A 56,751-nucleotide genomic window follows, 5' to 3' on the forward strand; every position below is an offset into this window, starting at 1 on the left:
CGGGCGACCGGCCGGTGAACCGCGGGGGGAGGGCGTCCGGTGTCTCGCCGGGCGCCCTTCCGGCGTACGGGACGGAGGGTGAAGCAGCAGGTGACCCTGCGAAGAGCGTCGTCGTTTCCGTGGGAGCGCGCGGCGAATCGCCGAACCCGCGGGGACGGCTCGGGCGCCGACACCCCGTCGACCCCCGTCGACCTCCCGCGGCGGCTCGGCGGACGCGGCGGACTCGGGGGACGGCTTCCGCGGTGCCGTGGTCATCGGCCGCCCGCCCGGGTGACCGCGCCGGAACACGACGAGGGCACCGTCCTCGGTCCCGTACGCGACTGATGTCGTACGGGACCGAGGACGGTGCCCTCGAAAGAGAATTCGGCGTGGGACGCTGACCGGAACTCGGCGGGGACCGAGGTCAGGACGAGGCGTGCACCTGGTCCTTGCCCTGCATCTTCCCCTGGGCCTGGCCCTTGCCGCCGGGCTTGCGCCTCGGCTGGCGGTCCGACGACCCGTCGAGGACCCAGACCAGGCCGGCGATCAGCAGGAACAGCGCGATCGGCGCGACCACATAGAGGCCCAGCGTCTCGATGACGCTCAACCCCGGACCCGGGTCGTCGCCGTCGTCGCGCGTCACCGCGAGGGCAGGGGACGACATCAGCAGCATCATCAGCGTCGTACCGGAAGCCAGGGCGCCGGCGCGCAGGGCGTTCTTCTTGTCCACGGTGCAAACGTAGCGAACTCCCGTCGAGGCCGCGCGCCCGGGGTGCCCTACGAGGTTCCGGACCTCACGTCGCGGACGTCAGGCGGCGGGCTCGGGTCCGCCGGGCGTACGGCCTTCGCGCACCACCTCGATGAGGGCGTGCAGCCGTGGTGAGGCGGCGAGTTCCTCCAGCGTGACGGGGCGGCCCTCGGCGTCGGCGACCGGCAGGCGCCAGTTGGGGTACTGGTCCCAGGTACCCGGCAGGTTCTGCGGGCGGCGGTCGCCGACGGCGTCCGGGAGCCAGACGCCGACCAGGCGGGCGGGCGTGCTCAGCAGGAACCGGTGCACGGCCTGGATCTCGGCCTCCTCCGACTGCTCCGAGACCCCGCCCGCCGCCCCTTGGAGGAGTCCGAGCCGGGCGAGCAGCGCCAGCCACTCCCCCACGTCCGCGGCGGCCTCGGCCCGTTCCTCCCCCACCGGGCGGGTCAACAGGCCCAGGCGGTCGCGGAGTTCGACGTGGTCGCCGGTGAGCCGGGACGCGGTGGGCGGCAGGTCGTGGGTGGTGGCGGTGGCGAGGCAGTCGGCGCGCCACTGCTCGGGCTGCAGCGGCAGGCCCGTGCCGTCCCAGTCGCGCTCGAACCAGAGGACGGAGGTGCCGAGCACCCCGTGCTCCTGGAGGGTCTCGCGCACACCGGGCTCGACGGTGCCGAGGTCCTCGCCGATCACCAGGGCCCCGGCGCGGGAGGCCTCCAGGGCGAGGACGGCGAGCATGGCCTCGGCGTCGTAACGGACGTACGTCCCCTCGGTGGCCGGGCGGCCCTGCGGGATCCACCAGAGCCGGAAGAGCCCCATGACGTGGTCGATACGCAGAGCGCCCGCGTACCGGAACAGGGCGCGCAGGAGGCGGCGGAACGGGGCGTAGCCGGACTCGGCGAGGCGGTCCGGGCGCCAGGGCGGCAGCCCCCAGCCCTGGCCCTGCACGCTGAACGCGTCCGGGGGCGCGCCGACCGACATGCCGGCCGCGAAGTACTCCTGCTGCGCCCAGGCGTCAGCGCCGCCCGGGTGGACGCCCACGGCGAGGTCGTGCACGAGCCCGACCGCCATGCCCGCGTCACGGGCGCCGCGCTGGGCGGTGGCGAGTTGGGCGTCGGTCAGCCAGGCGAGGCGGCTGTGGAAGTCGACGCGGTCCAGCAACTCGACGCGGGCGCGGGCGGTGGCGGCCGAGCGGGGGTCGCGCAGGCCGCGCGGCCACCGCGTCCAGTCGGAGCCGTACACCTCCGCGAGCGCGTACCAGGTGGCGTGGTCCTCCAGGGCCTGGCCCTCCTCGGCGAGGAAGTCGCAGTAGGCGGCCCGGCGTCCGGGCCCGAGCGGCACCTCGCGGACCAGTTCCAGTGCCTCGCGCTTCAGCTCCCACACGGCGTCGCGGTCGATCAGCGCGCCCTTGTCGAGCACGGCCGCGCGCAGCCGCCCGGCCCGCTCCAGCAGCGGCCGCACCCGGTCGCGGTCGCCTTCGTCGACGTACGCGAACTCGGGGACGTCCTCGACCCGCAGGTAGACGGGGTCGGGGTAGCGGCGCGAGGAGGGCCGGTACGGGGAGGGATCGGTGGGCGCGCCGGGCACGGCCGCGTGCATCGGGTTGACCTGGACGAACCCGGCGCCGAGGGCACGCCCCGCCCAGGCGGCCAGTTCGGCGAGGTCCCCGAGGTCGCCCATGCCCCAGGAGCGCCGGGAGAGCAGCGAGTAGACCTGCACGAGCAGCCCGTACGTCCGTCCGGGGGGCGCGGGCAGTCTCGTCGGGGCGACGACGAGATGGGCCCGCGCGGTACGCCCGTCCGGGGCGGTGGCCACCAGCTCGTGCACGCCGAGCGGCAGCCGCTCGACGGAGGTCAGGGTCTCCCCCTGCTCGGTCAGGACCCGCAACCGGGTCCCGGCGGGCAGCGCGGCGAGGGCGGAGCCGAGCGAGGAGGGGCCGCTCCCGGTAACGCCCCCGGTATCGCCCTCGGTACTGGTACCGGTACCAGTACCGGTCCAACACACCACAGTCGGCGGCAGCAGCCGTTCCCGGAGTTCCGCCTCGCGGGCGGCGAGGGAGGCGCGGACGGCGTCCGGCGTCCCCGCGGCGACGCCCAGCGCGGCGAGGACGGCGACGACCGCCGTGTCCGAGGCGGCGACCGTGCGGCCCGGTGACGGGCTGTAGGACGTGGCGACGCCGTGCAGGTCGGCGAGCCGGGAGAGCGGCATCAGACTCCCGAGGGGTAGGGGTCCAGTCCTGCGGCGGCCCCGGTGGAGGTCGGCTCGCTCGTCAGGGGCGCGGCGTCGGCAAGAGGGGGTTCGCTGGTGAGGGGAGCGGCGTCGGGCAGCGGCGGCTCGCTGGTGAGCGGCGCCTCGGCGCAGGAGCCCTCGGCGCTGAAGACGCAGTAGTGCGGGTCGAGGTCGGACCCGTAACCGGAGTCGTAGCTGGAGCCGTGGCTGGAGCCGGATTCGGATGCGCGGTGGGATGCGGGTTCGGCGGGCACGTCCGCCGGACGTTTGGAGAGGGCCGAGAGCAGAAGCTGTGCCGATGCGGCCACGGGGGCCTCCTTGGTGGTCGTGCGGGCTGGGTCAGGGCAGCCCCTACCCAGAGGGCGCGCCCGCAGACGTGACGGCTCGGACAACGTGTGCCTGCTCACATTCTGTCCCGGATACCCGCCTTCACCAAGAGCGCCTGCCCGACCACCGTGCGCGACCGCCCCCACCCGGTGGTCCTCCGATCGCCGGTGGGAGGCGGGCAAGACGAAGGCTCGGATCGTCAGGCTGAAATGCCGTCGATCCGAGCCATCGCGTCCTCCGCGCCGTACGGCTGCAGGTAGGGCAGCCACCGTGGATCCCTGTGTCCGGTCCCGATGATGCGCCAGGCGAGCCCCGACGGCGGGGCCGGTTTGTGGCGCAGGCGCCAGCCGATCTCGACCAGGTGGCGGTCGGCCTTCGTGTGGTTGCAGCGGCGGCAGGACGCCACCACGTTGTCCCAGGCGTGCTGACCGCCGCGGCTGCGCGGGACGACGTGGTCGACGCTGGTTGCGACGCCACCGCAGTACATGCACCGGCCGCCGTCCCGGGCGAACAGCGCCCGGCGGGTCAGCGGGACGGGCCCTCGGTACGGGACCCGCACGAACCTCTTCAACCGGACCACGCTGGGAGCGGGGACAGTGACGGTCGCGCTGTGCATGAAGGCGCCGGATTCCTCTAGAGAGACAGCCTTGTTCTCAAGGACGAGGACGAGCGCGCGGCGGAGCGGTACGACGCCGAGGGGCTCGTACGACGCGTTGAGGACCAGGACATGCGGCACGGATGGCCTCCTTGTACGCCGGCGGCGCGTGGCTCGCGCCGGGACGATCTGTAGTCAGTCTCCCCTCATGCCTGGTGGAAGCGCCACCATGTCCCGGTAACGGGCTGGGAGTGTTTTCGACCACACCTTCTTATCCCCACGTGAGCACAGTCTCTCCCTCGAACATTGCAACGATCCACACACGATGCCCCGTTAGTGTGGTGGTTCCGCCCGTCGGCGCTCCGCCCGATGTCCGGCCACGGGCGGGCCGCTACGCCTGGAGGTACCTGCCGTGTTCTTGTCCGTCCTGTCGGCCGCCGATCCCACCGAGGAACCGACGTCGCCGACGCTCCAGGACGCCCAGGAAAGCGCCACCAACGCCGCCAGCTGGATCGAGCAGAACTGGTCCACCTGGCTCAGCATCGGACTGCGGGTGCTGCTCATCGTGGTCATCGCCGTGGTCCTGAGAGTGGCCGTCCGGCGGACCATCACGCGGTTCATCGACCGGATGAACCGGACGGCCCAGTCGGTCGACGGCACGGCGCTCGGCGGTCTGCTGGTCAACGTCGAGCGCCGCCGCCAGCGTTCCCAGGCCATCGGTTCGGTCCTCCGTTCGGTCGCGTCCTTCATGATCATGGGCACGGCCGCGCTGATGATCCTCGGCACGTTCCAGATCAACCTGGCCCCGCTGCTGGCCTCGGCCGGTGTGGCGGGCGTGGCGATCGGTTTCGGCGCCCGGAACCTCGTGACGGACTTCCTCTCCGGGGTCTTCATGATCCTGGAGGACCAGTACGGCGTCGGCGACTCGATCGACGCGGGGGTCGCCTCCGGCGAGGTCATCGAGGTGGGCCTGCGGGTCACCAAGCTGCGGGGCGACAACGGCGAGATCTGGTACGTCCGCAACGGCGAGGTCAAGCGCATCGGCAACCTCTCCCAGGGCTGGGCCACGGCCGGTGTCGACGTCACGGTCCGTTCCGACGAGAACCTCGACCGCGTGCGTGCGGTCCTCGCGGAGGTCGGCGAGGCGATGAGCAAGGCCGAGCCGTGGAACGAACGCCTGTGGGGCCCGATAGAGGTCCTGGGCCTCGACAGTGTCGTCCTCGACTCGATGGTCGTACGCGTCTCCGCCAAGGCGATGCCGGGCAAGGCCCTCTCGGTGGAACGCGAACTGCGCTGGCGCATCAAGCACGCCTTCGACCGGGCGGACATCAGCATCGTGAACGGCGTCCCGCCCCAGCCCACGGAGGAATCGACCCCGGACCCGACGGCAGGCATGGCGGCCCCGTCGGCCTACGCGAACACGGGCTCCCCGCAGTCACAGTCGGCGTCCCCGATAACACCTTCGGTCCCGACGAAGTAGGGCCGGCGCCCGCCGTAACGGTTCGGCCCGCTCATTCGGGTGAACGCCCACGCCGTTACCGGGCCGTACGGGTTCCGAGTGCCTCATGGTTTTCTGTCGGGGCACCCGGAACGGGCGTAGCCTGGCAAAAGCGTGGCGAGGGAGAAGCATCAGTGAGTGCCGAACTCATCATGGAGCCGGTCATGACGCAGCAGGACCCCGTTGATCTGCTGATCGCGTTCGAGGAGGCGTCCGAGACGCCGATTCGACCCGAGTACGTCGAGGGGACCGTCATCGTGCCGCCGGCACCGAACGACAACCACAATGACGGCGCAGGGGAACTGTTCTTCCAGTTCCGCGTCGCTGGATTCCGCCTGGTGGGCATGGGCAACGGCTACCGAGCCGCCCACAAGGACGGCAGGACCATGGCCCTGCTCATCCCGGACTTCTATGTGCGCCGCCGCCACGCGACAGACCTCGACGAGTCGTACCGCAGGGCCCACAAGGGGTGGTACCCCATCGACATGATCACCCTGGTCGGCGAGGTGACCTCGACCAACCACGAGACGGACACCGGCCCCAAGCTGCGCGCCTACGCCGCCGCCGGCGTCCCCGTCTACGTCCTGATCAACCGCCGCCTCCAGACGGCCCACTGCTACTCGGACCCGATCACCCCGGGCGATGATCCCACCGAGGCGTACTACGCCACGGAGGTCAAGGCCGACCTGGGCCACCCGCTCCGGCTCCCCTCCCCGTACCCGACGCTGGAGACGGCTCCTTTCCTGGAGCCGACGGCGTAGCCGAACCGGCGTCCACCGCGGCGGCGGCGAGTTCCCACTCCGCGTACACGGTCTTGCCGGTGTTCCGCGGCTCGACACCCCAGCGGTCGGACAGGGCCGCGACCAGCAGCAGCCCACGCCCGAACTGGTCCGTGTCCTCAGCCGGCCGGGGCCACGGCAACCGCTCCCCGCGAGGGTCGACGACCTCGACGCGGAGTACGGCGGCGGTGACCGAGATCCGTACGCGGACGAGCCGGTCCTGGAGGCTGCCGTGGAGCAGGCCGTTGGTCATCAACTCCGAGACGACGACGGCGACGTCCCCGGCGAGGTCGGGCTGCCCCCACTCGGAGACGAGCCGCGCGGCTCTGCGCCGGGCGAGGGTGACGCTGCGAGCGAGGAGGGTGTAGTCGAGGGAGTCCTCGTGGAGGAGGGGTTCGGGTGCGGTGGGGGGTTGTTCGACCATGGGATACGCGGCTCCGACTGAGCCTCGCCCAGCGCGACTCGGTCCTGCTGATCGACACCATCCGCCAGGAGATCTGACCCATGAACGAGTTCGACTTCGCGAAGTCCAGCTACAGCAACACCGGAGGTGAGTGCGTCGAAGTCGCCCGCAACGTCCCGGACACCGTCGCGATACGGGACTCCAAGAAGCCTGACGGCCCGATACTCCGCCTCGCCTCCACCACCTGGGCAGAGTTCACCGCGTCCCTGACCTGAAGCCGACCTGGAACGTCCGGACGCACCCGGCTCACCCAACCTCACGGTGACCACGAGAGCCGCGGCGCAGCGCGATCCCGCCCCACACGACCGCCGCCGTCAGCGCCGCCGCAACCATCGCGCCCTGCGCCAGTGCCTCCGGCCGCCAGCCCAGTGCCTGTCGGGTGCCCATGAAGGTGAGGAGGAGGACGACCACGTCCAGGCCGATGACGGGAACCCTCGCGGCGACTGCCCGCAGCGCGCCCGCCACCACCAGGCCGGTCAGGGTCCAGACCACCAGATACCGCTGCACGTCTCCCGCCGTGGCGAGCGGCAGCCCGTACTCGTCGGGGCCGACGCGGTACGAGGCCGCGGCCCAGGCCCAGCCCACCCCGACCACGGTGACGCCCACCACCCACAGGGCATGGCGCCACAGAGGACCGGGCCGCACGGACTCCTCGTCACCGTCGGAGCCCGAGAGGCTGTCAGGATTGTCCGGGCTGTCCGGGCTGTCTGTGCTGGAGAGGGCAGAGGATTCGGTCACACCCGGAAGGACGCGGCCCGGAGCCCACGGGTTCCCGCTCGGTGACCTACGCCGTTGCGCGGAGCCGCCGGCGGTAGTGCAGCGGCGATTCCCCGATCTCGCGTTTGAACGCGGTGCTGAACGCGCTCTCCGACCCGTAGCCGAGCTCGGCCGCGAGGGAACCGACCCGGACGTCGGGGTCACGCAGCGCGCGCTGGGCGAGCAGCATCCGCCAGCGCGACAGATAGGCCAGCGGCGGCGTCCCGGCGGCCGCCCGGAACCGCTCGGCGAAGCTGGTGCGTGACATGCCCGCCGCACGGGCCAGTTCGAGGAGCCGCCAGGGCTGTCCGGGCTGCTCGTGGATCAGCCGCAGCGCCGGGCGGAGAGGTTCGTCGGCGAGCAGCCGGAGCCACCCGACCGGCGTCTCCTCCTGTTCCAGGTACGCACGCAGCACTTCGAGCAGGAGCAGCTGCCCGTTCTGCCGGATGGCGAAGCCTGACCCCAGCCGTCCGCTCGTGGCCTCGTCGAAGAGCCGCTCGACGATGCCTCCGAGGCGGGAGGCGGCCGAGGTCGCCGCCCGCACGTGGACCAGGCCGGGCAGTGCCGCGCTCAGCAGCGAGAGGCCCGCCGGGCTCACCCGGATCCACCCGCCGACGAGCACGTCGTCGGTGGCCAGGTCGGCCGCGGCGAGCGCCATGGCGTCGAAGTCGGCCTCGGGCCTGAGCTCCACCGGCGCCCCGTCGCCACGGCCGCCGCGTACGTCCAGCCGGGTGCGGTGGTTGAGCAGCACGACATCGCCGGGGGCCAGCTCGACAGGACCGTCCGGGCCACCCGGCCCGTCCACGCCGACCCGGGCCGACCCCGCGACCAGTGCGACCAGCTTGAGCGGCTGGGAGACCTCACCCCTGGCCACCCACGGGCCGCGCACCGCGAACCCGCCCGTCAGCATCCCCTGCACTTCCACCAGGTCGAAGACGTCGGACAGCACATCGGTGACGGCCAGATCAGACATCCTCGTACTCTCGCGCATGAAATGCGGACGCACAACCATTCAGCGTCCGGTGCGAACGGCCGAGACTTGAAGGCATGACAGCACAGCAGACCCCGCAGACCCCTCTGAACACCCCGTTCACCGCCTCCTCCACCGCGGCCGACGTCCTCGACGGCCTCGACCTGACCGGACGGGAAGTGATCGTCACCGGCGGCCACGGCCGGCTCGGCCGCGAAGTCACCCGCGCGCTCTCCGCCGCCGGCGCCGGCGTGACCGTCGCGGCACGTGACCCGGAGCGGGCGGCCTCGGTGGTGGACGGGCTCCCGGGAGTACGTGTCGAGCGTCTCGACCTCACCGACCCGGGTTCGGTCGAGTCCTTCGCGCGGCGGTGGCTCGCCTCCGGCCGGCCCCTGCACGTCCTGGTCAACAACGCCGCCGTGCTGTTCTCGCCCGAGCTCGTGCGCGACGCGCGGGGGCACGAGCTGCAGTTCTCGACCTCGCACCTCGGCCACTTCCACCTCACCAGGGCGCTCCTCCCGGCGCTGCGGGCCGCGGAAGGGGCGCGCGTGGTGACGGTGACCTCGGGCGCGGCACGCTTCGGTGAGATCCGGTGGGACGACCTGGACTTCACGACCGAGTACCACCCGGCCGCGGCGTACGGCCAGTCCAAGCGGGCCAATGTCCTGTTCACCGTCGAGCTGGACCGCAGGTACGCCGATCAGGGCGTCCGGGCCTTCGCCGCCCACCCCGGCGTGATCATCGGAGCGGGCCCGTTCACCCCGGAGCAGGTCGCGTCGTACCGCGCACAGGGCCTGGTCGACGACGACGGCGTCACCGTCATCGACCCCGAGGCCGGCAAGAAGACGGTCGAACAGGGCGCCGCGACCCTTGTCTTCGGCGCTGCCGGCCCGCTGCTGGACGGCCTCGGCGGGGTCTACCTCAAGGACAGCGACGTTGCCGTACTCGACGACGAACAGCGCCCGTTGACCGCGGACAGCATCCCGTCGGAAGCCAACTCGGCGATGCTCGACCCTGCCGACGCGCGGCGGCTGTGGGAGCTGAGCGAGCAGCTGCTCTCCTGAGGACGAGGTCGTCCCACGCTCAGGATCCACCTTCGACACACGGCCTGGCCGACGGCACCGAACTGGGACGATGAAACATGCTCCCGGACCCGGACGACTGGCAACTCACCCACGACGTCGACGACTTCCTCGCCCGAGCCGGGGACTTCCTGCGCTCGCGCCCGGCCCTGCACAACACGCCGCTGACGGACATCGAGAAGTTGCGGACACGCGGGCCGGGCGCACCCGGCGCCGAAGCCACCGGCACCGGCACAGCCACACCCGTACCCACGCCCACCCTCTTCGGCTACCTCGTGGCGGAAGGCGAGGTCGGCGAGGTCGGCGCCGTCTTCTACCGCACACCACGAGGCTTCCTGGGCCTCACTCCCCTCTCCGCCGAGCAGGCCGACACGCTCGCCGCCCGCCTGGCCGGCCTGGGGCATTCCCCGTCCGGCGTCATCGCGGACCACGACACCGCGACCGCGTTCGCCGAGGCATGGCGGCGGCACGCGGGCGCGGTGCCGGCGCCCTTCTGGCGGACGCATCTCTACCGTCTCGGCACGCTCACGGCACCGCGGCCGCGCGCCGAGGGGCGGGGACGTATCGCGGGCACCGGGGATCAGGCCCAAGTCGTGCGCTGGTGCCGTGAGTTCTGCGTCGATGTCGGGGAGCAGGTCTCCCTCGACCTGATCGACGCCGGTTCCTGGGGCGATTCGCGGTTCGGCGACAGACACTTCACCTTCTGGGAGACCCCGGACGGCACGCCCGTCTCCATGGCGGCCACGACCGCGATGGTCGGCGGCATGGTCCGGGTTGACCCCGTCTACACCCCGGCCCGCTTCCGGGGCCATGGCTACGCGGGGGCCGTGACGGCCGAGGTGAGCCGGGCCGCGCCGGCCGCGGGCGCGACGGACGTCGTCCTGTTCACGGACCCGGCCAACCCGACCAGCAACGCCCTCTACCAGCGACTCGGTTACGTCCGCATCGCCGACTTCACCGGTTACAGGTTCTCCTGAGCCCCCACCGCTCGACGGTCGTGTGACGGCCTGATGGTGGCCGAGTATTGACGGCCGCTCACCGCACGGCGATGATCTGAAAGCGCTCTCTGACGTGAACACGACCGGGAGGAACCGATGTCCCCCACCCGCTGGTTCGCCGGCCTGATTCCGCTCGGGCTCGTCGCCGCGCTCGCCCTCGGACAGGCCCTCACCACCGCCGGACCCGCCGAAGCCGTCGCCGCGGCGGCGGACGGCGAGGTCTCCGTTCTCGGCCGCACCACCCTCGGCGGCGCCGACCCGAGCGTCATCAAGGTCGGCGGCCAATACGTCTCCGCCAAGTCCGTGGACGGCGGTATCGCGGTGCGGACGGCGTCCACCCTGGAGGGGATCGCCGGCGCGACCAAGCAGCAGGTGTGGCGGGACACCGGCGGCCTCGGTGAGGTCTGGGCGCCGGAGATCGTGTACCACGACGGCGCCTACCGCATCTACTTCGCCGCCGGTACGAGCGCGGCCCACCGCATGTACCACATCAGCTCGACCAGCCCGGCCTCCGGCTACTCCGCCGCCACCAAGGTCGCCCTGCCCAACGACAAGTGGGCCATCGACGGGGCGCCCTTCACCTTCGGCGGCCAGCGCTGGTTCGTATGGTCCGGCTGGTCCGGTGACACCAACGTCGAGCAGAACCTGTACATCGCCCGGATGAGCGGCCCCACCACGACCACCGGCGCCCGGTACGTCATCTCGCAGCCCCGCGAGTCGTGGGAACGGGTGGTCGGCAACCCGTACATCAACGAGGCACCCCAGCCGATCGTCGACCCCAACGGGCAGTTGCACATCGCGTACTCCGCGAACGGCAGCTGGAGCAGCCAGTACTGCATCGCCGACCTGCGGCTGCGGGCCGGCGGCGATCCCACGTACGTGTGGGACTGGTACAAGAGCAACGGCTGCCTCTTCGGCTCGCACGCCGAGACGATGATGTCGGGCTGGGACCCCACGCTGAACGTCGACGGCCCCGGCCACCACACGTTCGTCCTGCCGAACGGCGACGCCACCGCCGGCCCGCCGTCAGGCAACCGCTTCCCGACGATGTACCACGCGGTCGCCAAGGGCACCCCGTACTCGTGGTCCAACCGCTACTACTACACGGGCACGGCCGTCTGGTGGGGCAGCACGACATACCGCAGGGCCAACGTCCCCGGCGAACCCACCAATACCGGCTTCAGCCTCAAGTTCTTCGAGTGAAAAGGCCGCCCCACCAGTGAATCGCCGGTGGGGCGGCTCTTGTTCGTCTGCCCCTGCGGACCACCAGCCACTCCGTGAAGCCCCGCATCAGTCCGCCCGACCTGCCGGTGTCGACTCCCGTGAGGAACATGGCCGTCGAGTGGTAGGTGCCGTTCAGGCCGAAGCTCTCGGGATGTTCGCGCATCTTCTCGATGAGCTGCTTGTCGTTCACTCGTCCCCCTGGAACCCGAAGTCGATGATGTGGTGCCTGGTCCACTGAGCCTTGAACTCAGCGATGGTGTCCCTGGCCCGTCCGGTCCGGGCGTCGTGGACCCCCACCACGCACACCCACCGTCCGATGCTCCACCTCTCCCCCACCGATGGGCGGCGCGTTCACCACCGCGGAAGCCCTCAGTCGAACGTCCGCCACATGTGTCGTCGCGGCCAGAAACCAGGTCACGACGACACGTGCCTCAACTCACCGTTCGCCGAATTCTCCAAGTTCAGCGATCAGTCGCTCACGGACCGTGGATTCGTCGCTGCTCAGCAGAGTCATGCCCGGCGCGAGCGCGCCCGCCCCGAGAGCAGCGGTCCGGGCCGCGTCGGCCTCTTCCTGATCCTGGGCTCGTTCGATGCCCGCGTTGGTGCGGCCGAGCAGTTCTTCGGCCTCCACCTCCCTGGCCAGCGTGTAGAACGACTCCGCGGTCACCATCACCGGCTCGGCGGAAGCGGGCGACCAGTTCGGCGCCTCGCTCTCCCTGACCTCGTACCGCACCACAGCAGTGCCGATGGCCTCGCCCGGGGAGCCGATGGTGAGGATCGAGTCCGTGGCGGTCGTCGAGTCGGATCGGCCGACAAGTCTCCGCCGTGAGCACCGTGCCGGGCGCCGTCGCCACCGCCCAGAACTCCCGGCTCGCCGTCGGAGTTCCCGACGAGGACATCGGTACGACCGCGAACGCCGGTTCCGTCACCGCCTTCTCCCTGCTCGGCGACCCCGGCGACAGCGACGTACCGGTCGAGCCCGGAATGGTCGGCCTGCCAGGCGCCTCGGGCGCGAACCCGCGGCTGGGCACGAGTATCTTCGCGGCGGCTGGGCACCTGTACGTCGGCATGCCGTACGGCCCGAGCCCGTACGGCGCCGTGCACACGATGCCGTGGGCGAACATCACCGCCGCGGCGACGGAGACGGTCACCACGTACCAGCCGGGCCAAGGCGGGCTCCCGGCCGCCGGCACGCAGTTCGGCAGTGCGGTGCGCTGACCCCATGCGACGGGACCGATTCTCACGAGGCCGGTGGTGGGAGCCGCGGCACATCTGCCGTGGCTGCCACCGTCGGTCGTCGACGGCTCAGGCTCCACCGCCGACACCGGGTACAGGATCAACGAGGAGGCCGCCCCACCGGTCAGATTCCGGTGCGGCGGCCTCCTCGTTCGTCCTCGGGAGAGCGTGGCCGATCAGCCGGTCACGCGGAACAGGTTGCTGCCCGCGCCTACCGTGAAGCTCGCGTATCCGTCCTTGCGTGCGCCGCCCTTCGCCGTCGCGGGGGCGTGTACCTTCTGCCGGGCGCTCACCGGTACGAGGACTTCGGCGGTCGAACCCACGGGGACATCGGCCCGCAGGGTGAATTCCCCCTTCTTCCGGGTCCATGACGAGGTGATCCGGCCGAGCGGTGACTCGACGTGGGCGGAGGCATGGGTGAGGTCGCCGACGGCACTGGGCCGGATCCGCACCTTCGTGTAGCCGGGTGCGGCGGGTTCGATCCCGGCCACGCCCTGGTAGAGCCAGTCGTCCACCGTGCCCATGAAAGCGTGGTCGTGCGAGCGGGAGTTCGCGTTCCACTCCTCCCACATGGTCGTGGCGCCCAGGCCCTCGAACCAGTACCCCCAGCCGGGGTAGGTCGGGTTGGTGGCCACGGTGTAGGCCAGGTCGGCGTGCCCGGCCTCGGTGAGGACCGGCAGGAGCACCTTGGTGCCGAGCGCCCCGGTGTCCAGGTGGTCGTCACGGGTGTGGATGTCCTCGACGAGGTTGTCGACGACGGCCTGGCGGTGCTCCTCGGGCACCAGGCCGAAGCTCAGGGGGAGCAGGTTCGACGTCTGGCGGTAGCCCGCCTCCACGTTGTCGTAGTAGGCCTGCTTCTGCGGGTCGTAGAACGTGGCGTTGAAGGTGTCCTTGACCTGCGCGGCGAAGGAGTCGAAGTGCCGCGCGTCGGCGGTGTGGCCCAGCGCCCGCGCCATCGTCGCGAGCCGCGTCGCGGTGAGGTAGATGTAGGACGTTCCGGACAGCCGGGTGCCCTCGGGCGCGTTGGCGCCCTCCGGGGAGAGCCAGTCACCGTAACTGAAGCCGGTGTAGATGCCGCCGGTGGCCGCGATGTCGTGCTCGTAGTACGTGAGCCAGGCCTTCATGCCGTCGTAGTTGTCGGCCACCGTCCTGGTGTCGCCGTAGTACCAGAAGAGATCCCAGTTGCCGAGGACGAAACTGGCCGACCAGATGGGGTCCTTGACCTTCTTGCCGGACTCGGTGGTGGGAACGGTGGGGCCGATGGATCCGTCGGCGTTCTGGTCGTCGCGGTGCGAACGCATCCAGTTCGCGAGGAAGTTCCGCATGTCGAAGTTCGCGATCGCGGAGTCCGCGTACAGGAAGCCGTCGGCCGTGTAGGGCCGCTTCTCGTACATGGGCGTGTCGGTCGGGATCGAGTGCAGGTTGTTGAGAATCGTGTCGGCCTGCGCGTCCTGGTACCGGTTCAGCAGGTCGTCCGAGCTGCTGAACCCGCCCGTGGACGTCACCGCGGTGTGCACCCTCATCCCGTCGACCGAGCGGAGGGTGACTCCGGCGGGGACGACGACCTGGGCGTAGCGGAATCCGGCATAGCTGTAACTCGGCTGGTAGTGCTCCACCCCATCACCCTTGAGGGTGTACGAGTAGGTCTGCAGGCTCATCCCGAAACCGCCGATGTTGTCGACGGTGCCGTCGGCCCGCAGCTTCTCGCCGTAGGTGACGGTGACCGTCGCTCCGGCGGGCCCCTCGACCCCCACGCGCGCCCAGCCCGCGGTGGGGCTGCCGTAGTCGTAGACGTGGGTGCCGTCGGCCGGAGCGGTGGTGTGCTCGGCCTTCAGCCGGTCGGTGACCCGGATGGGCGGGAAGTCCTCCGAACGGAGTGTGCCCTTGGGGCCGTCGACCTTCAGCGCGGATCGCCAGGCGCTGTCGTCGAAGCCCGTACGGTTCCACCCCGGCTGCTCCACGCGGGCGTCGTAGCTCTCTCCGAACCAGAGCGACTGCGTGGTCGTCGGCCCGTCGGACACCTTCCACCCGTCGTCGCTGACCACCCGCTGGTGCTTCCCGTCGGTGTAGGTGATGTCGAGTTCCAGTTTGAGCTTGGGCTCGCCCCACCAGGACGACGCCTTCCACTCGTCCGGATTGTCCATGGCGTAGTAGCCGCGGCCCAGGCTGACCCCTATGGCGTTGCCGCCGGTGCGCAGGGCGTCGGTGACGTCGTACGTCGAGTACAGGACGGTCTTGTCGTAGACCGTGAACCCCGGTTCGAGTTCCCGGTCGCCGATCCGCTCGCCGTTCAGATAGAGCTTGTTGTAGCCGAGGCCCGCGATGTGGGCCCGCGCCGACTCGACACGCCTGCCCGCGGTGAACTCGTCGCGCAGCAGCGTCTCGGGCGGTGTCGGGGCCGACACCGAACTGCCCCAGGGACCCTGGCCGTACGCCGCGGCCTTGAGGGCGTTCGGCCACCGTCCGTCGTCGTACTGCGGCTGCTCCCATCCGTCGTCCGCGGCGTCGGAGGCCTTCCAGCTGTTGTCGGTGACGAGGTCGGCCGGTGCTCCCTCGCCCTGGAAGTGCAGGCTGCCGAGCGCGCCCGCCGGCCCTGGGTTGACGTTCGTCGCCTCGACGGCCAGCACGTTGGCGCCCGGACGAAGGTACGGGGCGATGTCGACGACGGCCGCCGACTTCCAGGAGTCCGCCACGCGCGCGGAGCTCACCACCTGGGTGCCGTTGACGTACAGCGTGAAACGGTCGTCGGCGGTGAACTGCGCCTCCGCCGTGGTGATCCGCGCGGCGGCGGGCAGGTCGAAGGTCCGACGGAGGTACCGCGTCCCGACAGGAGCCGAGTCGGACGGGTCACCCTCGGGGTACCAGATCCACTGCGCGTCGTCGAGCCGCAGTGCCGGCGCCTTGTCGTGCGCCCCGATCCACGTCCCCCGGAAGTCGTCGGGATCGACGAAGGCGGTCTCGAAGCGCGTCTCACCGCTCCACGGCGATGCCTTTCCTGCCCCGTCCCAGACTCGTACGCGCCAGTAGTAGCGCGTACGCGAGGTGAGAGCCCGTCCGCCGTACGCCACGTCGAACGACTTGGCGGAACGCACGCGTCCGCTGTCCCACACCTTGCCCCGGCCACCGGGCGATGTCGACACCTCAACCTCGTAGGCCACTTGGACCGCTTTGGCCGCTTTGGCCGCCTGGGTCGCTTGCGCCGCCTGGGCCCCTTGGGTCGCTTGCCCGACGGCGGTGCGACCGGTCCCGGTCCGGCGCGGGGTCACCTGCCAGCCCAGTCTCGGCCTGGCGACATCGACCCCCAGGGGCCTGACCTGATGCTCGACCTCCAGCCCGCCCACCACGAGCGCCGAACCGTTCACCGACGAGCCCTGTCGCGCATCCTGAACGGGCGCACCCGCCGTGCCGGACGTCGCGCCCAGGCCGGACAGGGTCGTCACCAGCGCCAGCATCAGCCCGGCAGCTCTTCTGCGCTTTCTCACGTTCGCTTGCCTCCAACGACAGCGCTCGGTCCGGCGCGCGGCGCGAGAACAGCCCCGCACACACGATTGAATCGTTTCAATCACGCCGTATGTCACTCAACCACAGGCGCCACGAGGGCAACAAGGGGTCGTCGGCAAGCTCCTTCACGCGACGACAAGGCATCCGGCAGGCGGATTTTCGGTCAGGGCGATCGAGTCCGTCAGGAGTTTCGCGGGTCTGTCCAGGTCTCAGCCGCGCTTGAACGGTTTCAACTCATCGCCCTGGTGGCGGAAACGGTCATCACCCACCAGCCCGGCCGCCGGGACGGACCCCCGACCGTCGGGACGCGAGGTCGCGATGCGGCCACCCTCGCCCCCAGCCCACACCGGGGTCGCCGGGAGACGCCCCCACCCTCGGCCCGCCACCCCCGCAGGTAACGACTCCATTGCCGCCGGCACATCCTGTTGACGCCCTCCTCCCTTCCGGCCTAGTTTCCTCTCACCGATAGGAAACTTTCCTAACAATGGCGGTTGCCGGATGGACTTTGCCGCGCGCCCGCCGGGAATGGGAAGCTGAGCAGCCGAAAGGCAGGTGTCGATCGTCATGGCAGGAACCTCCGGCATACCGGGTGGCACACCGGGCACCCCGCGTGTGCTGCGTGCCATGAACGACCGGGCCGCGCTCGACCTCCTCCTGGAGCACGGGCCCCTGTCCCGGACCCGGATCGGCAAGCTGACCGGACTGTCGAAGCCGACCGCCTCCCAGTTGCTCGCGCGGCTGGAGGCGGCGGGGCTCGTGGTCGTCACCGGGACGAGCGAGGGGCGCCCCGGGCCCAACGCCCAGTTGTACGCGGTCGATCCGGCCGCCGCCCACGCCGCCGGGCTCGACGTGACGCCCGAGCGCATCCTCGCCGCCGTCGCCGACGTGACCGGGCGGACGGTGGGGGAGTACGAACTGCCCACCCCCGGCCGGCGCCCCGCCCACACCGTCGTACGGCAGGTCACCGACGCCCTCGACGGTGCCGTGAAGGCGGCAGGGCTGGTCCGGGCCGACATCCGGCGGCTCGTCATCGGCACCCCCGGCGCCTTCGACCCGAACACGGGGCGGCTGCGCTACGCCTCCCATCTACCCGGCTGGCACTCCCCCGCCCTGCTCGACGAGCTCGCCGCGGCGCTGCCGATGCCCGTCGAGTACGAGAACGACGTCAACCTCGCCGCCATAGCCGAGCAACGGCTCGGTGCCGCCCGGGGCCACGACGACTTCGTCCTGCTGTGGAACGAGGGGGGCCTGGGAGCCGCCCTCGTGCTCGGCGGGCGCCTGCACCGCGGCTGGACCGGCGGCGCCGGCGAGGTCGGCTTCCTCCCCGTGCCCGGCGCGCCGCTCGTACGGCACGTCACCAAGGCCAACAGCGGTGGCTACCAGGAACTGGCCGGCTCCCAGGCCATCCCGAGGCTCGCCCGCGACCTCGGCATCCGGCCCGTACCCACGGGGCCCTACTCCGAGGTCGCCGCCGCACTCGTGGAACAGGCCGCCGACATCAACACCGGCGCCCACCGACAGCTCCTGCAGACGTACGCGACGAGCCTCGCCACCGGCCTCGCCTCGCTCGTCTCCGTCCTCGACCCCGAACTCGTCGTCCTCAGCGGCGCCTCGCTCAGCAGGGGCGGCGAACCCCTGCGCGCGCTGGTGCAGGCCGAGTTGGAGGAGCTGGCCGCGTCCCGGCCGCGTCTCGTCGTCGGCGACGTCCGTGAACAGCCCGTCCTGCGCGGCGCGTTGGAGAGCGCACTCGCCGCCACCCGCGACGAGGTCTTCGACACCTCCACCCACTGAGTCACCCCGGCCCCCTCTCCTTCCTCTTCCCCAGCCCCATCCCGCCCTAGGGAGACCCCGTCATGCCCGGAATATCCAGAAAAGCGGCTTCCGTGCTCGCCGCCTCCGCCTCCGTCGCCCTCCTCGCCAGCGGCTGTACCGGCTCGTCCGGCTCCGGTGCCACGGACGACCCGAACGCGAAGACCACGATCACCTTCTGGCACGGCTGGAGCGCCCCCGCCGAGGTCAAGGCCATCCAGGAGAACATCGGCCGCTTCGAGAAGGCGCACCCCAACATCACGGTGAAGGTCGTCGGCAACATCAACGACGACAAGCTCAACCAGGCGCTGCGCGCGGGCGGTTCGAAGGGCCCCGACGTCGTGTCGTCGTTCACCACGTCCAACGTCGGCAAGTTCTGCTCGTCCGGCGCCTTCGCCGACCTGAAGCCGTTCATCGAGAAGTCGAAGCTCGACCTCGAAAAGATCATCCCGAAGCCGATGCTGGAGTACACCCAGTTCGAGGGCACCCGGTGCGCGATGCCGCTGCTGGGCGACGCCTACGGCCTCTACTACGACAAGGGCGCCTTCGCGAAGGCCGGTATCGAGGCGCCTCCGAAGACCTGGTCCGAGTTCGCCGAGGACGCCAAGAAGCTGACGAAGTCCAAGGGCGACTCGTACGAGCAACTCGGCTTCATGCCGAACTACCACGGCTACGAGTCCGTGGTGGACCACTACATGTCGCAGTGGGACCACTCCTACTTCGACAAGGACGGCAAGTCCAGCGTCGCCCAGGACCCGGCCTTCGCCGAGATGTTCACGTACCAGAAGAAGCTCGTCGACGACCTCGGCGGCTTCCGGAAGCTGGAGAAGTACCGCAACACGTTCGGCGACGAGTGGGGCGCCAAGCACCCCTTCCACACCGGGCAGGTCGCCATGCAGCTCGACGGCGAGTGGCGGCTCGGGATGGCGAAGGACGCGGGCGTGACGTTCGACATCGGCACGGCTCCCCTGCCCGTCGCCGACGACGAGGCCGACGAGTACGGCAAGGGTTTCCTCTCCGGCACGATCATGGGCATCGCCCCGCAGAGCGAGAAGCAGAACGCCGCCTGGGAACTGGTGAAGTACATGACGACCGACACCGAGGCCGTCGTCTCCTTCGCCAACGCCATCCACAACGTGCCGTCCACGTTCGACGCGCTCAAGTCGCCCGACCTGGTGGTCGAGGACGGCTTCAAGACCTTCCTGGACATCGCGCAGCACCCGAAGTCCAACACCCCGCCGGCCTCCGTCAACGGCTCGACGTACCAGACGACGCTCCAGGACTTCGGCTTTCAGTACGAGTCCGGCAAGGTGAAGGATCTGCAGGCCGGTCTGGCGAAGACCGCCGAACAGATCGACCGTGACATCGAGCAGGCGAAGTAGCGGCCCATGTCCACGACCCCCGCCCCTGCGCGCCTGGTGTCCACGCCCACGCTGCGCGCCAAGCGCAGGAAGCAGGCGCTGCGCACGGCCGCCTTCATGTCTCCCTGGCTCATCGGCTTCAGCGTCTTCTTCGCGTATCCGCTGGTCTCGACCGTGTACTTCTCCTTCATGAAGTACGACGGCTTCGGTGTCCCCGAGTTCAGGGGACTGGGCAACTGGAGTTACGTCTTCGCCGACTACCCGCTGTTCTGGCCCGCCCTGCGCAACACCCTGTGGCTGGTGCTGGTCATGGTGGCCTTCCGGGTCGTCTTCGGCCTGGGCGTCGGCCTGTTGATCACGAAGATCAGGACCGGGGCGGGGGTGTTCCGCACCCTGTTCTACCTGCCCTACCTCGCGCCGCCCGTCGCCGCGACGCTCGCCTTCGTGTTCCTGCTCAACCCCGGTACGGGTCCGGTCGACTCGGTGCTCGGGGGTCTGGGGCTGCCGACGCCGGGGTGGTTCACGGACGCCGCCTGGTCCAAGCCCGCCCTCACCATGCTCGCCCTGTGGGGCGTCGGCGACCTGATGGTCATCTTCATGGCCGCGCTGCTCGACGTACCGAAGGAGCAGTACGAGGCCGCCGAGCTGGACGGCGCGTCCGCCTGGCAGCGGTTCCGGTTCGTGACGCTGCCGAACATCTCGCCGATCGTGATGTTCGCGGTGGTCACCGGGGTCATCCAGGCGATGCAGTACTACACGCAGCCGCTCGTCGCGGGGAAGGTCGCCTCCGGGGTCATCGGCGGCTCGGGGCAGCAGTTCGAGCCGGGCTACCCCGACAAGTCGACGCTCACGCTGCCGCAGCTCGTCTACAACCTCGGCTTCCAGCGGTTCGACTACGGCGCCGCGTGCGTGGTCGCGCTGGTGCTGTTCGCCCTGTCCATGGTGTTCACCGCGTTCCTGATGCGGCGCCGGGGCGGTCTCATCCAGGCAGGTGACTGACCCATGACGCAGCCGACCACGAGTACGAGCATAACCACGAACACGGCCACGGCCACGGCGCGATCACCGCACCGGCCGCCGGAGTCCGGGAAGCCGGGGCCCCCTGTCACCCCCGCCGAGCGCACCGCCCGCCGCAAGGCCCTCCTCGAATGGATCGCCGTGCACGCGCTCGGCGTCGCGGCCGCCCTCTTCTTCGTCCTGCCCTTCGTGTTCGTCGTCCTGACCTCGCTGATGAGCGACTCCCAGACCCTGAGCCGGGATCTGGTCCCGGACACCTGGGAGTGGGGCAACTACGCGAAGGTCTTCGACACTCCCGGCTTCCTCACCTGGTGGCGGAACACCCTGCTGTACGCGGGCGCCGGCACCGCCCTGACGGTCGTGTCCTCCGTCCCGGTGGCGTACGCGCTCGCCAAGTTCCGCTTCCGCGGCCGGAATCTGTCGCTGATGCTCGTCATCTCGATGATGATGCTGCCGCCGCAGGTGGTCATCATCCCGATGTACCTGTTCTGGGCGAAGCAGCTGGATCTGTCGGGCACGCTGTGGCCGCTGATCATTCCGATGGCGTTCGGTGACGCGTTCTCCATCTTCCTGCTGCGGCAGTTCCTGATGACGATCCCGAACGAGTACCTCGACGCGGCGAAGGTCGACGGGTGCGGGGAGCTGAGGACGCTGCTCAAGGTGGTGCTGCCGATGGCCAGGCCGGGGATCGCGGCCGTCGCGCTCTTCCAGTTCTTCTACGCCTGGAACGACTACTTCGGGCCGCAGATCTACGCGTCCGAGAACCCCGGCGCCTGGACCCTGAGCTACGGCCTTGAGTCCTTCAAGGGCGCGCACCACACCGACTGGAATCTGACGATGGCCGCGACCGTCCTGGTCATGGCTCCCGTGATCCTCGTGTTCTTCTTCGCTCAGAAGGCGTTCGTCGAGGGCGTCACGCTCACCGGAGTGAAGGGCTGACACATATGAAACTCGCAGTAGTGGGCGGGGGTTCCACCTACACCCCCGAACTCGTCGACGGGTTCGCGAGGCTGCGGGACACGCTGCCCGTCGAGGAACTGGTCCTCGTCGACCCGGCCCCGGACCGTCTGGAACTCGTCGGCGGTCTGGCCCGGCGCATCTTCGCCAGGCAGGGACACCCCGGGCGCATCGTCACGACCGACGACCTCGACGCGGGTGTCGACGGCGCCGACGCCGTGCTGCTCCAGCTCCGCGTGGGGGGCCAGGCCGCCCGCAACGAGGACGAGACCTGGCCGCTGGAGTGCGGCTGCGTCGGCCAGGAGACCACCGGCGCGGGCGGGCTCGCCAAGGCGCTGCGTACCGTCCCGGTGGTGCTCGACATCGCCGAGCGCGTGCGGCGGGCCAACCCGGACGCCTGGATCATCGACTTCACCAACCCGGTCGGCATCGTGACCCGCGCCCTCCTCCAGGCCGGTCACAAAGCGGTCGGACTGTGCAACGTGGCGATCGGATTCCAGCGGAAGTTCGCCGGGATGCTCGGGGTCGCCGCCACCGAGGTGCACCTGGACCACGTGGGCCTCAACCACCTCACCTGGGAAACCCATGTGCGACTCGGCGGCCCGGAGGGCGAGGACGTCCTGCCGAAGCTGCTCGCCGAGCACGGCGAGGTCCTGGCCGACACGCTGCGCATGCCGCGCGGCGTCCTGGACCGGCTGGGCGTCGTCCCGTCCTACTACCTGCGCTACTTCTACGCGCACGACGAGGTCGTACGGGAGCTGGGTACGAAGCCCTCGCGGGCCGCGGAGGTGGCCGCGATGGAGCGGGAGCTGCTGGAGATGTACGGCGACCCGGCGCTCGACGAGAAGCCCGCGCTGCTGGGCAAGCGGGGCGGGGCGTACTACTCGGAGGCCGCCGTCGACCTCGCCGCGTCCCTGCTGGGCGGGGGCGGGAGCGTGTACCAGGTGGTGAACACGTACAACAAGGGGACGCTGCCGTTCCTGCCCGACGACGCCGTGATCGAGACGCAGGCGGCGGTCGGGCACGCCGGGGCCACCCCGCTGCCGGTGGCGCCGGTGGACCCGCTGTTCGCGGGGCTGATGGCGAACGTCACCGCGTACGAGGACCTGGCGCTGGAGGCCGCGCTGCGCGGGAGCCGTGAGCGGGTGTTCCGGGCGCTGCTCGCGCATCCCCTGGTCGGCCAGTACGCACTGGCCGACGGCCTCACCGACCGCCTGATCGCGCACAACCGGGAGCACCTCGCGTGGGCCTGAGCACGGAACCGGGAACTCCGCACGGGCACGGCCCGCTGCCGGGACCGTCGAGCACGGGCACGAGCCCGCTGCCGGGACCGTCCGGCGCAGGCCCGAATCCGCCGTCAAGACCGTCCGACGCGGACACGAACCCACCACCGAGACCATCCGGCACAGGCACGAACCCGCCGTCGGGACCCTCGGGCGTCGGCATCAGCGCACCGTCGGAAGTCATCCGCACGGACGTGAACACCCGGCCGAAGACTCCTCACTCGGGCGCGCGCCCACAGCCAGGAACCCCCCACGCGGGCGTGCGCGCGGGCGTGCGCGCCACGGTGCTCGCCGTCGACGCGGGGAACAGCAAGACCGACGTCGCGGTCGTGGCGGGCGACGGGAGCGTGCTCGCCACGGCGCGCGGCGGCGGGTTCCGGCCGCCCGCCGTCGGTGTCCGGCAGGCGGTGGACACGCTCGCCGACGCCGTCGGGCGGGCCCTCGCCGCGGCCGGCGTCACCGCCGTGGACCATGTCTCGGCGTGTCTCGCCAACGCCGATCTGCCGGTGGAGGAGGAGCAGTTGGCCGCCGCGCTGCACGCGCGCGCGTGGGGCACGACCGTGGAGGTCCGCAACGACACCTTCGCGATCCTGCGTGCCGGTGTCGAGGAGCCGCGGGGCGTCGCCGTGGTGTGCGGCGCGGGCATCAACTGCGTGGGCATGCGCCCCGACGGCCGGGTCGCCCGCTTCCCCGCCCTCGGCCGGGTCTCCGGGGACTGGGGCGGCGGCTGGGGCCTCGCCGAGGAGGCGCTGTGGCACGCGGCACGGGCCGAGGACGGCCGGGGCGCGCCGACCGAACTGGCCCGTGCCCTGCCCGCGCACTTCGGCCTGTCCACGATGTACGCGCTGATCGAGGCCCTGCACCTGGGGCACGTCGAGGACGCGCGGCGCCACGAGCTGACGCCGGTCCTGTTCGCCACGGCCGCCGCCGGCGACCCGGTCGCCCGTGCGCTCGTCGACCGGCTGGCGGAGGAGATCGTGAGCATGGCGGCCGTCGCCCTGACCCGGCTCGACCTGCTGGACGAGGAGGTTCCGGTGCTGCTCGGCGGCGGAGTCCTGGCCGCCCGGCACGCCCAACTGGACGACCGGGTACGGGAGCTGCTGGCGGAGCGGGCCCCCAAGGCCGTACCCCGGATCGTCACCGCCCGGCCGGTCCTCGGATCCGCGCTCCTCGGACTCGACCACGAGGGCGCCCCACCTCGGGCGCACGCCCGCGTGCGGGAGTTTTACGAGGGGGTCTGAGCACGCCGGGAACCGAACTGTTCGGGTTGGCGTATTCATGAGCAGAGGTAGTGCGGGATCTTCGCCACGCCGTTCTCCGACCAAGATCGAGTCAAGGCCTGTTCGGATGTCGGTCCCGGCGGCGATACTGGCGGCCGTACGCCTTTTGCCGTGCTCTCGGCTCCGACAGAGGCGGCGGCCGATGACCATGGGGGAGGTCGAGTGACACATCAGCAGCAGGGCGGTTCCGCGCCACCGGGCCCGCCAGGTCAGCCGGGTCGGCCAGGTCCGCCGGCCCCCACGATGCCCGCGACGCCCGCGGCCTCCGCGACGTCCACGCCTGCCACGACGTCCGCGGCTTCCACGGTGCCGCCGCAGGCTCCGCCGCCGGTGCCCCAGGGCCGGCCCGGCGCCGCCGACCCCGGGCCCTCGCGGCGTACGGCCCTGGCCGAGGGGATCGACCGGGTGCGGGCCGGGGCGGCCACCGAGCCCGGACGGCTGCGCATCATCGGCGCCGCGCTCGCGCTCCTCGTCATCGTGTTCGGCTCCGTCACCGCCTGGCAGGTGGCGGAGCGTCAGGACGCCGCGCACGACGTGCTGAAGCGCAGCCAGCCGCTCAGCTCCCGGGCGGCGGAGATCTACCGTGCCCTCGCCAACGCCAACACGGCGGCGTCCAGCGGCTTCCTGGAGGGCGGCCAGGAGACGGCCGGCTCCCGCAAGACGTTCGACGACGAGATCAAGCTGGCCTCGGAGACCCTGGTGACCGCGGCCAGCTCCGAGCCGAACACCGACTCGAAGACGGCCATCTCCGAGCTGAACAAGCTGCTGCCCGAGTACACCGGTCTGGTCGAGCGCGCCCGCGCCAACAACCGGCAGGGACTCCCGCTCGGCGGCGCCTATCTGCGGTACGCCAACGAGAAGATGCAGGAGATGCTCACCGCCGCCGAGCGCCTCTACAAGGTGGAGAAGCAGCGGCTGAGCGCCGACTACGACGACGCGACGCCGTACCCCTGGATCGCGATCGGTGTCGGCGTCCTCGCCCTCGGCGGCCTCGCCTGGGCGCAGCAGCGCAACTACCGGCGGACGAACCGGGTGCTGAACCACGGCCTGGTGTCCGCCACCGCCGCGGTCACGGCCGTCCTGCTCTGGCTGGTCGTCGGCCACAGCGTCGCCCGCACCAAGCTGAACGACTCGGACGTCCACGCGGTCAGTTCGCTGAACACCCTGAACGACGCCCGTATCGCCTCGCTCAAGGCCCGCGCCAACGAGAACCTGACGCTGGTCTCCCGCGGCGCGGAGACCGAGAAGAAGGAGATCGACGGCAAGAGCGTGGACGTGGACGTCTTCGACGACGACTACGAGCAGCAGATGAGGAACCTCACCGCGAAGCTGTCCGAGGCCGAGGCTCTCGCCGACGACTCGGCGGGCGTGCGGCCGGTGGAGGCCGCGACGAGCAACATGAAGGAATGGAAGAAGCGGCACAAGGTGGCCCGCGCGGCGGACGACGGCGGCAACTACCAGGCCGCGCTGGACAAGGTGATCGGCACCGAGGACCAGGAACCGACGCGCGTGTGCTTCAACAAGGTGGACGCCGCCCTGGAGCAGGCGATCGACCATGAGAAGGGCCAGTTCGAGGATGCGGCCCAGGGCGGCCTGAACGCGATGGACTGGCTGTGGGAGGGCGCGGCGGTGCTCGCCGTGCTCGCCGCGGCCGGCGCGCTGCTGGGCATCGGGCGCAGGCTGTCGGAGTACCGGTGATCGGAGTACCGGTGAGAGGAGGCATGACGATGAACGCACGACGGATGCGGGCCAGTCTCAGGGGCTGGGGCGGGGTCGGCGCGATGGCGGTCGTCTGCGCCCTCGCGGCGGTCTTCGCGCTGCTCCTGCCGCGGACCCAGTCGGGCGAGGACGCCGGGCCCACTGGCGCGAAGGGCACGGCCCAGGGGTACCAGACCAAGGCCGGCACCTGCGTGAATCCGCAGAACCAGTCCCTGTCGCCGTCCTCCGGCGACCTGGACGGCAAGGCGGTCCGGGAGATCCGCGAGCGGGGCAAGCTGATCGTCGGCATCGACCAGAACAGTTTCGGCTGGGGCTACCGCGACCCGAACAGCGCGTCGAAGAACGACCAGCTGAAGGGGTTCGACATCGACCTCGCGCGGGCCATCGCGAAGGACATCCTCGGCGACGCGTCAGCGATCATCCCCCGGGCCGTCCCGACCAACAAGCGCTTCGACGCGGTCGAGCAGGGCACGGTCGACATGGTGGTGCGCACCGTGACGATCAACTGCGGCCGGCTGGACCTGGCGGCCTTCTCCTCGCCCTACTTCGAGACCGGCCAGCAGGTGCTCGCCCCGAAGGTCTCGGACATCACGGGGTACGACGACTCGCTGAAGGACAAGCGCCTCTGCTCGGCGAAGAGTTCCATCGCCTCGGAGCAGCTGGAGGCCGACAAGAAGAGCGGCAGGCTGCCCGGCTCCACCGACATCAGCACCCAGGTGCCGAACCAGCTCGACTGCCTGGTGCGGCTCCAGCTCGGCGAGGTCGACGCGGTCGTGACCGACCGGGCGCTCGCGGCGGGCCAGATCGCACAGGACCCGACGGTGCGCATGGCGGGCCAACCGTTCACCAAGGGCGAGTACTACGGCGTGATCATGAAGAAGGACGGCGCGAGCGATCTGGTGCGCCGCGTCAACAAGATCCTGGAGGAGTACCGCAAGGACGGCTGGCAGAAATCCTACGACGACAACCTGGAGAAGTACCTCGGCACGTCGTCGGGGCCGCCCACGGACTTCACGTACAAGAAGTAGCCGGCGCTCCGGCGGGGAACATCCACAGCGGGAACGACCAGAAGCGAGAGGTGATCGATGGGCGTCGCGGGACCATCCGGGCCGGTACTGGACCGGGACGAGGTGGACCGTGCGCTGGCGCGCCTCGGCGCGGAGCACGAGGCCATCGAGACCTCGCTCCTCGCCCTCCAGGACCACGCGGGCCGCAGACTCCTCGAAGGTGCCGAGCTCACGGGCACCACCAAGGAGCGCTGGGTGACCGTCGAGGCGTCGATCACCCTGCTGTGGGCGTACTTCGACGCGTACGCGGGCGCGCTGCGCTCGGCGCGGGAGATCCGGTCCCGCAGACGCTGGTCGAGCCGCGAGGACCTCGTGGAGCTGACGGAACTGCTGCGCGGCGAGAGCGTCACGGTGGCCGGCAGCGCCTCCGCCACGGCGGCCGCCCCCACGATGGCGGGCACCGGCAGACTGAGCGAGCGCTTCACCCTCGCCGAACTCGTCGACCGGATGAACGAGTTGTACGCGCTGTCGCTGGACATGGTCGTCACGGCCGACGCCGTGTGGTCGGCGCTGCCCGCGCGGATCGACTTACTGGCCGCGGAGTTGCAGCGCACCCGCAAGCTGGCGCACTCCGTGGGCGTACGGCCCGGTGAGCACCCCTCGGGCGACGACCTGGAGCGCATCACGCGCGTACTGACGTCGCTGCGTGAGCAGGTGGTGTCCGACCCGCTGGCCTTCTGGACGCCCGCGAAGGGGAGTTCGGCGCCGGGCGGCGGCCGCCCCGACACCACCCGCTACGACCGCGAGGCGCGCGCCCTGGAGGAGGTGCGGCGCGAGATCGACGCCGTGCTCACCGTCCGGCAGGACGCGGAGGCGCGTCTGGTGAGGCTGCGGGACGTGCTGAGCCGCGCGGACCGTACCCTGGCGGAGGCGCGCAGCGCGCGCGGCGAGGTACTGGCGAAGATCGCCGCGTCCGAGGTGCCCGCGGTGAGCGGCCCGTCGACGGCCCTCCAGGAGCAGCTGGCGGCGGCGTCCGAGTACCGCAGGCACGCGCAGTGGCACCGGCTCTCGCCCCTCCTGGAGTCCCTGGAGGAGAAGGCCGAGGACGAACTGCTGCGCGCCCGCGAGTCGTTGACCGCGGTCACCGCGCCGCTCGCGGTCCGCGCGGAGCTGCGCGGCCGGCTCGACGCGTACAAGGCGAAGGTCGCACGGCACGGCTTCGCCGAGGACCCGTTACTGGTCGAGCGGTACGACGCGGCGCGCCGCATGCTGTGGAGCGCGCCCTGCGACCTGCGGGTGGCGGAACAGGCGGTGCTGCGCTACCAGCAGGCGGCCGCCGAAGCACTGGCACCGCGGGTCCCCGGACACGGCGGGCCACAGGACCGGAGGGGGGAGTCATGAGTCAGCCGGACGAGGGTCGGCAGAGCGGGCCGAGTGGACAGAGCGGGCAGAAGCCGTGTCAGCGGCCCGAGTGCACGGGGTCGTACGAGGACGTGGGCGGCGGCGAGCTGTACTGCGACACCTGTGGTCTGGCGCCGGTGGTCTCGGCGACCGGCATGGTGAGTTCCCCGGCGACCGGGATCACGGCGGGCGGCGGGGGCTCGCGCGGCAGTGGAAGGGGCGCGGGAGGCGGCTCCGGCGACGGCTCGGGCGGCGGCAGTTCGCGTTCCGGCTCGCGTGCCTCCGCCCGTTCGTCGTCGCGCTCCGCCCGGTCCGCGAGGTCGGCACAGTCACGGCGTTCGGTGTCGGGCCGGCTGTCGCGGTCCGTCTCGGGGCGGTCGACGGGCCACTCGGTGTCGGTGCGCAGCTCCGGTTCGCCCGCCGGGTCCTCGGGCCGCGGCCGGCTCGGCGCCGGCCTCGTGAAGGTTCCGGACGTGCCGCGGCCCGACCCGCACGCGATGGTCCAGGAGAACCCCGAGGTCCCGGAGCGGAAGCGGTTCTGCTCGCGCTCCGACTGCGGGGCCCCGGTGGGGCGTTCGCGCGGTGAGCGGGCCGGGCGCACGGAGGGGTTCTGCACCAAGTGCGGCCACCCGTACTCGTTCGTGCCGAAGCTGCAGACCGGCGACATCGTGCACGGCCAGTACGAGGTCATGGGCTGCCTCGCGCACGGCGGGCTCGGCTGGGTCTATCTCGCCGTCGACCGGGCGGTGTCCGACCGCTGGGTGGTCCTCAAGGGCCTCCTCGACACGGGCGACCAGGACGCGATGGCCGCCGCCATATCGGAGCGCCGCTTCCTCGCCGAGATCGAGCACGCGAACATCGTGCGGATCTACAACTTCGTGGAGCACCTCGACCAGCGCACCGGCTCCCTCGACGGCTACATCGTCATGGAGTACGTCGGCGGCAAGTCCCTCAAGGAGATCGCCAACGGCCGCCGCGACGCCGGGGGCAAGCGTGACCCACTGCCGGTCGAGCAGGCCTGCGCGTTCGGCATCGAGGCGCTGGAGGCGCTCGGTCATCTGCACAGCCGCAACCTCCTGTACTGCGACTTCAAGGTCGACAACGCGATACAGACCGAGGACCAGCTCAAGCTGATCGACATGGGCGCGGTGCGCAGGATGGACGACGACGAGTCGGCCATCTACGGGACGGTCGGCTACCAGGCCCCGGAGGTCGCCGACGTCGGCCCGTCGGTCGCCTCCGACCTCTACACGGTCGCCCGCACCCTGGCGGTCCTGACGTTCGACTTCCAGGGCTACACGAACGTGTTCGTGGACTCCCTGCCCGACCCCGACAACATCGAGGTCTTCCGCACCTACGAGTCGTTCTACCGGCTGCTGGTACGGGCCACCGACCCCGACCCGGCCCGCAGGTTCGCCTCCGCCCTGGAGATGGCCGAGCAGCTCACCGGTGTGCTGCGCGAGGTCGTCTCCGTGCAGACGGGGCGTCCGCGGCCCGCGCTGTCCACCCTGTTCGGACCCGAACTGAAGGTCACGGACACGCAGTTGTTCGGCACGCTGGACGGGGACGTGTCCCGGCTGGGCGTACGGGTCGTGCCCGTACGGGACAAGACGCGGGGCAAGGCGCGGGGCGGAAAGGGCGCTCCGGCGCTGACGGCCGGGCCGGGCGGTCCACCGGCTCCGCCGCCGTGGCCGGACGGCTCAGCGGCCGCACCGGGCCCGGCGCACGCTCCGGCCGCCTCCCTCGTGAAGCCGCTGGACACCGCGGCCGCCTCGCTCGCGCTCCCGGTCCCCCACGTCGACCCCGGCGACCCGAACGCCGGGTTCCTCGCGGGGCTCATGATGTCCGCGCCCGCGGAGCTGATCGGCGCCCTGCAGTCGGCGCCCGCCGGCTCCCTGGAGCTGCGGCTGCGCGAGCTGCGGGCCCGGCTGGAGATGGGCGAGACCGGCCACGCCAGCGGCGCGCTCGAAGGCCTGGAGGCCGACCACCCCGACGACTGGCGGGTGGTCTGGTACCGGGGCGTGGCGGCGCTGGCGACCGGCGACCACGAGGTGGCGGCGCTGTCCTTCGACGCGGTCTACGACGCGTTCCCGGGTGAGCCGGCGCCCAAGCTGGCCCTGGGCCTGTGCGCGGAGGTCCTCGGGCAGCTGGACAACGCCGCCGAGTACTACCGGCTGGTGTGGTCGACCGACCCGGGCTATGTGAGCGCCGCGTTCGGCCTGGCCCGCGTCCAGCTCGCGGCGGGTGACCGGCCGGGCGCCGTACGGGCGTTGGAGTCGGTGCCGGAGTCCTCGATCCACTACACGGCGGCGCGGGTCGCCGCGGTCCGGGCGCGGCTGCGGCACCGCCTGGCCGAGACCGCCACGCCCGCCCTGCCCGTCCAGCGGCCACCGGGCACGCCAGGAGGACCGGGAACGCCGGGAACTCCGGGCTCCGCGGTGGCCCGCCCGTATCCATCGGGGGCACCGTTCCTGGACGATCTGGCCTCGGCCGCGGCCCAGGTCGAGGCCCTGGACGGGTACGGCCTGGACGCGGTGCGTCGCGAGCAGTTGTCCACAGAGGTCCTCGGTTGTGCTCTGGACTATGTACTCTCCGGTATCCAGGGTTCCGTCCCGTCGAACACGGGTGCGCGGACCGTACTGCTCGGCAGTGACCTGGACGAGCGGGGTCTGCGTTTCGGTCTGGAGCGTTCGTACCGGACACTGGCCCGGCTCGCCCAGGGTGGCGAGGAGAGGATCGATCTGGTGGAGCGCGCCAACCGCTACCGCCCCCGGACGTGGGTGTAATTCATGTCGCAGATGCCCCAACTGGCCGCCTGCCCCAGCTGTGAGGAACCGCTGGAGTCGGGAGACCGTTTCTGCGGTGCGTGCGGATTCGACCTGTCGGCCGTACCGCCGCCGCCGGACGACACCCCCACGATCACCATGAACGGAGCGGCGCCACGGCCTCCGTCACCCGTGACGCCGGTGGCTCCTGTGGCTCCCGTGGACTGGCCGGTCGCGCCCGAGCCGTCCGGCTCGGGCACACCGGCCGCCGTGGTCCTGCCGACGGACCTGGAGGGGCGGGAGTCGGGCGGTTCCGACAGCCCCGGCGTCCGGTTCGACCGGCCCGACCGGCCCTCCGTACCGCCGCACGCCCAGCCGCCGGCCCCCGCAGCGGCGCACGAACCGGCGCACACCGCGGCGGAACCGGACGAGTACCCGCTCGCCGCCCCTCTCGCCGCCCCGCTGCCGCCCGAGGTGCCGCCCGCCGACCCGCGGGCGGCCGGCCTCGCGACGCCCCCCGCCGGCCTCAAGCTCTGCGTGGCGTGCCGCGCGGGCCGGGTCGACCGGGACGGCTACTGCGAGAACTGCGGGCACGCCCAGCCCCGCGAGCGCGACCACATGGAGCAGGAGCTGGCCGCGGTCGCCGCGGTCAGCGACCGCGGGCTGCGCCACCACCGCAACGAGGACGCGTTCACCGTGTCCTCGACCGCGCTGCCCGACGGTTCGCCCGCGGTCGTCGCGATCGTCTGCGACGGCGTCTCCTCGGCGACCCGCCCCGACGAGGCCTCCCTGGCCGCGTCCCGCGCGGCCAACGAGTCGCTCCTGGCCGCCCTGCCCCTCGGTACGCACCCGCAGCAGGCCATGCACGACGCGATCCTCGCGGCCTCGGAGGCGGTCAACTCCCTGGCGGACCGCGCCACATCGGCCCAGGAGCACCAGCCGCACGTGAACGCCCCGGCGTGCACCCTGGTCGGCGCCGTCGTCACACCCAGCCTGCTGATCGTCGGCTGGGTCGGCGACAGCCGCGTCTACTGGGTGCCCGTCGACCGGTCGTCCCCGCCAGCCCGGCTCACCGAGGACGACTCCTGGGCGGCCCAGATGGTCGCCGCCGGCCTGATGAACGAGGCCGAGGCGTACGCGGACGAGCGCGCCCACGCCATCACGGGCTGGCTCGGGGCCGACGCGTACGAACTGGAGCCGCACACCGCTTCCTTCAAACCGGACCGGCCCGGTGTGGTGGTGGTGTGCACCGACGGCCTGTGGAACTACGCGGAGGGCGCCGAGGACCTGGCCGAGGTCATCCCGCCCGACGCGGCCCAGCGGCCGCTGCACAGCGCCCAGGTTCTGGTGGGCCACGCCCTGGACGGCGGGGGCCACGACAACGTAACAGTGGCCGTCGTTCCGTTCCCGGCACCGCAACAGGGGGCAGTATCGGCCTGAGGCCGAAGCGGTACGAGCGGTGCGAGCCGTACGAAAACGGCATCGGCCTCGGAGGGGCCAGGACCGGAGGGGACCGGTCCGCCCACCGACATCACCCACGACCTGTGGGAGTCCTGAGGGGGAGCAGAGAAGGCATGGCCAATTTCTCGAAGTCCAACGTGCCGCAGTTCTCGGTGGACGTGTACCAGAACGAGTACCTGCCCGAGGGCGGCCGTGAGGTCAACGCGATCGTGACGGTGACCGCCACCGGCGGCGGCACCATCGGGAGTGCCGCCGCGGCACCCCACCTCTACACACCGGGCCAGGGCCCGGACGCGGCCGTGGCGATCATGGTCGACTGTTCGGGGTCCATGGACTACCCGCCGACCAAGATGCGCGGCGCCAGGGACGCGACGGCCGCCGCGATCGACGCGCTGCGCGACGGCGTGCACTTCGCGGTGATCGGCGGAACGCACGTGGCCAAGGAGGTCTACCCCGGCGGCGGCGCGCTCGCCGTCGCCGACACGCAGACCCGTGAGCAGGCGAAGCAGGCGCTGCGCAAGCTCAGCGCGGGCGGCGGCACCGCGATCGGCACCTGGCTGCGGCTGGCGGACCGGCTGCTGTCCTCGGCCGACGTCACCATCCGGCACGGCATCGTGCTCACCGACGGCCGCAACGAACACGAGTCGCCCGAGGACCTGAAGGCGGCCCTGGACGCCTCCGCCGGCCGCTTCACCGCGGACGCGCGGGGCGTCGGCACCGACTGGGAGGTCAAGGAGGTCACCGGCATCGCGTCCGCGCTGCTCGGCAGCGCCGACATCGTGGCCGACCCGGCGGGTCTGTCCGCCGACTTCACGCAGATGATGGAGACGGCCATGGGCAAGGAGGTCGCGGACGTCGCGCTGCGCCTGTGGACCCCGGTCGGCACCTCCGTCAAGTTCGTCAAGCAGGTCGCGCCGACGGTCGAGCCGCTCACCGACCGCCGTACCGAGGCAGGCCCGCGCGCCGGGGACTATCCCACCGGCTCCTGGGGGGACGAGTCCCGCGACTACCACGTGTGCGTGGAGGTCCCGCAGGCCGACCTCGGACAGGAGATGCTGGCCGCCCGGGTCTCCCTGGTGATCCCGCAGGGCGACGGCACCGCCCAGACACTGGGCGCGCAGGGGCTCGTACGGGCCGTGTGGACCGACGACATGGCGGCGTCCACGTCGATCAATCCACAAGTGGCGCATTACACAGGGCAGGCGGAGCTGGCCCAGGTCATCCAGCAGGGCCTCGACGCCCGTAAGGCGGGCGACGCCGACGGGGCAACGGCCAAACTCGGCCGCGCGGTTCAGCTCGCGAGCGCCTCCGGAAACGCGGATACGGCGAAACTGCTTGCGAAGGTGGTGGACGTGGTCGACGCCGTGGCGGGTACTGTGCGATTGAAGGCGAAGGTCGCGGAGGCCGACGAGATGACTCTCGAGACACGGTCCACAAAGACTGTTCGTGTAAAGAAGTAGAGCACCGAGCACCGGCACGCACACAGCTCACGCACAGTGTGTAGCCGCACGTACGCGTTATGCAAGATTCCCGGTCCTCCGTGGGCCGAACAGGAGAGGGGGAAGCACCGACATGCCGACCTGCCCGAACGGACACCAGTCGGGTTCCGACGACTGGTGCGAGGTCTGCGGTCACCGCATGGCCGGTGCCGTGCCCCCGCCACCTCCGCCGCCGCCCCCGGCGGCCGGTTACGGCTATCCGCCGCCCGGTCCGCCCCTGCCGCCGGGCCAGGGCGGGCGCCTCCATCTCTCCGCGGTGCCCGACCAGGCGTCCGAGGCCGAGCTGTGCCCGCAGTGCCGTACCCCGCGCGAGGGCGGGGCGCCGTTCTGCGAGGAGTGCCGGTGGAACTTCCTGACGAACACGGCGACCTCGTACACCCCGGCCGCGCCGCGCCCTCCGGGGCCCGGTCCTGGTCCTGGTCCTGGTCCTGGGGTCGGCCCCGGCCCCGGTCCGGGTCCCGGTCCCGGTCCCGGCTTCGGCGGGCCGAACCAGCCGCCCCACTTCCCGCAGCCGCCGCCCGGACAGTCCGGTCCCACCCACGGCGAGTTCGACTACCAGGGCTCCCGGCCCTCGCAGATGAACCGGCCCGCGGAGCCGATCCCGCCCTACGGCCAGGACCCCTCGGGCTTCCCCGGTGACCCGTCGCGGCCGGTACCCCCGCCGCCGGGCCCCGGAGCCACGGGCCCCGGAGCCCCCGGCGGCTTCGGCGGACCGGGTGGGCAGGGCGGATACGGCGGCCCCGGTGGACCTCCCGGCGGCCCCACCGGTCCTGGAGGCCCTGGAGGCCCTGGAGGCCCTGGAGGCCCCAACGGTCCCGGTGCGCCGCAGATGTACCAGCAGCCAGGCCCCCCGGCCCCGCCCGCGTACCCGCAGGAGACCGGGCGTCCGCAGGCACCGGGCGGCCAGGGCCAGTCCTTCGGGGGCGGCGAGGACGACTGGGTGCTCTCACCCCCGTCGGCCGGCAGCCCCGGCGGCGGTCCGGCCGGTCCTGGCGGCCCGCCCGGACCCGGTGGCGGCCCCGGCGGCTACGGCTATCCGCAGCCCGGGGCGACGCAGGCACCTCCCGGGTACCAGCAACAGCCGCTGTCGTGGAACATCACCATCGGGCCCGACCGTGAGTACTTCATGGCGATGATGCAGCGCTCGGGGCCCGAGGCCGCGGGGCTGAACCTGCCCGCGTACTCGCCGGAACAGCAGCGTCCGCTCAGCGGCAACCAGATCACGATCGGGCGCCGCCGCCACTCCACGGGCGACACCCCGGACATCGATCTGGCGGTGCCGCCGGAGGACCCGGGCGTCTCGCACCAGCACGCGGTCCTGGTCCAGCAGCCGGACGGCACCTGGGCGGTCGTCGACCAGAACTCCACCAACGGCACCACGGTCAACGGCGCCGAGGAGCCCATCCAGCCCTTCGTCCCCGTACCGCTCCAGGACGGCGACCGGGTCCACGTGGGCGCCTGGACGACGATCACGATCCGCCGGGGCTAGCCGGCCGGTCCACGGCTCGCACCGGGGGCTGAGGGCCTGGGGCTTGGGGCTTGGGGGCCAGGGGATCGGGAGCGGGCCCCGGCTCCCGGTCACGGCAGGGGCCAGGTGTGCGGCCCCCGCGGGTCGTCCAGCCACGCCCACGCGCGGCCGTCGGCGACCGTGATCCCGTACCGCTCGCGCGGCGGCCACCCCTCGCGCTCCCACAGCGCGTACGCCTCGTCCGGGGCGAGCCGGCCCGCCGCCAGGGTCAGCAGGAACCGGAACAGCTCATGCCCCCTGGCCCGGCGCGGCAGCTCCCCCGCCCGCCCTTCCGTACCGTTCCCCCCGCTCCCCCCACTCCCCCCGTCCTCTGCGTCTCCGTCGTCCAGGTGTACGTCCCGGCCCTCGGGCTCGGGCCGGGGGCCGCCGCGCAGCGGTACGAAGTAGGCGGGCGTGTGCAGGAAGCGGCCCTCGGCGTGCCCGGCGTCCCGTACCCGCAGGTCGATGAGGCCGGTGGCGAACGGCGCGAGGATCCGCGCGCCGGGGCGGCACTGGGCGAGCCAGGCCCCCGGGACCGAACTCAGCGCGCAGGTCGCGACGACACGGTCGAAGGGAGCGCGCTCGGGGCAGCCGCGCGCTCCGTCGCCGGTGACGACGGCCGGATGGTGGCCCGCGGCGGCCAGGTGTCGCCGGGCCGACTCGGTGATCTCCGGGTCCAGGTCGACCGTGGTGACCCGCTCGTCGCCCAACCGGTACGAGAGCAGGGCGGCGTTGTAGCCGGTGCCCGCGCCGATCTCCAGCACCGCGTCCCCGTCCCGTACCGCCAGTTCGGCCAGCATCTTCGCCATCAGGGACGGCTGGCTGCTGGACGACAGCAGTTCGCCGTCACGCAGCCGGGTGGCCAGCGGGGTGTCCGCGTACGCCCCGCGCAGCCACTCCTCGCGGCGGCGCGGGCTGGGGTCCTCGCACCACCGGCGCTCGTGGCCGCCCGGTACGCCCACGTAGTAGTACGGCACGAACAGGTGGCGCGGGACGCTCGCGAACGCCTCCCGCCAGGCCGGGTCGGCGTCCCAGGCGCCGCTCGCCCCGATCTCGCGCACCAGCGCCGCCCGCGCCATGGCGGCGAGGTCGTCGAGCCCGTGACCGACGGCGTGCGTGCTCATACCTCCACTGTGCTGCGGTCGGGGCCGGGTGGCGAGCGCCGGCGCCGACCGATCCGGAAGCGGGCCTTCGAGAGCGGTGGTCCTAAGTCTTGAGTCCTCGGTCGGCCCGTCTGAGACCATGGACGGTGTGAAAGAGATTCGGCGCGGCACGCTTCAGGAGCAGACCTTCTACGAGCAGGTCGGCGGCGAGGAGACCTTCCGGCGCCTGGTGCACCGGTTCTACGAGGGTGTCGCCGAGGATCCGCTGCTGCGGCCCATGTATCCCGAGGAGGACCTGGGCCCGGCCGAGGAGCGCTTCACGCTGTTCCTGATCCAGTACTGGGGCGGCCCGACCACGTACAGCGAGAACCGCGGCCACCCCCGGCTGCGGATGCGCCACGCCCCCTTCGCGGTCGACCGCGCGGCCCACGACGCCTGGCTGAAGCACATGCGGGTCGCCGTCGACGAGCTCGGCCTCTCCGAGGAGCACGAGCACACCCTGTGGAACTACCTGACGTACGCGGCGGCTTCGATGGTGAACACCGAGGGCTGAACAGGACCATCCGACGTGCGGATTCCGGTCGTTCACCGCCGGAATCCGGTCACGGTCCGGCTCGCCGTCCTGCGGACCGCGGCGGTCCTGGCTACCGCGACCGCGACCGCAATCGCGAACTCGGGCCGCCGAGACGGACAGAGCCACGCGAAGCAGCTCAGCGAACGCTGACGTCCAGCGCCCCGAGACCCGCCCTGCGTACGGCGATCGACCCGTACGGCGTCCGCAGCCTGAGCCACGCGCCCGACGACAACAGCCGCAGTACGGCGGCCTGATCGGGTACGGCGGACTCCGCGGACACGGTGGACTCGGCGACGGTGCGCGGGGGCCTGAGGAACCCCAGTGACTGAGCCGCGTGTGCGGCCCGTACGGGGAGCGCGGTGTCCCCGAGGGGCCGGGACCAGATCTCCCGCCCGATCCCGTCGAGTGCGGCCCTCGTACGCTCCTCGGGCGCCAACTCGTCGATACGCGAACGGAACTCGGCGACCACCGCAGCCACCGTCGTACGCACCGCGTCGAGTCCGGGCAGCCCCGGCTCCGGCCGCCAGCCACCGCGCGGCGGCAGCACCCCGGCCCACGGCGGTCCCGTGACGGCGGCGGGCACGACCGCCGTGGCCGCCGGCTCGTCGAGGGACTCCAGGAGTTCACCGGCCGAGACCGTCACGTCGAGGACGAGGTCGAGACCGTCCTCGTACGGCTTGGCGAGCCGTGCCGTACGGATCGCCAGCACCTCGAACGACGGCGGCCGGCCGAACACCGCGAGGGGCGTCCCCGACGCCTGCAGCCGCACCGCGGCGGCCCGGTCGTAGTGGATCAGCCGGGCCAGGAAGGCGGCGAGATCCGCCGCCTCCCCCGCGTCGACGAGGTGCAGGGCCGTCATGCGGCGACGGCCCCCGCGGACCCGGCGGATTCGGCGGCCTCGCCGTCCGCGTACTCCTGAAGGAACTCGCGCTCCTCCGCGGTGATCCGGCGCGGCCGCTGCGCCGCGAAGTCGAACGGCACTATCACCGTCTGGGCCCGCACATACACCTGGTCCGGGTCCTTGACCTCGTAGGCGATGGTGAACGACGCCGCTCTGATCTGCGTGACCCACAGCTCGATGTCCACCGGAGTGTGCCGGTGCACCAACTGCTGCTTGTAGTCGATCTCATGGCGCGCCACCACGGACCCCTGCTGGAAATCCTTGTCCGGACGGAACAGGAAGTCGATGCGCGCCTCCTCCAGATAGCGGAGAAAGACCACGTTGTTGATGTGGCCGTACGCGTCCATGTCCGCCCAGCGCAGCGGGCAGCGGTAGATGTGCCGCAAGAAGATCAGCCCCGGGTCAGCTTCTTGTAGGTGGCGCGGTGCGGGCGCGCGGCGTCCGCTCCGAGCCGCTCGACCTTGTTCTTCTCGTACGACTCGAAGTTGCCCTCGAACCAGTACCACTTCGACTCGCCCTCGTAGGCGAGGATGTGCGTCGCGACCCGGTCCAGGAACCACCGGTCGTGGGAGATGACCACGGCCGCGCCGGGGAACTCAAGGAGCGCGTTCTCCAGCGACGACAGCGTCTCCACGTCGAGGTCGTTGGTGGGCTCGTCGAGGAGCAGCAGGTTGCCGCCCTCCTTGAGGGTCAGCGCCAGGTTCAGGCGGTTGCGCTCTCCACCGGAGAGGACACCGGCCGGCTTCTGCTGGTCCGGGCCCTTGAAGCCGAAGGCGGACACATAGGCCCGCGACGGCATCTCGACCTGACCGACGTTGATGTAGTCGAGCTCGTCGGAGACGACGGCCCACAGCGACTTCTTGGGGTCGATGTTGGCGCGGCTCTGGTCGACGTAACTGATCTTGACGGTGTCGCCGACCTTGATCGCACCGGAGTCCGGCGTCTCCAGGCCCTGGATCATCTTGAACAGCGTGGTCTTGCCGGCGCCGTTCGGGCCGATGACCCCCACGATGCCGTTACGCGGCAGGGTGAAGCTGAGGTTGTCGATGAGAACCTTGTCGCCGAACGCCTTGGACAGATTCTGGACCTCGACGACGATGGAGCCCAGTCGCGGCCCCGGCGGGATCTGGATCTCCTCGAAGTCCAGCTTCCGCATCTTGTCGGCCTCGGCTGCCATCTCCTCGTAACGGGCGAGGCGCGCCTTGGACTTGGTCTGACGGCCCTTGGCGTTGGACCGGACCCACTCCAGCTCTTCCTTGAGGCGCTTCTGCCGCTTCTCGTCCTTGCGGCCCTCGACCTTGAGGCGGGTGGACTTCTTGTCGAGGTACGTGGAGTAGTTGCCCTCGTAGGCGATCGCGCGGCCGCGGTCCAGTTCGAGGATCCACTCGGCGACGTTGTTCAGGAAGTACCGGTCGTGAGTCACCGCGATGACGCAGCCCGCGTACTTCGAGAGGTGCTGCTCCAGCCAGTTCACCGACTCGGCGTCGAGGTGGTTGGTGGGCTCGTCGAGGAGCAGCAGGTCCGGCGCCTCGATCAGCAGCTTGCAGAGCGCGACGCGGCGCTTCTCGCCACCGGAGAGGGTGGTGACCGGCCAGTCGCCGGGCGGGCAGCCCAGCGCGTCCATGGCCTGCTCTAGCTGCGCGTCGAGGTCCCAGGCGTTCGAGTGGTCCAGGTCCTCCTGGAGCTTGCCCATCTCGTCGAGCAGCGCGTCCGAGTAGTCGGTCGCCATCAGCTCGGCGACCTCGTTGAAACGGCTGAGCTTGCCCATGAGCTCGGCGGCGCCGTCCTGGACGTTCTCCAGAACCGTCTTGCTCTCGTCCAGCTCCGGCTCCTGCATGAGGATGCCGACGCTGTAGCCGGGCGACAGGAAGGCGTCACCGTTGGAGGGTTGTTCAAGGCCGGCCATGATCTTGAGAACGGTCGACTTACCGGCACCGTTCGGCCCGACGACGCCGATCTTCGCCCCCGGCAGGAAATTCAGGGTGACGTCGTCAAGAATCACCTTGTCGCCGTGCGCCTTGCGCGTCTTGCGCATGGTGTAAATGAACTCAGCCAAGAGAAACCGTCCGGACGCTTGAAATCGGCAGTGAGCAGATACACCCCATCTTGCCGCACCGCCACCCCTCGGGGGAAACCCGTATGGGCGAACCGTCCTGACCTGGCGCTTCGCCGCCTGGGGGCTGTAGGCCGACAGTCACTGCCGGTCACGGCACGTCGCCCTCGGGGAATCGCGCCGCCTCCCGGGGAACGACGACCCCAGGACCCCGGGGAACGGCAGCCCGGCCCGGCCCAGTTCTGCCCTGCCCTGTCCGGCTCAGTCCTGTGTCGGTGCGTTCTTCCTGCGGGCCACCAGCACCGCCGCGCCGCCGATCATGACCAGGCCGATCGCGATGCCGGCTATCAGCGGGGTGGCGCTCGACGTGCCGGTCTCGGCAAGGTCGGTCGTCGCGGAGGTGCCGCCCACCGAGGCCGGGCTCGGCTCGTTCAGTGTCGTGATCGTCTCGTCGGCGGCGACGGCGCTCTGCGTCCGGCAGTCGAGCACGCCCTGGAACCGCTTCTCGTAGCCGTTCGGCCCCACGACCGTGAAGTCGTACGTCTGGTCCTCCTGCAGCGGGACCGTCACGGTCTGTGACGCACCTGCCTCCACGGTGTGCTCGGAGCCCATCAGCTCGAAGGTGAACGCCTCGTCGCCCTCGTTGGCCGCGGTGACGTCCAGTCCGCTCTCGGCGCAGTTCTTCTCGGCCGACAACGCGGGTATCGGCCCGGTGGCGGCCCAGTTCGCGGTCGCCGCCGCGGAGACCGTCGACTCGCTGGAACCGGCCAGGATCTGGGTCTGGCTCCTGCTCTCCGAGGCGAAGGCCCGCCCGACCGGCACGGTGGTCGATGCCTGCACCGTCAGCGCGACCGACCCGTCCGCCGCGTCCTCGGGCACGTCGAAGTACAGCTCGCCGCCGTCGACCGCGGACGTGATCTCCTTGCCGTCCCTGCCGACGACCTTCACCCCGCTCGTGGCGTCGGCGGGCGGCGTCACCGTCACACCGTGGGCGTTGGTGCGCACGGTGACCGGGCCGAGCCGTTCACCGGGGTGGCCGGAGACCGCCGGCGGGTCCAGGCTCAGGGAAGCCGCGGGCTCCGCGACGTCGCGGGCGCTGCGCTGCAGGTAGTCGGCGAGCTTCTCCGCCTGCGGGTCCACGGCGTCGACGTCGGCGCCGTCCGAGTACCGCCAGATCGCCACCTGCGTACCGGCCGCCGCGTCCTCCTCGGTGAGGCCTCTCGCACCCGCCTTGGCGGCCAGCGCGGCGAGGTCGTTGACCTGCGGGTAGGAGTTCTGCAGGATCCAGCGGATCCTCCCCGCGTCGGGGTTCCCGTTCAGCGACGTACCGCTCCAGGGGGTCTCCTGGTACTTGGCGTCCTTCTGCGTCGGGCTGTAGATGTCGATGCAGTAGGTCTGCAGGGTGCCGCCGTTGTCGACGGACATCTCGAACAGTCCCGCGGTGACCTGCTCGTCACCGTCGTCCTCGTGAATGACGGCGGATCCAGATGCCTTCATCCCTCCTATGGTGGCGGTCGCGCCGCCCTGGTTCAGGGGGAGTTCGTCGGCCACGGCCGCACCCGCGGTGGTCACTGCGCTCACGGCGGCGAGCCCGGACACGAGCACCGCCGCGGCCAGTCGGGCGGCGGCACCTCGCCCGTGCGGGGACGGCACAGAGAACGAAGAAAACACAGAATTCCCTTTCGAGCGGGACCCGTTGACCTGGGGGGTTACGGTCCCACCAGCGGAATCAGAAGCCCCGAGAGCTATGCCCGGCATCCTAAGGACGGGGCGCACCTCCCTCCCCGGTCATGTCATCCGATGAGTGATCCGAATCGGAATCGTTATCGCCAGGACCGGTTAAGGGCCCAGATTATCGATAAATCCACCGGGACCGTTCGGGATGCATTCGCCGATAAGCCGTACTTCGGTCAGACCCTTGAACCAGCACCTGGCAGCTCACAGCTGCCCCTGGCCCCACCTCACCCGGTCATGTCACCAAGGCCGGTTCCTGCCGCTGCTGCGCAGCCTCGTCGGCCTGCCCCGCCGGCTCCGTCTCCCAGCTCGGCTCCGGCCGGGTCGGCATATCCGATCCCGATGCCTGGTCGGAGGCGTGATCGGCGGCATGGCCGGAGGCGTGGTCGGGGGCCAGATCGCCCCTGGGTGCCCTGCGGAACGCCGCGGTCCCGCGCGCGAGATCGTGTCCGATCGCCGAGGCCTCGATGTCCGCGCCCGCCCACGACTGCCCGTCACGCTGCTCGGAGCGGACCTTCAGCCTGCCGCGCACCACCAACGGTTCGCCCAGGGACACGGACGCCTGCACGTTCGCCGCGAGCGCCCGATTGGCCCACACCGTGAAGAAGTTGGTGTGCCCGTCCTTCCAGGCGTTCCTCTCCCGGTCCCAGTACCGCTGCGTGACCGCCAGCCGGAACCTCGCCGACGACCCTGCCGCCGTCTCTCGGAACACGGGCTGCGTAGCCACGTTCCCCACCACGCACACCATCGTCTCGTTCATCGCGGAAGCCCTCCCTTGCCCACGCGTACGGGTCCGTCCCGTACGGCTGCGCTGCGTCTGTCCGTCGCGCTGGTCGTGGCGATCACCACGGCCATCGCCACGACCAGCGCCACGGCCTCAGACTGCCTCCGCCGGCCCGATCCCGCTGAGCGCTGTGGACCGCCCCTGCCTTGTGGACAACTCCGCCACCCGAACGAGCCGTTCCACCCCTCCCGCCGCCCCTCCGCCCCGCCTCCCCTCATCGGCCTCCTCCCTCATCGACCTCCTCCCTCATCGACCTCCTCGCTCGTCGGCCTCGTCGGCTCACCCCGCCGGGACCTCGACCCCCGTCACCCGCAGGAACTGCTCCCGCACCTCCCGGTACCGCAGCAGTTCCGCCGCGACCGGGTCGAGCACCCGGGCCCGCCCGCATCCCGCCGCCGCCTCCCGCAATCTGCGTTCCGCGTCGAGCCCGTACCGTCGCGCGGGCCCGCTCGCCGCGAGCCTGCAGGCCCACTCGACGCCCGGACCGCCCACGATGCCGATGACCATCAGCAGCACCGGCACACCGAGGTTCGGCGACATGAAGCCGATGACCTGCCCCAACAGCCACAGCCCGCCGAGGACCTGAAGGACGGTCATGGACGCCTGCGCCAGCACTGCGGCCGGCCACCAGCCCGGCCGGGGCGGCCGTCCGACCGGTGCCCCGGCCCGTACCGCCAGTTCGTCCAGCGCCTCGCACAATCCCTGCGACCCGCGTACGGCCGCCTCGCGCACCGCCTGCGCCCAGGGCGAAGGCAGTGCGTCGGCCGCCTGGTCGGCCACCGTGCGCACCGCCTGCTCGACGCGCTGCCGTGCCGTGGTCTCCTCGTCGTCGTACGCCCGTACGGCGTGGCGCCCGGTCGGAGGCTCCCGGCGGTCCTCGTACCAGCGCCACACCCGCAGCCAGGGCGTGCCGCACGCGCGGTTGGCGTTGCGGCGCCAGGCGCGCTCGGCGGCCTCACCCGCCGCCGTGGCACCGACCGCGTCGGCGAGCCGGTCGGCGAACTCCTCGCGCGCCTCCTCGCTGAGCCCGGCCTGCCGCCGGTTGGCGTAGACGGGCCACAGGCGTACCGCGGCCGCGTCCACGTCGGCGGAGATCCGGCGTGCCGCCGCGCCCCGCTCGGCCAGGAAGTGGCCGAGCACCTCGCGCAGTTCCCCGATGCCGTCCCCGGTGAGCGCGGACAGCGCGAGGACGGTCGCACCCGGCTCGCCGTACTCGCTGAGGGCGATCCCGTCGTCGTCGAGCAGTCGCCGCAGGTCGTCGAGGACCTGGTCGGCGGCCTCCCCGGGCAGCCGGTCGACCTGGTTGAGGACCACGAAGGTGACTTCCGCGTGGCCTGCCATGGGCCGCAGATAGCGCTCGTGGAGCACCGCGTCGGCGTACTTCTCCGGGTCGACCACCCAGATGACGGCGTCCACGAGGGCCAGGATCCGGTCCACGTGTTCCCGGTGCTGGACGGCCGCCGAGTCGTGGTCGGGCAGGTCCACCAGGACGAGCCCGCGCAACTGCGCCTCGGCCTCGGCGCTCTGCAACGGCCTGCGGCGCAGCCGGCCGGGAATGCCGAGCCGGTCGATGAGTCCGGCCGCGCCGTCGCTCCAGCTGCACGCGATGGGCGCGGCGGTGGTCGGCCTGCGTACCCCGGTCTCCGAGATGGCCACTCCGGCGAGCGCGTTGAAGAGCTGCGACTTGCCGCTTCCGGTGGCTCCGGCGATGGCGACGACGGTGTGCTGCCCGGAGAGCCTGCGCCGCGCCGCGGCCTCGTCCAGGACGTGTCCCGCCTCGGCGAGGGTCCGGCTGTCGAGGCGTGTGCGGGAGAGCCCCACCAGTTCGCGCAGCGCGTCGAGCCGGGACCGCAGCGGTCCGTCGTACGCGAGGGGGGTCACTGCGGGTGGCCTGTTGTCCACGACGATCTCCTGTACGGGCTTGGCGTACCCCTCGGCCGTGCCGGACACGCGGCGCGCGATCAGCCCGTCGTCCCAGGCGTCCGCCGGGTCCGTGGCGCCGGCGCCCTCCGAGGAGCCGGTACCTGTACCGGTACCGGGGGCATCCCCCTCTTCGTCACCGGCCTCGCCACCGGCCACTTCACCGCCCTCCTCGACGCCCTCCTCGACGTCCTCCTCGTGGGCGGTGGTCCGATCGATCACGGAATCGCCCTCCACGCGCGCGTGCCCACGTCCCTGACTCCCCTCACCGCTCCCCTTGCCGCTCCCCTTGCCGGGACGCCCGCTCCCGGAGCGGGGCTCGTCGTCCTCCGGCTGGTCGGCGTGATCCGTGTGGTCCGTGACGGCGGTCACCGCGGTCACCTCTCCTTCTGCAGCACCGACAGCGCGGCGATGAGTTCGGCCTGGGGTTCGGGATGCACGTCGAGCGCGTCGAGCGGGGCGAGCCGCCGCTCCCGTTCGTCTTGCAGCGCCTTGTCGAGGTAGTCGGTGAGCAGCCGGCCGCCCTTGTCGCGCAGCCGCAGTGCGCCCTGGGCGCCGATCCGCTCGGCGAGTCCTTCGCCCGCCGACCGCGCCCGGCGGCCGCCCAGGAGCGCCGTGGCGACCAGCGCGGCCACCACTTCGGGATCGGGCGCGACGCTCTTCTCCAGGGCCCGTACTTCGTCCTCGGCATGCTCCTCCAGGACGCGCCGCCAGCGCCGTACCGCCATCCCGATGCGGTGCTCGGCGCTCTCCGGCGTCGGATCGCGGTCCGTCAGCCCGGGGGCGCCCGAGGCCGGTTCACGCCGCCAGGCCTCGTCGATGCGCTCGTCGGCCGCGCAGACGGCGCACAGCAGGAGTGCGGCCAGGCTCTCGACCAGCGCGTCGAGCAGTTCGCCCGCGCTGCAGTCCAGCGGGTAGCTGCGCCAGCGCTTGAGCGCGTCCCCGGCGAGGACGGCCCCGGCCTGCAGCCGGCCCCGCAGACGCGTGTACTCGCTGTCGTACGCCCCGTCGACGGCCGCGGTGAGCCGCAGCGCGGCGGCGTACTGGGCCGCGGCCGCGCTGGCCAGCTCGGGCATCCGTGACTTCAGCGAGTCGAGGACCCCGTACGCCGTGCGCGCCATCACCTGATGCCGGGCACCCGGGTCCTGCGCCTGCTGGGCCAGCCAGGCGCGCAGCGGCGCCACGGCGGTGGCCGGAAGCAGCCCCCCGCCCCACGCGGACTCGGGCAGCTCGGGCACGGTGAAGCGGGGCACGTCGCCGAGTCCCGCCTTGGCGAGCAGCGCGCCGAACTGCCGCGACACCTCGGACACCACCTGGTGGGGCACCCGGTCGAGCACGGTGACGAGGGTCGCGTCGTGCTCCTTGGCGGTACGCAGCAGGTGCCACGGCACCGCGTCGGCGTACCGTGCCGCCGTCGTGACCATGACCCAGATGTCGGCCGCGCACAGCAGTTCGGCGGCGAGCACCCGGTTGCCGGCCACCAGGGAGTCGATGTCGGGCGCGTCGAGGAGCGCGAGTCCTCGGGGGACGGTGTCGACGGTCTCGACGCGCAGGACGCGCATGTCGTCCTCTCCCGGCAGGAGCGGATCGTCGTCGATGTCCTGGCGTGGCGTCCACACGCGCGTGAGGTCGGGCAGTACGCGCATCCCGCTGAACCAGTGATGGTCCTCCGGGTGGCAGACGAGCACCGGAGTGCGTGTCGTGGGCCGGAGCACCCCGGCCTCGCTGACGCGCCGCCCCACAAGGGAGTTGACCAGCGTCGACTTGCCCGCCCCGGTCGATCCTCCGATCACGGCGAGCAGGGGTGCTTCAGGTTCTCTCAACCGGGGCACGAGATAGTCGTCGAGTTGCGCGAGCAGTTCGTCGCGGTTGGCACGCGCGCGTGGAGCCCCCATCAGGGGCAGCGGGAAGCGTGCGGCGGCGACACGGTCGCGCAGGGCGGAGAGTGCGTCGAGCAGCTGGGGCCGTACGTCCAAGGTCACCACATGCGAAGAATGCCCAATTTTGGAGTCTTTCTAAAGCATATGGACATGTCTGCGCGCCGATCGGGCACACGGGGCAGAAGGGACGACCGGGGCGCAGGCATAACGAGTGCACAACACCCGAGGCGTGAGACGCCAAAAGCGATGCACGATTCGTACCTGCCTGCGATTATCAGGACCGCTTCACTGAACCTCCACATCGAGCCACGGAGGTGAAGGGCGAAGCGCAGGGACCCAGGACCTCTATCCTTGTCCCCGGCAAGGTCACAGCCACGCCCGCACCCGGGCACCAGCACCACCGGCCACCACACCCGGCCCCCGTAGCTCAGTGGATAGAGCAGGCGCCTTCTAAGCGCTTGGCCGCAGGTTCGAGTCCTGCCGGGGGCGCCGCAACCCTTCTCACCTGGGACACGGGGCAGAAGGTCCGCTGAAGGGCACCCGAGTTCGCCGTCGGCTGAGCGCGAGGTCAGCGCGGCGTCGGGAACCGTGTCCGGGGCTGCCAGGGCGCCGAGCCCTTCGATGTCGGGGGCGGACCGCCCCCAGGCGGTGCCCCACTGCCCCTGGTCCGAGCAGCTCATACGACTCGACGCCCCGTGTGCGGCGTCCCCGTGGAGTCGTCGTGGATGATGTGCCGTCGCGCACCGTTACCCGCCGTGAGTCCTCGCGTTGAAGGGACAGTGCGGTCGCGTTCATGCTGCCGCGCTCACCGATTCGAAGGAGAAACGTGATGTCTCGCATCGCTAAGGCAGCCTGTGTCGCGCTCGGCACGAGTGCCGTTGTGCTCAGTGGTGCCGGTCTGGCCATGGCGGACGCGGACGCCGCGGGCAAGGCCGTCGGCTCGCCCGGCGTCGCGTCGGGCAACCTCGTCCAGGTCCCGGTCCACGTGCCGGTCAACGTCTGCGGCAACACCGTGAACGTCATCGCCCTGCTGAACCCGGCGTTCGGCAACCAGTGCGCGAACATCAGCAGCGCGCCCCACGGCTACGGCTACTGAGCCACCGCCCCGACGACACGAAGGCCCCCGACGGTACGCACCGCCGGGGGCTTCCTGTCGCCCCACCCGTCACCCGGAGGGGCCGGCACTCACACGTACCGGTAGATCCGGCTGACGTCCTCCATCTCGTCCGGCGTCACGCTCCACGGCGGCATCGCCTCGTGCCGCGCCACGATCCGCCCGCGCTGCCGGTCGCCGAGCCCCGGCGGTGCCGCGGGGAGGTACCGCGCCCCCTGATGCCGTTTCTGCCAGCGCGTCCAGAGCAGGTCCACGAAGGAGTGGTGCAGCCAGAAGACGGGGTCGTTGACGGAACCCCCGCCCAGCATGTGCCCGCCGACCCAGCGGTGGACGCGGTTGTGGTTGCGCCAGGCGTCGTTGCCCCGCCCGGTCCCCCAACCCTCCAGCTTGTTCCGGAAACCGCGGCGGGCGGTGGAGTCCCAGGGCTCCGCGTCGTACACGGAGTCGTCGAGGGCCTTCGCGAGTTCGGCCGCGGTGGGCAGGGCGAGCGGATCACGGGGGCGGCCGAAATCCCGTGTGAGGTAGTCGCCGTCGGTCATCGACTCCTTGACGATCCACTTCTTGTTCCGGCGGGCGAAGGGGCCGGTCGTCACCTGGTGGTCGGACGCGCGCCCGTTGCCCCCCAGGAGGTCCTCCCCCCACAGGGAGGCGGCCGGGGTGCGGTCCTTCGTCCAGTCCCAGTACGGCACGGACACCCCGGAGTCCACCCGGCGCAGCGCCCGCTCCAGGTCCAGCAGGAACTGCCGGTGCCAGGGCAGGAAGGAGGGCGTCATATGGGCCGCGCGCAGCCCGCCGTCGCCGTCCGACACGTAGTGGTCGATGTGCACGCGGACGAATTCGTCGTACTCGCCGGTGCGTTTGACCGCCAGGAACGCGTCGACGAGCCTGCGCTTCTCGGTACGCGTCAACGCGCTCACGTTCTTACGCGTGTACGCCATGTCCGTGCCCCTCCCCCTGCTCCGCCGTCCCCATAACGGCCTCGCGCAGCCGCAGTGTGCCGCCCAGTTCGTCGACGGCCGCGCGGGCGGCGGCCAGCGGGGTCGGGTACGACTGGTAGTGGTCGATCATCGTCAGATAGCCGCCGTCGGCCCGCCGCATGAGCGGCAACGGCCGGTCGTCCACGGTGACTCGCCACGACCCCGCGGGGGCCGCACGCACGGCGCCTGCCGTACGCGTTCCGCTCGCGCGCGGTCCACTCGTCGCGTCCTTGGTCCCGCGGATCCGGGAGCCGCCGTACATCTCGTCGAACCCGGCGGCGAACTCCGCCTCGAACTCGGCCAGTTCACGGGACCGGTCCACGACCGGCGCGCCGGAGGGCCCACCGGGCGGCGCCCCCACGGCGTGCGGCTCCTCGCGTGCCGGCCTCGATGCCGTGACCAGCGGGGACAGGACCACCGCCACGGCCGTGGCGAGCAGCCCTCTCAGGACACCCCGCCGCGTACCGTCACTCCGCGTCTCGTCATCCCGCACGCCGTCACCCCGCATGCCGTTCTCCGCTCCCACCCGCACTCCTCCGCCCGCCCGCCCCCTTCGACACGTCCTACAGTCCGGGCGCGAGGCCCAAGGTCGCCCCCGGGGCCGCCTGCAGCACCGGGGCGAGGACGCCGACCTCGGGCAGCTTCGGGGCCGGGAGGCCGAGCTGCTCCGGACGCGGCGCGGTCAGCGGGGCGTCCAGCGAGGCGCCAGGGGTCAGGGCGCGCAGCCCCGAGGTGGGCGTGCTCGCGGTGAGGTGGTCGAAGGAGTCCCCGAGCACGCGCGGCAGCGGCGTACGCAGATCCAGCGAAGGCAGGTCGCTGGTGACGGGCAGCTGCGGGACAGCCCGGTCCGGCAGCAGCCGGCCCTCGACGTACCGCGGCCCGTCGGGGCTGCCCGGCGTGAGCAGCGGCACGGTGCCGCCGATCCTGGGCATCTCCATGTTCAGGGAGTGCTCCACACCTTCCAGGGGCACGGCGACCGGAACCCCGTCAGCCGCGACAGCGGGCGTCGCGACGGCGGCCGCCACACAGGTCACGACGGCTGCGAGGGTCCCTCGGGTGGTCGACTTCATCTCAGGTACGGGCCTTTCGGGATGTCTGGATTTCGGGATTCGGGAGGGGGTGTCCGCGGTGTGTGTGTCCGCAACAGGTAACGACCCGGCGCACGGGACCAGGTCAAAATTCCCCCGTTCGACGTAATCGTCAGCTCATCCGCCTGTCCCACCGGTACGGGAGTGCCGCCCGCCCAGCAGCCCGGCCCGGTCCCGCCCGGCCCGGTCCCGCCCAGTCCGGTCCTGCCCAGTCCGGTCCGGAACCCGGTCAGCCACGCAGGCTGCGCGCCGGGAGCAAGGCGTGCGCCGCGTTGTTCAGGGTCTCCTCGGCACCGGCGAAGACGGCAAGCGCCTCCGGCTCGACGGGCCTGCCCGGCTCGGCCTCCGGCCACGGGCGGGTGGTGAACAGGAGGTAGGCGTAGCCGCGTTCGCCGACCGCGGCGAGCCACTCCGGCGGCACGGGGCACTGGGCGTTGAGCTGGGCGGTGCTGACGACGGCCTGACCCGCCTCGACGAGGAGCCGGACCGGGAAGCTCGGCTGCCGGGTGGCGTCGACGACCGTGTCGCCGAGGGACAGCCCGTTGGCGCTCAACAGCCGCTCGACGGCGGCCGCGGAACCCTCCGGTCCGCTCGCGCCGTCGCCGAGCGGGTAGGCCAGGAGGTAGGGCATGTCACCGTCGGGCTGTTCGCCGCTCCACGCCATGACGACGAGCGTGCCGAGATCCGCGGCGGGAAAGGGGCGCGTTTCACTGGAGATTGAAGTCACCGCGGAACCGTAACGGCGTACCGGAACGCGCCCGCGCCCTTTCTCACTCGCCCGGGGGATTTCCATGGAGGTCTCTACACGAACGAGGGAACAGCCGAGGGAACGACAGAGGGAACGGCAGGCGGGCCAAGCGTGGGGCCGGCCGCGTGTCGTGCGACCGGCCCCACGTGACGATGCAGTTTCCTGAACGCTGCTCGATGCGCTGTTCGAGGCGCCGTTCGAGACGCCGTTCGAGACGTTGTTCGAGACGTTGTTCGGCGTCGCTACTTCTGGAGCGGGAGTCCGCCCAGGAGAGCCGTGGCCCCGCCCGCCGAGTTCAAGGCCTTCGTCACGTCGTTGACGGTGCTGAGCGCGGAGTCCTTGTTCTCCGTGTCGAGCGCCCTCGACTGCGACTGCAGGGGCATGGCGTCCACCGGCTCGGTGGTGAGCTGGGTGAGGGCCGAGTTGAGGCCGCCGTTCAGGCTCGTGGGGGGCGCTACGTCGGCGGCGAAGGCGGGTGCGGCGACACCAGCGACGACCATGGACCCGGCAACGACAGCGGCGGCCTTCAGGGACTTCATCGTGTTCCTTTCTTCGGCGACTCACGCCACCGGAGGGAATTCTCGGTGTCCAGGCATGTCCTGCACAGCTTCCTGTCCTGCCCAACGACCTGTGGTCGGGACGGAAACCCCGTACGCCGAAAATTCCTGCGGACAGCCGTCGGGCCGGCCCGGGACACGGGCCGGCCCGACGGTCGGGACGGCGGCTGCTTCGCCTCAACCGCCGTCCCCGCTCAGGACGGCAGGCCGGGCAGGCCGGGCAGGGTCGGTGCGGGCAGGCCGCCGCCCACCGCGACGGCGGCGACGAAGTTGACGGCCTTGGTCACGACCGCGGTCGAGGCCGTTTTCACCGCGGCGGCGTCACCGCCGCTCGCCGCCTCCACCAGGGCATCGACCGAGCCCTGCAGGGCCTTGAGCGCGTCGGCCCTGAGGTCGGGCGCGGCCACCGGTTCGGCGTCGTCCTGCGGCGCCGGGAGCGCGGGGGCGCCGGGCAGCGCGGGCAGGGTGGACGGCGGAGCGACCGGCCCCGACGGCGTGCCGGGTGCCTTCGGCTCGTTGGGCTTGTTCGGCGTCGTCGACGGCAGGGTCTGCGGCGGCGCCTGCGGAACGGCCGGGGCCGCCGGGGCCGCCGCGGTCGCCTTGGCGACGGCCTCCTTCACCGCGTCGGCGAGCTTGGCGGAGTCGGCGGCGGGGAGCTGCCCGTTGTCGGCCTTGAGCACGGCGGCGAGCAGGTCGGTGACCGGCCGCAGCACTCCGGCGACGGATCCGAGGCTCTGGGTCTGCGCCAGCAGCGCGTCCGCGTCGGGCACCGGCGCCTGGGCGGTCACGGCACGGGCGCCGGGCGCCGAGTCGTGGCCGGCGGCCACGGCGACGGGTCCGGCGATCCCCAGCAGGAACGTGGCACAGAGCGCGGAGGTGGCGAGACGCCGTACGGGCAGAGCGCGCATGAAGGGTCCTTTCGGCAGGGACGGTGACGGGGACAAGGCCACGACGAGTTCGTCGAGTTCTGTCCTCACCGTGGAAGCGGTGACCGCCGCCTGCAACCGAGCCGTCACGCGACGCAACGGTCCGCGTCCGCCGCTGTGACCGTTGTCCCTGGTGAGGCGCCATGCCCGAGCCCGCCGGGGGCACCTGCCGTCCCTCCCCCCATTCGGGGCAACGCCGATCGGCCGCCCTCCCGGACGGGAGGGCGGCCGATCAAGGACTGAGCCGGTACGTCAGTCGTTCGCGCACTGGTTGCCGAACGCGGGGTTCAGCAGGGCGATGACGTCCACGGTGTTGCCGCACACGTTGACCGGCACGTGGACGGGGACCTGCACCAGGTTGCCCGACAGGACACCCGGGGAGTGGGCGGCGGCGCCGTGCGCGTCGCTGTCGGCGGCGGCGATGCCGGCGGTGCCGGCCATGGCGGCGGCGGCAACGGAGGTAAGGACCAGGCCCTTCGCGATACGCGACATGGAGAGGTGCTCCTTGGGATTGAAACAACAGCCGGGGCGGGGTGCCCGGCTCTGGAATCAACGCGCGGCCCCGGCACGGGTTGTGCCTCCAAAAGAGTGACGCTCCGAGCCGTTACCAGATGCGGGTCAGGAGGTTATGCCGAGACATGCACACGATTCCGACACACTTGACAGGTTTCCCTGATAAATACGGATAGCGACTACAGTTACATCTCTCCTCAGATCACCGTAAAAGGCGTGAAACGGACGGGAAAGCCATGGCGGCCCTCGTGTGATGTACACAACTCGTCCGCCCATAAGGGTCAGAAGGCCAGCGCTTCTCCCTCACCTCTTCCGTCGAAAATTCTCCCGATTTTTCGCCGAAAGGGCCTGACTCGCCTTCACCTTCCGACTGTCCGAGTTCCACCCGCGCTCCCTCCGAGCGCCGCCCGTGAGCGAGGAAAGCGCGCATGCGACCGTCACCGACCGGCCCTGGCCCCTCCCGGACCAGGCCACGGGTCCTGCACGTCTCCCAGCCGGTCGACGGCGGGGTGGCCCGCGTGGTCACCGACCTGGTGCGGGCCCAGTCGGCCGTCGGCGTGGAGGTCACCGTCGCCTGTCCACCGACCGGCACTCTCGCGACGACGGCCGAGACCCTGGGCGCCGGTGTACGGCCCTGGCACGCGACCCGCTCCCCGGGACCGCGGCTCGCCCGCGAGGTACGGACTCTGCGTGAGCTCGTACGGGAAGTGCGCCCCGACGTGGTGCACGCGCACAGCGCCAAGGCCGGGCTGGTGGCGCGGCTCGCCCTGCGCGGGCGGGTCCCGACCGTGTTCCAGCCGCACGCCTGGTCGTTCGAGGCCGTCGGCGGGGTCACCGGGCTGCTCGCGCTCAACTGGGAGCGTCTCGGCGCGCGTTGGGCGTCGCGGATCGTGTGCGTCAGCGAGGCCGAGCGGCGGACCGGGCAGCGGTCGGGCATCGGGGGACGGTGGAGCGTCATCCCCAACGGCATCGACCTGACGGGCTTCCACCCGGCGCCCGTGGACACCGTACGGGCCGCGATCCCGCTGCTCGAAGGGGTCGATCCGGCGGCGCCGCTCGTGGTCTGCGTCGGGCGGCTGTGCCGGCAGAAGGGACAGGACGTCCTTCTGGAGGCCTGGCACGAGGTGACCCGACGGGTACCCGCCGCGCGGCTCGTGCTGGTCGGCGACGGGCCGGACGCGTCGGCGCTGCGGGCCTCGGCGCCCGCTTCCGTGCTGTTCGCCGGGGCCGTCAGCGACACCGCGCCCTGGTACCAGGCCGCCGATCTGGCCGTCCTGCCGTCCCGCTGGGAGGGCATGGCGCTGGCGCCGCTGGAGGCCATGGCCTGCGGACGGCCCGTCGTGATCAGCGATGTGGACGGGGCGCGCGAGAGCCTGCCGCCGGGCCAGGGGCCGCGCGCGCTGGTGCCGCCCGAGCAGCCGGAGGCGCTGGCCGGGGCGGTCGCCGAGCTGCTCCTCGACCCCCTGCTGCGCGAGTCGCTCGGCCATCAGGGACGCCGGTACGTAACGACCACGCACGACGTCCGGCACACCGCCGCGGCCGTCGCCGACGTGTACCGCGATCTGATCGGCGCCTGGCCGACCGAAGCGCACACGGACAACACGGACCACATGGGCCACACGGGCCACAGAGGCCGCACGGGCCGGACAGGCGTGGGCCACACCGAGTACAGGGAGTCCATCCACACGTGACTGCGGAAAGTACCGTTCCCTCCCCCGGCGGCCGGCCGCGGGCGACGGACCACGGATTCTCGCCCGTCTCACCGATCTCGCCCGGCTCGGTCACCTCACCCGGCTCGGTCACCTCGGTCACCTCGGTCGTCCCGCCGCGCGAGACCGCCCGTGGCTTCCGGTTCCCCAGCGGTCAGCGGCCCTTCGTACGGCGGGCCTCGCGGCTGCCGCTGCCCGCCGTGGACATCGGCGCCGCCCTGGCCGGCGGCTGTCTGGCGCTGCCCTGGACGCTCCCGGTCCCCCTCCCGCTCCAGATCCCGCACCTGCTCGCGCGCCCGCTTCCGCTCGCCCTGCTGGTGCTCGCCGCCCTCTGGCTCAACCTCTGGCTCAACGCGCGCGCCTCGCTGTACCGCGCCGCCGCCGTGCCAGCCGTCCTGGACGAACTGCCCGCCGTGTGCGGCCGGATCGCGGTCAGCTGGTGTGCGCTCGCGGCCCTCGTGGCGGCGTACTCGCCGGAGCACGCGCTGTCCGCCCGCACGCTCCTCCTCGGCTGCGCGGTGCAGTCGGCGGCGAGCTGCGCGGGCCGCGCCGTCGTGCACGGGCACCGGCGCCTGGCGCTCCTGCGCCGCCCGCGCGCGGCCCTGGTGGTCGGCCGCGCCCCGGACGCACAGCGCCTGGCGGCCGCCTTCCTGAGGCATCCGGCGTGCGGGGTACGGCCGGTGGGCGTCGTCGCCGACGAGGCGGACGGCGCCGAGGGGCTGCCGGTGCTGACCACCGGCGAGGAGGTCCACCGGGCGCTCATCCAGAACGGCGTACAGGTGGTACTCGCCGTGGGCCCCGCCGCACGGGCCGAACAGGGGCCGCTGCTGCGGGCCTTGGGCGAGTCGGGCTGCGCCGTGTGGGAGGTGGAGGCGGACGCGGACGCCTCGGCAGTAGCACCCGCACCCGTACCCGCATCGGCATCGGCATCGGCATCGGTGTCCGAACGGGCCGACCGGACCGACCGGACCGACCGGACCGGGCGGCTCGCCGGGTTCGCCTGCCGGCAGCTGCCTGTCGGGCGGCGGTACGGGAGCGCCTGCAAACGGCTGCTGGACGTACTGGTCTCCGGGGCGCTGCTCTTGGCGGCCGGTCCGGTGCTGCTGGTGTGCGCGGTCGTGCTGCGGGCCGTCGACGGGCCCGGTGTGGTGTTCCGGCAGGAGCGCGTCGGCAAGGACGGGCGGCCGTTCACCCTGCTGAAGTTCCGTACGCACCGGCCGGTCGACGCGCGCGAGGCGGCGATCCGTTGGAGCGTGGCCGACGAACAGGAGATGGCCTGGTTCTGCCGCTTCCTGCGCCGGACCTCGCTCGACGAGCTGCTCCAGCTGTGGAACGTCTTCCGGGGCGACATGAGCCTGGTCGGACCGCGCCCCGAACGCCCCTACTTCGTTGGCCAGTTCAGCCAGACCTACCCGGGTTACGCGGCCCGCCACCGGATGCGGACCGGGATCACCGGACTCGCGCAGATCAACGGGCTGCGCGGCGACACCTCGATCGAGGACCGCTGCCGCTTCGACAACGCGTACATCGACGACTGGTCGCTCTGGCAGGACGTCTGCATCCTGGCCCGCACCGCGGTCGTGTTCGTCCGTCCGACGGGGAGCTGAGCAGCGGTGGCCCAGGTCCTGTCCGCCCCGCCCCTCGCGGCCGCCGTCGCCGCCGTGACCGCCGCGCCCCGCCGCTTCCTTCCCGTGCTGCCCGTGATCGTCCTCGTCGCCACGCTCGCGCTGCCGGTCTCCGGCGACGGGGGCGGCACCGTGGCCGACGCCGTGTCCGGTCTGGTCGTGGTGTGCTGCGCGCTGCGGCTCGTACGCGGCCGGCGGCGCCCCCTGTCCCGTACCGCGGCCGTCGTGCTCGGACTGCCCGTCGTGGGGATCGCGCTCGCGACGGCGGGCGCCGCCTCGGCCGGGACGGGGGCCGCGGGGCTCGTCCGCTATCTGCAGATCTTCGTGCTGGTGCCGGCGGCCGTGCTGCTGCTGGTCCGTGACCGCCGTGACGCGCGGCTGATCGCCTGGTCCCTGGTCGGACTCGCGCTGTGGCAGGGGGCGATCGGCGTCCACCAGTACGTGACCGGGACCGGGGCCTCGTACATGGGCGAGGAGATCCGGGCCGTGGGCACGTTCGGGCCGACGGACATCATGGGGATGGCGGCCGTGGTCGCGTTCGGTCTGGTGTGCGCGCTCGGTCTCGCGCTCGGGTCCGGGTCCGCGCGGCAGCGGACCGCGGCGGCGGTGTGCGCGCTGGCGCTGCTGCTGCCGCTCGCGCTGTCGTTCAGCCGGGGCGCGTGGATCGCGACGGCCGTGACGTGCGGGGCGCAGCTCGCGCTCGCCGGGCTGCGGCGGGCCGTCACGGTGTTCGCGGTGGTGGCCGCCGCCGCGGTGGTCCTGGTCGGCGGGTTCGGAGTGGGCACCGCGATGCTCCAGGAGCGGATCAGCAGCATCACGCAGGTCGCGGACGCGCCGGACCAGTCGGTGACCGACCGGTACACGATGTGGACGGCGGCCGTCGACATGTGGCGCGACCAGCCGCTCACCGGGGTCGGCCTGAAGGGCTTCCCCGACCATCGCGACGGACACGCCTCGCTCGCGCTGTCCTCGGGCAGTGACACGGACGGGGCGGGCGCCGGATTCCACCGTCAGCCGCTTCTCTCACCGCACAACATGTACTTGCTGGTGCTCAGCGAGCAGGGCCTGCTGGGGCTGCTCGCGCTGGCCGGGAGCTGGCT

The 56,751-nt window shown here is 71.7% G+C and carries 50 protein-coding genes and 1 tRNA gene (1 of these 51 only partly in view); 26 read left to right on the forward strand and 25 right to left on the reverse strand.

The features are described from left to right. Positions 1 to 403: 403 nt before the first annotated feature. The 4 genes from ACLVWQ_RS00720 to ACLVWQ_RS00735 form a co-directional block, all read right to left on the reverse strand. Positions 404 to 709: a hypothetical protein gene (locus ACLVWQ_RS00720; RefSeq protein ID WP_414106066.1), complete on the reverse strand. Its 306-nt coding sequence runs from the start codon at positions 707 to 709 to the stop codon at positions 404 to 406. 78 nt (positions 710 to 787) lie between these two features. Then, positions 788 to 2,929 (reverse strand): 4-alpha-glucanotransferase, encoded by a 2,142-nt coding sequence (gene malQ, locus ACLVWQ_RS00725; RefSeq protein WP_414106067.1) that lies wholly within the window; start codon positions 2,927 to 2,929, stop codon positions 788 to 790. Further along, positions 2,929 to 3,258, reverse strand: a complete 330-nt coding sequence (locus ACLVWQ_RS00730) for a hypothetical protein (RefSeq protein ID WP_414106068.1) — start codon at positions 3,256 to 3,258, stop codon at positions 2,929 to 2,931. The genes malQ and ACLVWQ_RS00730 overlap by 1 nt, the downstream gene beginning before the upstream one ends. 218 nt (positions 3,259 to 3,476) lie before the next feature. Continuing rightward, positions 3,477 to 4,013, reverse strand: coding sequence for an HNH endonuclease (locus tag ACLVWQ_RS00735; RefSeq protein WP_414106069.1), 537 nt, complete (start codon positions 4,011 to 4,013; stop codon positions 3,477 to 3,479). 271 nt (positions 4,014 to 4,284) lie between these two features. Between ACLVWQ_RS00735 and ACLVWQ_RS00740 the strand changes: the two genes are divergently transcribed. Further along, positions 4,285 to 5,352: a mechanosensitive ion channel family protein gene (locus ACLVWQ_RS00740; protein WP_414106070.1), complete on the forward strand. Its 1,068-nt coding sequence runs from the start codon at positions 4,285 to 4,287 to the stop codon at positions 5,350 to 5,352. Between the two features lie 152 nt (positions 5,353 to 5,504). Continuing rightward, positions 5,505 to 6,131, forward strand: a complete 627-nt coding sequence (locus ACLVWQ_RS00745) for a Uma2 family endonuclease (RefSeq protein ID WP_414106071.1) — start codon at positions 5,505 to 5,507, stop codon at positions 6,129 to 6,131. On the opposite strand, the gene ACLVWQ_RS00750 is transcribed toward ACLVWQ_RS00745, so the two are convergent. Further along, the gene (locus tag ACLVWQ_RS00750; protein WP_414106072.1) at positions 6,046 to 6,573 is read right to left on the reverse strand and encodes an ATP-binding protein; all 528 of its coding nucleotides are present in this window, start codon (positions 6,571 to 6,573) and stop codon (positions 6,046 to 6,048) included. The genes ACLVWQ_RS00745 and ACLVWQ_RS00750 overlap by 86 nt on opposite strands. An 80-nt stretch (positions 6,574 to 6,653) precedes the next feature. On the opposite strand from ACLVWQ_RS00750, the gene ACLVWQ_RS00755 reads away from it, so the two are divergent. Further along, complete coding sequence (locus ACLVWQ_RS00755) at positions 6,654 to 6,827, forward strand: DUF397 domain-containing protein (RefSeq protein ID WP_414106073.1); 174 nt, start codon at positions 6,654 to 6,656, stop codon at positions 6,825 to 6,827. 31 nt (positions 6,828 to 6,858) lie between these two features. Here ACLVWQ_RS00755 and ACLVWQ_RS00760 read toward each other — a convergent pair whose 3' ends face one another. Together ACLVWQ_RS00760 and ACLVWQ_RS00765 are read right to left on the reverse strand one after the other, a co-directional pair. Then, on the reverse strand, positions 6,859 to 7,350 hold the full coding sequence (locus ACLVWQ_RS00760; protein WP_414106074.1) for a hypothetical protein: 492 nt from the start codon (positions 7,348 to 7,350) through the stop codon (positions 6,859 to 6,861). Between the two features lie 46 nt (positions 7,351 to 7,396). Further along, positions 7,397 to 8,341 (reverse strand): AraC family transcriptional regulator, encoded by a 945-nt coding sequence (locus tag ACLVWQ_RS00765; RefSeq protein ID WP_414106075.1) that lies wholly within the window; start codon positions 8,339 to 8,341, stop codon positions 7,397 to 7,399. Between the two features lie 74 nt (positions 8,342 to 8,415). Between ACLVWQ_RS00765 and ACLVWQ_RS00770 the strand changes: the two genes are divergently transcribed. The 3 genes from ACLVWQ_RS00770 (at position 8,416) to ACLVWQ_RS00780 (ending at position 11,621) form a co-directional block, all read left to right on the forward strand. Further along, a complete protein-coding gene (locus ACLVWQ_RS00770) occupies positions 8,416 to 9,402 on the forward strand; it encodes an SDR family NAD(P)-dependent oxidoreductase (protein ID WP_414106076.1) in 987 nt (328 codons plus the stop codon). Positions 9,403 to 9,479: 77 nt separating this feature from the next. Further along, on the forward strand, positions 9,480 to 10,397 hold the full coding sequence (locus ACLVWQ_RS00775) for a GNAT family N-acetyltransferase (RefSeq protein ID WP_414106077.1): 918 nt from the start codon (positions 9,480 to 9,482) through the stop codon (positions 10,395 to 10,397). A 117-nt stretch (positions 10,398 to 10,514) separates the two neighbouring features. Then, on the forward strand, positions 10,515 to 11,621 hold the full coding sequence (locus tag ACLVWQ_RS00780) for a glycoside hydrolase family 43 protein (protein WP_414106078.1): 1,107 nt from the start codon (positions 10,515 to 10,517) through the stop codon (positions 11,619 to 11,621). On the opposite strand, the gene ACLVWQ_RS00785 is transcribed toward ACLVWQ_RS00780, so the two are convergent. Both ACLVWQ_RS00785 and ACLVWQ_RS00790 read right to left on the reverse strand, forming a co-directional pair. Continuing rightward, complete coding sequence (locus tag ACLVWQ_RS00785; protein WP_414106079.1) at positions 11,605 to 11,832, reverse strand: hypothetical protein; 228 nt, start codon at positions 11,830 to 11,832, stop codon at positions 11,605 to 11,607. The genes ACLVWQ_RS00780 and ACLVWQ_RS00785 overlap by 17 nt on opposite strands. Positions 11,833 to 12,078: 246 nt before the next feature. Next, positions 12,079 to 12,378, reverse strand: coding sequence for a hypothetical protein (locus tag ACLVWQ_RS00790; protein WP_414106080.1), 300 nt, complete (start codon positions 12,376 to 12,378; stop codon positions 12,079 to 12,081). Between the two features lie 89 nt (positions 12,379 to 12,467). Between ACLVWQ_RS00790 and ACLVWQ_RS00795 the strand changes: the two genes are divergently transcribed. Continuing rightward, a complete protein-coding gene (locus tag ACLVWQ_RS00795; protein WP_414106081.1) occupies positions 12,468 to 12,860 on the forward strand; it encodes a hypothetical protein in 393 nt (130 codons plus the stop codon). Between the two features lie 194 nt (positions 12,861 to 13,054). Here ACLVWQ_RS00795 and ACLVWQ_RS00800 read toward each other — a convergent pair whose 3' ends face one another. Beyond that, positions 13,055 to 16,360: a family 78 glycoside hydrolase catalytic domain gene (locus ACLVWQ_RS00800; RefSeq protein ID WP_414106082.1), complete on the reverse strand. Its 3,306-nt coding sequence runs from the start codon at positions 16,358 to 16,360 to the stop codon at positions 13,055 to 13,057. 583 nt (positions 16,361 to 16,943) lie between these two features. On the opposite strand from ACLVWQ_RS00800, the gene ACLVWQ_RS00805 reads away from it, so the two are divergent. The 13 genes from ACLVWQ_RS00805 to ACLVWQ_RS00865 all read left to right on the forward strand — a co-directional run bounded on the left by ACLVWQ_RS00805 (position 16,944) and on the right by ACLVWQ_RS00865 (position 35,427). After that, the gene (locus ACLVWQ_RS00805) at positions 16,944 to 18,170 is read left to right on the forward strand and encodes an ROK family transcriptional regulator (RefSeq protein ID WP_414106083.1); all 1,227 of its coding nucleotides are present in this window, start codon (positions 16,944 to 16,946) and stop codon (positions 18,168 to 18,170) included. Between the two features lie 62 nt (positions 18,171 to 18,232). After that, the gene (locus tag ACLVWQ_RS00810; RefSeq protein WP_414106084.1) at positions 18,233 to 19,570 is read left to right on the forward strand and encodes an ABC transporter substrate-binding protein; all 1,338 of its coding nucleotides are present in this window, start codon (positions 18,233 to 18,235) and stop codon (positions 19,568 to 19,570) included. A gap of 36 nt (positions 19,571 to 19,606) precedes the next feature. Continuing rightward, positions 19,607 to 20,548, forward strand: coding sequence for a carbohydrate ABC transporter permease (locus ACLVWQ_RS00815; RefSeq protein ID WP_414106180.1), 942 nt, complete (start codon positions 19,607 to 19,609; stop codon positions 20,546 to 20,548). A gap of 3 nt (positions 20,549 to 20,551) precedes the next feature. After that, positions 20,552 to 21,505: a carbohydrate ABC transporter permease gene (locus tag ACLVWQ_RS00820; protein ID WP_414106085.1), complete on the forward strand. Its 954-nt coding sequence runs from the start codon at positions 20,552 to 20,554 to the stop codon at positions 21,503 to 21,505. A gap of 5 nt (positions 21,506 to 21,510) precedes the next feature. Then, positions 21,511 to 22,776: a 6-phospho-beta-glucosidase gene (locus ACLVWQ_RS00825; RefSeq protein WP_414106086.1), complete on the forward strand. Its 1,266-nt coding sequence runs from the start codon at positions 21,511 to 21,513 to the stop codon at positions 22,774 to 22,776. A gap of 302 nt (positions 22,777 to 23,078) precedes the next feature. After that, on the forward strand, positions 23,079 to 24,047 hold the full coding sequence (locus ACLVWQ_RS00830) for an N-acetylglucosamine kinase (protein WP_414106181.1): 969 nt from the start codon (positions 23,079 to 23,081) through the stop codon (positions 24,045 to 24,047). Positions 24,048 to 24,329: 282 nt separating this feature from the next. Further along, positions 24,330 to 25,784 carry a hypothetical protein gene (locus ACLVWQ_RS00835; RefSeq protein ID WP_414106087.1) on the forward strand — a complete coding sequence of 485 codons (1,455 nt, stop codon included), beginning with the start codon at positions 24,330 to 24,332 and terminating at the stop codon, positions 25,782 to 25,784. Between the two features lie 29 nt (positions 25,785 to 25,813). After that, a complete protein-coding gene (locus ACLVWQ_RS00840) occupies positions 25,814 to 26,833 on the forward strand; it encodes a transporter substrate-binding domain-containing protein (RefSeq protein ID WP_414106088.1) in 1,020 nt (339 codons plus the stop codon). A gap of 57 nt (positions 26,834 to 26,890) precedes the next feature. After that, entirely contained in the window at positions 26,891 to 28,213 is a 1,323-nt protein-coding gene (locus ACLVWQ_RS00845; RefSeq protein ID WP_414106089.1) for a hypothetical protein, read from the forward strand. After that, on the forward strand, positions 28,210 to 30,999 hold the full coding sequence (locus ACLVWQ_RS00850; protein ID WP_414106090.1) for a tetratricopeptide repeat protein: 2,790 nt from the start codon (positions 28,210 to 28,212) through the stop codon (positions 30,997 to 30,999). The genes ACLVWQ_RS00845 and ACLVWQ_RS00850 overlap by 4 nt, the downstream gene beginning before the upstream one ends. 3 nt (positions 31,000 to 31,002) lie before the next feature. Beyond that, positions 31,003 to 32,418 carry a PP2C family serine/threonine-protein phosphatase gene (locus ACLVWQ_RS00855; protein ID WP_414106091.1) on the forward strand — a complete coding sequence of 472 codons (1,416 nt, stop codon included), beginning with the start codon at positions 31,003 to 31,005 and terminating at the stop codon, positions 32,416 to 32,418. Between the two features lie 134 nt (positions 32,419 to 32,552). After that, a complete protein-coding gene (locus ACLVWQ_RS00860; RefSeq protein WP_414106092.1) occupies positions 32,553 to 33,899 on the forward strand; it encodes a VWA domain-containing protein in 1,347 nt (448 codons plus the stop codon). Positions 33,900 to 34,011: 112 nt separating this feature from the next. Beyond that, positions 34,012 to 35,427: an FHA domain-containing protein gene (locus tag ACLVWQ_RS00865; RefSeq protein ID WP_414106093.1), complete on the forward strand. Its 1,416-nt coding sequence runs from the start codon at positions 34,012 to 34,014 to the stop codon at positions 35,425 to 35,427. A gap of 89 nt (positions 35,428 to 35,516) precedes the next feature. On the opposite strand, the gene ACLVWQ_RS00870 is transcribed toward ACLVWQ_RS00865, so the two are convergent. Further along, positions 35,517 to 36,569 (reverse strand): methyltransferase domain-containing protein, encoded by a 1,053-nt coding sequence (locus ACLVWQ_RS00870; protein WP_414106094.1) that lies wholly within the window; start codon positions 36,567 to 36,569, stop codon positions 35,517 to 35,519. A gap of 118 nt (positions 36,570 to 36,687) precedes the next feature. Between ACLVWQ_RS00870 and ACLVWQ_RS00875 the strand changes: the two genes are divergently transcribed. Next, a complete protein-coding gene (locus ACLVWQ_RS00875) occupies positions 36,688 to 37,101 on the forward strand; it encodes a globin (RefSeq protein WP_189779239.1) in 414 nt (137 codons plus the stop codon). Positions 37,102 to 37,258: 157 nt separating this feature from the next. Here the strand turns inward: ACLVWQ_RS00875 and ACLVWQ_RS00880 are convergent, their stop codons facing one another. From ACLVWQ_RS00880 to ACLVWQ_RS00910, 7 genes are all read right to left on the reverse strand, one after another. Then, positions 37,259 to 37,981: a hypothetical protein gene (locus ACLVWQ_RS00880; RefSeq protein ID WP_414106095.1), complete on the reverse strand. Its 723-nt coding sequence runs from the start codon at positions 37,979 to 37,981 to the stop codon at positions 37,259 to 37,261. Continuing rightward, on the reverse strand, positions 37,978 to 38,409 hold the full coding sequence (locus ACLVWQ_RS00885; RefSeq protein ID WP_414106096.1) for an acyl-CoA thioesterase: 432 nt from the start codon (positions 38,407 to 38,409) through the stop codon (positions 37,978 to 37,980). Before ACLVWQ_RS00885 ends, ACLVWQ_RS00880 begins: the two co-directional genes overlap by 4 nt. 5 nt (positions 38,410 to 38,414) lie before the next feature. Beyond that, positions 38,415 to 40,079: an energy-dependent translational throttle protein EttA gene (gene ettA, locus ACLVWQ_RS00890; RefSeq protein ID WP_414106097.1), complete on the reverse strand. Its 1,665-nt coding sequence runs from the start codon at positions 40,077 to 40,079 to the stop codon at positions 38,415 to 38,417. A gap of 258 nt (positions 40,080 to 40,337) precedes the next feature. Then, positions 40,338 to 41,747 carry a TQXA domain-containing protein gene (locus ACLVWQ_RS00895; protein ID WP_414106098.1) on the reverse strand — a complete coding sequence of 470 codons (1,410 nt, stop codon included), beginning with the start codon at positions 41,745 to 41,747 and terminating at the stop codon, positions 40,338 to 40,340. 298 nt (positions 41,748 to 42,045) lie between these two features. Then, positions 42,046 to 42,570 (reverse strand): single-stranded DNA-binding protein, encoded by a 525-nt coding sequence (locus tag ACLVWQ_RS00900; RefSeq protein ID WP_414106099.1) that lies wholly within the window; start codon positions 42,568 to 42,570, stop codon positions 42,046 to 42,048. A 303-nt stretch (positions 42,571 to 42,873) separates the two neighbouring features. Beyond that, a complete protein-coding gene (locus ACLVWQ_RS00905) occupies positions 42,874 to 44,895 on the reverse strand; it encodes a GTPase (RefSeq protein WP_414106100.1) in 2,022 nt (673 codons plus the stop codon). Beyond that, on the reverse strand, positions 44,892 to 46,499 hold the full coding sequence (locus ACLVWQ_RS00910; protein ID WP_414106101.1) for a dynamin family protein: 1,608 nt from the start codon (positions 46,497 to 46,499) through the stop codon (positions 44,892 to 44,894). Before ACLVWQ_RS00910 ends, ACLVWQ_RS00905 begins: the two co-directional genes overlap by 4 nt. 311 nt (positions 46,500 to 46,810) lie before the next feature. On the opposite strand from ACLVWQ_RS00910, the gene ACLVWQ_RS00915 reads away from it, so the two are divergent. Beyond that, positions 46,811 to 46,883 (forward strand) — tRNA-Arg (locus tag ACLVWQ_RS00915). Positions 46,884 to 47,223: 340 nt separating this feature from the next. Next, on the forward strand, positions 47,224 to 47,490 hold the full coding sequence (locus tag ACLVWQ_RS00920) for a chaplin (RefSeq protein ID WP_414106102.1): 267 nt from the start codon (positions 47,224 to 47,226) through the stop codon (positions 47,488 to 47,490). A gap of 89 nt (positions 47,491 to 47,579) precedes the next feature. On the opposite strand, the gene ACLVWQ_RS00925 is transcribed toward ACLVWQ_RS00920, so the two are convergent. The 7 genes from ACLVWQ_RS00925 to ACLVWQ_RS00955 form a co-directional block, all read right to left on the reverse strand. Continuing rightward, the gene (locus ACLVWQ_RS00925; protein WP_414106103.1) at positions 47,580 to 48,446 is read right to left on the reverse strand and encodes a tyrosinase family protein; all 867 of its coding nucleotides are present in this window, start codon (positions 48,444 to 48,446) and stop codon (positions 47,580 to 47,582) included. Then, positions 48,430 to 49,011, reverse strand: a complete 582-nt coding sequence (locus ACLVWQ_RS00930) for a tyrosinase family oxidase copper chaperone (RefSeq protein ID WP_414106104.1) — start codon at positions 49,009 to 49,011, stop codon at positions 48,430 to 48,432. The genes ACLVWQ_RS00925 and ACLVWQ_RS00930 overlap by 17 nt, the downstream gene beginning before the upstream one ends. Positions 49,012 to 49,048: 37 nt before the next feature. After that, on the reverse strand, positions 49,049 to 49,555 hold the full coding sequence (locus tag ACLVWQ_RS00935) for a hypothetical protein (RefSeq protein ID WP_414106105.1): 507 nt from the start codon (positions 49,553 to 49,555) through the stop codon (positions 49,049 to 49,051). A 247-nt stretch (positions 49,556 to 49,802) separates the two neighbouring features. Then, on the reverse strand, positions 49,803 to 50,300 hold the full coding sequence (locus ACLVWQ_RS00940; protein WP_414106106.1) for a DUF5949 family protein: 498 nt from the start codon (positions 50,298 to 50,300) through the stop codon (positions 49,803 to 49,805). Between the two features lie 263 nt (positions 50,301 to 50,563). Continuing rightward, positions 50,564 to 50,860, reverse strand: coding sequence for a hypothetical protein (locus ACLVWQ_RS00945; RefSeq protein ID WP_414106107.1), 297 nt, complete (start codon positions 50,858 to 50,860; stop codon positions 50,564 to 50,566). A gap of 212 nt (positions 50,861 to 51,072) precedes the next feature. Continuing rightward, positions 51,073 to 51,786 carry a hypothetical protein gene (locus ACLVWQ_RS00950; protein WP_414106108.1) on the reverse strand — a complete coding sequence of 238 codons (714 nt, stop codon included), beginning with the start codon at positions 51,784 to 51,786 and terminating at the stop codon, positions 51,073 to 51,075. Positions 51,787 to 52,056: 270 nt separating this feature from the next. After that, positions 52,057 to 52,296: a chaplin gene (locus tag ACLVWQ_RS00955; RefSeq protein WP_414106109.1), complete on the reverse strand. Its 240-nt coding sequence runs from the start codon at positions 52,294 to 52,296 to the stop codon at positions 52,057 to 52,059. Positions 52,297 to 52,745: 449 nt separating this feature from the next. Here ACLVWQ_RS00955 and ACLVWQ_RS00960 point away from each other — a divergent pair, with 449 nt between their 5' ends. The 3 genes in view from ACLVWQ_RS00960 to ACLVWQ_RS00970 are tightly spaced (at most 6 nt apart) and all read left to right on the forward strand, a layout consistent with a single transcriptional unit that may run on beyond the window. After that, positions 52,746 to 54,008, forward strand: coding sequence for a glycosyltransferase (locus ACLVWQ_RS00960; RefSeq protein WP_414106110.1), 1,263 nt, complete (start codon positions 52,746 to 52,748; stop codon positions 54,006 to 54,008). Beyond that, positions 54,005 to 55,633 (forward strand): exopolysaccharide biosynthesis polyprenyl glycosylphosphotransferase, encoded by a 1,629-nt coding sequence (locus tag ACLVWQ_RS00965; RefSeq protein WP_414106111.1) that lies wholly within the window; start codon positions 54,005 to 54,007, stop codon positions 55,631 to 55,633. The genes ACLVWQ_RS00960 and ACLVWQ_RS00965 overlap by 4 nt, the downstream gene beginning before the upstream one ends. 6 nt (positions 55,634 to 55,639) lie before the next feature. Then, on the forward strand, positions 55,640 to 56,751 hold the 5' portion of the coding sequence (locus ACLVWQ_RS00970) for an O-antigen ligase family protein (RefSeq protein WP_414106112.1). It continues 214 nt past the right edge of the window; 1,112 of the gene's 1,326 nt are visible here — the first part of the coding sequence; the start codon lies at positions 55,640 to 55,642; the stop codon falls past the right edge of the window.

The sequence above is a fragment of the Streptomyces sp. CWNU-52B genome, from assembly GCF_047444975.1.
GTDB lineage: Bacteria > Actinomycetota > Actinomycetes > Streptomycetales > Streptomycetaceae > Streptomyces.

Excerpts from the sequence above, each read along its gene's own strand:
- malQ (WP_414106067.1), bottom strand. The coding sequence starts at position 2,929 with ATGCCGCTCTCCCGGCTCGCCGACCTGCACGGCGTCGCCACGTCCTAC.
- ACLVWQ_RS00750 (WP_414106072.1), bottom strand. The coding sequence starts at position 6,573 with ATGGTCGAACAACCCCCCACCGCACCCGAACCCCTCCTCCACGAGGAC.
- ACLVWQ_RS00755 (WP_414106073.1), top strand. The coding sequence starts at position 6,654 with ATGAACGAGTTCGACTTCGCGAAGTCCAGCTACAGCAACACCGGAGGT.
- ACLVWQ_RS00765 (WP_414106075.1), bottom strand. The coding sequence starts at position 8,341 with ATGTCTGATCTGGCCGTCACCGATGTGCTGTCCGACGTCTTCGACCTG.
- ACLVWQ_RS00770 (WP_414106076.1), top strand. The coding sequence starts at position 8,416 with ATGACAGCACAGCAGACCCCGCAGACCCCTCTGAACACCCCGTTCACC.
- ACLVWQ_RS00775 (WP_414106077.1), top strand. The coding sequence starts at position 9,480 with ATGCTCCCGGACCCGGACGACTGGCAACTCACCCACGACGTCGACGAC.
- ACLVWQ_RS00780 (WP_414106078.1), top strand. The coding sequence starts at position 10,515 with ATGTCCCCCACCCGCTGGTTCGCCGGCCTGATTCCGCTCGGGCTCGTC.
- ACLVWQ_RS00805 (WP_414106083.1), top strand. The coding sequence starts at position 16,944 with ATGGCAGGAACCTCCGGCATACCGGGTGGCACACCGGGCACCCCGCGT.
- ACLVWQ_RS00810 (WP_414106084.1), top strand. The coding sequence starts at position 18,233 with ATGCCCGGAATATCCAGAAAAGCGGCTTCCGTGCTCGCCGCCTCCGCC.
- ACLVWQ_RS00820 (WP_414106085.1), top strand. The coding sequence starts at position 20,552 with ATGACGCAGCCGACCACGAGTACGAGCATAACCACGAACACGGCCACG.
- ACLVWQ_RS00825 (WP_414106086.1), top strand. The coding sequence starts at position 21,511 with ATGAAACTCGCAGTAGTGGGCGGGGGTTCCACCTACACCCCCGAACTC.
- ACLVWQ_RS00835 (WP_414106087.1), top strand. The coding sequence starts at position 24,330 with ATGCCCGCGACGCCCGCGGCCTCCGCGACGTCCACGCCTGCCACGACG.
- ACLVWQ_RS00840 (WP_414106088.1), top strand. The coding sequence starts at position 25,814 with ATGAACGCACGACGGATGCGGGCCAGTCTCAGGGGCTGGGGCGGGGTC.
- ACLVWQ_RS00845 (WP_414106089.1), top strand. The coding sequence starts at position 26,891 with ATGGGCGTCGCGGGACCATCCGGGCCGGTACTGGACCGGGACGAGGTG.
- ACLVWQ_RS00850 (WP_414106090.1), top strand. The coding sequence starts at position 28,210 with ATGAGTCAGCCGGACGAGGGTCGGCAGAGCGGGCCGAGTGGACAGAGC.
- ACLVWQ_RS00855 (WP_414106091.1), top strand. The coding sequence starts at position 31,003 with ATGTCGCAGATGCCCCAACTGGCCGCCTGCCCCAGCTGTGAGGAACCG.
- ACLVWQ_RS00860 (WP_414106092.1), top strand. The coding sequence starts at position 32,553 with ATGGCCAATTTCTCGAAGTCCAACGTGCCGCAGTTCTCGGTGGACGTG.
- ACLVWQ_RS00865 (WP_414106093.1), top strand. The coding sequence starts at position 34,012 with ATGCCGACCTGCCCGAACGGACACCAGTCGGGTTCCGACGACTGGTGC.
- ACLVWQ_RS00870 (WP_414106094.1), bottom strand. The coding sequence starts at position 36,569 with ATGAGCACGCACGCCGTCGGTCACGGGCTCGACGACCTCGCCGCCATG.
- ACLVWQ_RS00875 (WP_189779239.1), top strand. The coding sequence starts at position 36,688 with ATGGACGGTGTGAAAGAGATTCGGCGCGGCACGCTTCAGGAGCAGACC.
- ACLVWQ_RS00880 (WP_414106095.1), bottom strand. The coding sequence starts at position 37,981 with ATGACGGCCCTGCACCTCGTCGACGCGGGGGAGGCGGCGGATCTCGCC.
- ACLVWQ_RS00900 (WP_414106099.1), bottom strand. The coding sequence starts at position 42,570 with ATGAACGAGACGATGGTGTGCGTGGTGGGGAACGTGGCTACGCAGCCC.
- ACLVWQ_RS00920 (WP_414106102.1), top strand. The coding sequence starts at position 47,224 with ATGTCTCGCATCGCTAAGGCAGCCTGTGTCGCGCTCGGCACGAGTGCC.
- ACLVWQ_RS00925 (WP_414106103.1), bottom strand. The coding sequence starts at position 48,446 with ATGGCGTACACGCGTAAGAACGTGAGCGCGTTGACGCGTACCGAGAAG.
- ACLVWQ_RS00935 (WP_414106105.1), bottom strand. The coding sequence starts at position 49,555 with ATGAAGTCGACCACCCGAGGGACCCTCGCAGCCGTCGTGACCTGTGTG.
- ACLVWQ_RS00945 (WP_414106107.1), bottom strand. The coding sequence starts at position 50,860 with ATGAAGTCCCTGAAGGCCGCCGCTGTCGTTGCCGGGTCCATGGTCGTC.
- ACLVWQ_RS00950 (WP_414106108.1), bottom strand. The coding sequence starts at position 51,786 with ATGCGCGCTCTGCCCGTACGGCGTCTCGCCACCTCCGCGCTCTGTGCC.
- ACLVWQ_RS00955 (WP_414106109.1), bottom strand. The coding sequence starts at position 52,296 with ATGTCGCGTATCGCGAAGGGCCTGGTCCTTACCTCCGTTGCCGCCGCC.
- ACLVWQ_RS00960 (WP_414106110.1), top strand. The coding sequence starts at position 52,746 with ATGCGACCGTCACCGACCGGCCCTGGCCCCTCCCGGACCAGGCCACGG.